A 56497-nucleotide genomic window follows, 5' to 3' on the forward strand; every position below is an offset into this window, starting at 1 on the left:
AGGCACACCGAGGTCTGTGAATGCTTGCTGGGCCTTTTTGAAATCTATTTCAAAGATGACATTTCCATAATCTAAAATAAGATTTTTTATATTTTCCATTAAAACTACTTTTAAAATTCGCTGCAAATATGTAACATTGCACTCGCAAAACCTAATAGGTTTTTCGGGGCCTATAGCTCAGCTGGTTAGAGTAGAAGACTCATAATCTTTTGGTCCCTGGTTCGAGCCCAGGTGGGCGCACAAAATGTGATTTTTGAAGAATCACAAACCCTCTAAATCGCTGATTTAGAGGGTTTTTTGTTTTATTCCAATCCTTTTCAGTCCTTACGAATACACACTTTGGAACACCAATCCGGACCCCCGGAATTAGTTTTTACATTTGGGGGCCAAGAAAGAGTTAAGTGATTGTATCATAAATAGTTATGTCCTTTAAATAAGGATCGTAATGTACTTGAAAAGACTGGAAATACAAACGCTCTGCCCCCTTTCCTGGCCCCCGAAAATGACTATTTCGGGATGTAATTAATCATTTATTCATTTAAAAACTGTTAAAAAGATGAAAACATCGCAGTCATTTGGTGTGCATTTCACCATCAAAAAAGAAAAGGCAAAGGATGGCGTAACTAATGTTTACGCAGCAATTACCATCAACAAAGAGCGGATTCGATTCGCCCTAAAGCATTACGTAAAAGTCGAAAACTGGGACGCCGGGCACAGCGGCCTCAAAGCCAGGGTGCCTGAGGCCAGAGACACCAATGCTTACCTGGAGCAGGTAAAATTCACCATTACCACGTATTACCAGCAGTTGCAGATCGCGGGCAAAGAGGTCACTCCCGCGCTGCTTAAAGCTATGTTTCTCGGCGAACAAACAGATGAAACTTACCCCCTCAGCAAACTGATGGACTACCATTATGAAACCGCATCAGCAGCATTAACCTGGAGTACGATCAAACACTACGCCGTAACCCGCCGCTACCTGGAAAAATTCCTTAAAGAAAAACGGAACACGACTGACGTTCGAATCAATGATATCGACTACAGGTTCATTATTGATTTCGAGACTTTTTTGCGCAATCATCAGCCCAAGGATCATCAGCGGCCAATGAATAATAACGGCGTTATGAAACACTTGATCCGTTTGCGCAAGATGACAACACTGGCGCTTAAGCTGACCTGGATCTCAAAAGACCCGTTCAAGAACTATAAATTCCGCTATAAGAAAGTGGAAACGGCATTCCTGACCAACGCTGAACTGACAGCTATTCAGCAGCATGTATTCGAGGCCGAAAGCATCAACATGATCAAGGACTTTTTCTTCTTTGCCTGCTATACCGGACTTTCGTTTGTCGACTTGATGAATCTTAAAGACAATAACGTGGTAACCGGAGAAGACGGCGGCAAATGGCTGAAGCTTTTCCGGCAAAAAAGCAACGAACCCACTAATATTCCTTTATTGGAGCCTGCCCGTATCATCATGGCTAAATACCGGGATAATCCCCGCTCGCTTGCTTGCGGGACGGTGTTCCCCACGATCTCCAATCAAAAGGTGAACAGTTATCTGAAAGAGATCGCCAAAATGGTGGGTGTAAAAAAGAAGCTGACCTTCGGAGTCGCCAGGCACACGTTCGCCACCACAATCACCCTGTCCAATAACGTTCCGATTGAAACCGTCAGCAAAATGATGGGGCATACCAAGATCGCCACAACGCAGATCTATGCCCGCGTATTGCTCAAAAAGATCAGCGATGATATGAGTGTGCTGAAGGAAAAGCTGGAACCTCATCCGAAAAGGGCGGCGGCCCGTAAGGGAGTGCCAAAGGTTGCTCCTAAAAGAAAAAGGCAAGCTAATTAATTCATTCACCAAAACTTTTTTGATCATGGCTACACCATTGAAATTGATAGAATTATTGACTGGCAAGGTATTTAAAGTTCGTGGCAAAACTGTCGTGTTCGACTTTGACGCGGCTGCACTATATGAAGTAAATATTGCCGTTTTACACCGGGCCGTAACTACGCATTCCAAGCGTTTTCCGCCGGACTTTATGTTTTGGCTGACACAAGACGAGTGGAAGGAAATTGCCGAACAAATATCACCCGGACTTTATGCTCAGAAACAGCTACCGCCATTAGCTTTTACTAACAGCGGTCTGTTTATGCTTTCTGGGGTATTGAAAGGGCCTCGCGCTGCCCAAGTTAGTGTAGTGATTATTGAATCAATATTTTCTTATAAAAAAATCATTTAACAAGTTGCCCAATTGGGCAACTTTAATTAAATTTGTATGGAACGGATTAGAAAAGCAATTTTTTATAAACGGTATTTTTTTGATTTTGCCAAAGTTCAATCGCCGAAGGTAAAAGCTAAAATATCTTGGGTGATCGATTTGATCGAAACAGTCGAACGCGTACCCGGAAAACATCTGAAGCATCTGGAAGGAACGGATGGGTTGTATGAGATCAGAGTAGCATCAGGAACAAATATTTTCAGGATATTTTGTTTTTTTGATAAAGGCAACCTGGTTATATTAATGAATGGTTTTCAGAAAAAAACGATGAAAACACCTGCTAACGAAATAGAACGAGCCTTAAAAATTAAAAAGGAATATGAAAACATTAAATAAAGACATAATGACTTTCGACGAATTTAAGGATAATGAATTCGGTCTGCCCGGCACACCTGTTCGGGAGTCTTACGAAAGAGAATCAGAAGATTTTATCCTTGGCGTTATCTTAAAAGAAGCTCGTCTTTCTAAGGGAATGACACAAGAGCAGTTAGCTAAAAAATGTGGTACAACAAAAGGGTATATCTCGAAGGTTGAAAATAACTTAAAAGATGTGCGACTTTCTACGCTTCAAAACATTGTTGAAAATGGTCTGAACGGACATTTACAATTGTCTGTGCAGCTATAATTAAGGTTGTTTGAAAAAACAGGAATACAATACATTATTAAAGGCCGGAGCAATCCGGCTTTTTGCCTTATAGTTCTTTACGTTATTATTGTTAACCCAAACCGGATATTGTGTTATAAACGCTACTGATAAAGTAGTAGGTAATCAATTGAAGGACGACCTGAACTGTGCAGGCGATGTTTTGGTTTTCATTTTGAACAGCCGGCTGAAAGACTGCGGATGTTCGAAACCTAACTGATAGGCCACTTCGCTAATGGTAAGGTGTGTAGTGGAAAGCAATTCTTTCGATCTTTCGATCAGCTTTTGATGGATGTGCTGTTGAGCATTCAGCCCGGTGAGCGACCGCAGCATATCACTTAAATAATTAGGGGTATAATTCAATTTATCTGCCAGGTATTGAACGGTTGGTACACCATCACCCACTTGCTTATCTTTATTAAAATAAGCATTTAATAACTCTTCCAGTTGCTGAACCAGATCACTGTTAACTACCTTTCGGGTCAAGAATTGCCGATTGTAAAAACGTTTGGCATAATTCAGCAACAACTCGGTCTGCGCAATAATCATCTCGTGCGTAAAATCATCTATCCGGCTATTCAGTTCTTCACGAATGATGCTATAAATGGCCAGCATGGTCGTACGTTCCTGTTCAGAAATGTGCAATGCCTCGTTGCTGGCGTAGGAGAAAAAACCAAATTGTTTGATCTTGGCAGCTAATGGGTAGCCTTGGAGGAAATCGGGATGGATGAACAGCGACAGGCCTTCATTATCCGTATAAGAATCAATATGGCCCACCACCTGGTTAGGTGCTGTAAACATCAGGCTGCCCTCATCAAAATCATAATAACCCTGACCATACCTGAATTTTCCTGCAAGTTTGGTAACAAAGGTGATCTTATAGAAGCCAATAACGTAGCTCGCCGGGAATTGACACAAATTCATCAACTGAGATGATTCCAGCAAACTTATCAATGGGTGAACAGGCCCTGGAATACCGAGCATGCGGTGTATTTTTGTTATTGATTCTACCTTTTCGACCTTTGGCGATTCGCTTTTCATACTTTAAAGATAACATTTATAACCGGTGACCGCTCTGCCACCGGCCATAAATTACACTGCAATTATTTCAATGGTGGTATAAATTACCAGGGCATCGGGCCATCAGGACCGGTAAAGCCGCCTGTTGAGCCATCGGTTTCTAAAGCCACACGTACAGGTTCGCGCGAGCCAACTTCAAGGCTATCCGTACCCTGGAAATTGTTCAGCGCTGTGGCGGTGTAGCCAGGGCTTGTAGCATTTACCTTAATGTTTTCTTTTTCCAGTTCCAAGGCGAAAGCCAGTGTAACGGCATTAAGGGCTGTTTTCGAAGCTGCGTAGACAATGCCAAAGTGCTGCCTTGCCCAGCATTCCGGATCAGATATCCAGGTAAGCGAACCCAGGCCACTGGATACATTGACAACGCGTGCGGCCGATGATTTGCGGAGTAAAGGTAGCACTGCCTGAGTAACGGCAATAACCCCGAATACGTTTGTTTCCCAAACGGTCCGAACCTCATCTAAGGATACATTTACGGCCCTGCCGGATTCCATTACCTCCTCAACCGTGCGCCCGGGTTTACCGGCATGTGCTATCCCTGCATTATTCACCAGCAGGTCCAGTCGCCCGGTTTCTTTTTCGATGCGTTCTACCGCGGCGCTGATGGATGATTGCTGCGTAACATCCAGTTGGATGGCATGAGTATCTGCACCTATTTCGGCAACTGCTTTTTTACCGTTATTTAAATTACGTGACCCGACATATACTTTGTAACCCTTGGCTGCAAGTTCTTTAGCGATCTGAAAGCCTACGCCCTGATTAGCGCCGGTAACCAGTGCAACTGGCTGATAGTTGTTTGATGAATCGATCTGATTTTCCATAAGTATGATTAATGAATGATCAAAGGTCAGTATTCGTGATCTGGTCCTTATAACCAAATCAAGGACATTTGTAACCGAAACGGCGAAATGATGATCGATATCCCGCTGGTGTTTTCAAAATCCGTCAGTTGATTACAAATAGGATATCTTTTTTTAGTTCATATCGATCCATCCGGGCCATTTTAGATTTAAAAACGCCACCACCTCTACCAAAGTTGTCATTTTTAGATGGAAAGGTTTTCCAACTTTGAAGCCCGATAAATCAGAAATGTTATGGATAAAGCAACACAAGAACGGGCCAAGATGTCCGGCATTGTTCCTAACCGGAACCAAATTCTCACCCTCGGTGATCTCGTAGAGTTCAAGGAGGATATGCTTCAGGAATTAAAGCGGATCATGAAAGAATGCGCCAGCGGTACACCAGGCAAGAAATGGCTCAAGTCCGCTGAAGTCAAGAAACTGCTGGGCATTTCACATGGTTTCCTGCAATCCCTGCGGGACGGCGGCATCCTGCCATATACCAAAATTGGTGGCTCTATTTATTACGATTATGAGGACATCACGTTTATGATGTCAGCCAACAAGAGTGCCTGAAAACCTTGCCCACCTGCCGGCCCTGTTGCAAACAGGCCGGCCTTTTAATCCAACACTATGGTTAAACGTAAAGCCAAGCGGGTACCTGTGAATCCTACGCCCGTTATCAAACCAGAACAGATTTATCAAAAAGGTTTTGGCACTGAAATGCCACCGCAAAAACGACTGGTCGAAATTTATTTTGATCAGAAAAGTATCATCAGCCAGGCCGAACCATTTTTCAATTTCTACGAAAAAACGAATTGGTGCAGCCCTAAAGGAACCCCCTACCGCAATTGGAAGTTGCTGGCAGGCGAATGGATATACAACTTCGAGCAGGAGAAAAAGCTGCGTAAACGCCTGTGGGAAAATGCGCTGCTAACATCATAGCAAACTATCAAAATATAAACTTAGCAAAAATCATCATGGCAAAGATCATCACCATAGCCCACCAGAAGGGTGGCGTAGGCAAAAGTACCTTAGCGATTAACCTGGCGCTTTGTTTCCAGGATCAATTATCAGTAGCCTTAGTAGATACCGACCTCCAGGGTAGTTTATACCATATCAGGGAAGATTTTCCAGAACTGGCCATCATCGGTGCAGATCAACTAAAAGACATTCAAAAACTGGCTTATGATCTGATCATTATAGACACCCCGCCTTACTTATCAATCCGCTTACCTGAGTTATTCCAATATTCAGACTTTATTTTGGTACCGACAAAAGCCGGCTTTTTTGACGTCATGGCTATCCGCTCCACGTTGGCGCTCATCAAGGAAGCACAAAGTAAAGCGCCGCACCTTAAAGCAGGTATCGTACTGAACATGGTTAAGCCGAGATCTGGTATTACCCGGGATGTTGCAGTGCTACTGCAAAACATGGGTACGCCCTTACTGAAAACAAGGGTGCATGACCGGGTGAGTATCGCGCGATCATCCTTGACCGCAGGTATTTTAAACGGCACCGATAACAAAGCAAAAGAAGAGATCATGGCGTTGACAGAAGAAGTCGTTGAACACATCAGTGCCGTATAGTATGATAGCTTTCTATTTCTATAGTAAGCTAGCATTATCGCAAAATATAGTGATAGAAGTTTAGCAATATAGCATCATAGCAAGCCTTTATAGCAATGTAGCATGATAGCAACATAGCATCAATTTATAGCAAATTATTTTGATAGCAAATGGAAGATTATAAAAACAAACTCGGCAGTCTTGCCGATAAACTCAAAAGGGAGCAGCCGAATACACCCATTCAGGAAGTCCTGCCGGTTAAAGCAGCACCTATAAAAACTGAGCCTGAAGTACAGTTCAATAACCGGATACCCAAAGGCCTTTTAAAGCGGCTCAAAACTTTTGGAGTGGAATATGATGAATCCCTAAAAGATATCAATATACAGGCACTTGAACTTTATCTAAGCCACAAGGCGAAGCCGGATCAAACAACAGAAAATGCCTGATAAAACACTGAAAGGAGGATAAGACCGCCCGCTTCGCAGCAGTCAGCAAGATGTACAATTGTGTCACAATTGAATCTTGCCCCGGCTCTCCTAAGTCGGCCGCGGTCCAGGTAAAATCCTCCGAAGTCGGATTTTAAAGACCCATAACATGAGTGAACAGGATGATAACAGATCAAGGTGGTATAACATCCGGCTAAAACCTGAGGAATACCAACTGCTGAACGGAAAGTTTAAAAAGACACAGTTCAGAAAGCTGAGCGAATATATGCGGAGCCTGCTTTTAGATAAGCCCATAACCGTTACTTACCGCGACAAGGCTATGGATGATGTGCTGGAAGAAATGATCCTGCTCAGGCAGGAGTTGAATGCGATAGGTAACAATTTAAACCAGGCCATGCGCAGTATTAACAGTGCACACGGGCACGCGGACACCAGGCTTTGGCTGAGTTTACTCAGTGTGATCAACACTAAGCTGGAGCCTTCTATCCGGCAAATTAAAGACAGGATGAACCAATACGCGGATATATGGTCGCAAAAATTAAGAGCGGCAAAAGCCTGATCGGCGCGCTGAACTACAATGAGAATAAAGTGAAACAGCAAAAAGCTAGTTTGATAGCAGCGGTGAAATACCCAAAGGATAAAGATGAGTTGTCTTTTAATGATAAACTTATCAGGCTGACCGATCTGGCCGGAATGAATCAGCGATCAAAAACCAACACGGTCCATATCTCCCTGAATTTTCCCAGTGGTGAAAATTTGCCTGATGAAACACTCTGTCAGCTATCCAAAGATTATTTGCAGGGCGTCGGTTTCGCGACGCAGCCTTATTTAGTTTACCGGCATGAAGATGCTGGTCACCCGCATATTCACATTTTAACCACCAATATAAAACGGGATGGTGAGCGGATCAGCCTGCATTACCTGGGACAAAATGAATCAGAGAAGATCCGCAAGGCCATTGAGATCAAATACGGCCTGACAAAAGCTGAAGACCGACTTCAACAAAAGCCTGATCTGAAAGCGGACCTGTCAGCGGCAGAATATGGCAAAGCGGAAACCAAGCGCGTGCTTACTAACCTTGTTAATTATGTGGTCCGCAGTTATAAGTTCACCAGTGTTCCGGAACTCAACGCGATATTACAGCAATACAATATCCAGGCTGACCGTGGTTCCAAAGATTCGCAGATGTATGCGCGTGAAGGCCTGGTCTATTGGATTCTCGATAAGCAGGGAAACAAAATTGGTGTACCGATCAAGGCAAGCTCGATCTATGGAAAGCCCACGCTAAAAGTCCTGAACGAAAAATTCAAACTTAATACACAATTGCGCAAGCCGTTCAAAGAAGGCCTGATCAAGATACTGGATGAAATACTCGAAAAGCCGCAAACGAAAAGAACATTGCAAAACGCTTTAAGAGAACAAGGGATCAAATGTATCCTGCGGCAAAACGATGAAGGCCGTATCTATGGCGTGACGTTTATTGATCAAAAGAATAAAGCCGTATTTAACGGCAGCGATCTGGGCAAAGCTTACAGCGCCAATTTACTCAGTGACCGATTCCTGCCTGAGCCAGTATCTGTCAAAAAAGAAGCACTGGATCATCCCGGTGATTCTTTAAGCCAACCCGAAACGGGTGCCAATGAACTGTTGAATATACTGTTCGCCCCCGAACATGAGGACCAGGCTGCACTCAACAAATTCAAAAAGAAAAAACGTAAAGGACTTAATCTATAAAATGATATGCAAACCGGAGAAAACGAACAAGCCCTGCGCAAGATCATAGATTTTACCAGGCTATTGAGTATCGCTATATTGGTCATACATTTTTACCTGTGCTGTTATAAAGCATTTTATGATGTGAAGTTAACGCACAGGATCGTCGACCATATTTTGTTGCCCCTGGCCAAAATGGGCGTTTTCAAAACGACGCTGATCGCTAAATTGAGCGCGCTATTATTGCTTATCGTATCACTTATTGGCAGTAAAGGCAAACGGGACGAGAAGATCAGACCCAAAACTATTGTTACTTACTGCGTGACCGGCTTACTTATTTACTTTGTCAGTATCTATTTACTGTGGTTGCCCTGGCTATATATCGGTGCTACTACCTTCGGTTATCTTTTGTTTATGACCGGCGGAGGACTGTTGTTCCGGATGCTGAAACTGAAATTAGGCAACGATATTTTTAATAAAGAAAATGAGACCTTTCCCCAGGAAGAACGGTTGCTGGAAAATGAGTACTCCATTAACTTGCCAGCCAAATATCAACTTAAGGGCAAAGAAAGGGCCAGTTGGATAAACGTGATCAACCCGTTCAGGGGAACGCTGGTCGGCGGCAGCCCAGGTGCCGGCAAATCCTATTTTGTGATCCGGCATATCATTACCCAGCACATCGCCAAAGGCTTCAGCATGCTGATCTATGATTTTAAATACGATGATTTGAGCAAGATCGCTTACAACGCGCTGCGGCAACACGGTGGGCGTTCCTTTTACGTCATCAACTTTGAAAAAATCATGCACCGCAGCAATCCGCTGGAGCCCGATACAATGCTAGATATCACGGACGCAATAGAGTCGGCGCGGACGATCATGCTGGGCCTGAACCGAGAATGGATTAAAAAGCAAGGCGACTTTTTTGTCGAATCGCCCATTAATTTTGTCACCGCGTTAATTTGGTTCCTGAAGAAATACGACGGCGGTAAATATTGCACGTTGCCGCATGTGATAGAATTATCGCTGGTGGATTATAAAGATCTGTTTGCGGTATTGACAAGTGAACCGGAAATCGAAGTATTGATCAATCCTTTTATTTCCGCCTGGAAAAATGAAGCCTATGAGCAATTGGAAGGACAAATAGCCAGTGCGAAAATATCATTGGCAAGATTATCATCACCGCAATTGTATTATGTATTGAGTGGTAATGATTTTTCGCTGGACATTAATAATCCTAACGATCCGAAAGTGGTATGCCTGGCTAATAATCCGCAGAAATCGCAGGTGTATGGAGCGGTGCTATCGTTGTATGTCAACCGTATCAATAAACTGGTCAACCGTAAGCACCAACAAAAATGCAGCCTCATATTCGATGAGTTTCCGACCATTTATTTTAACGGCATTGATAATCTGATCGCTACGGCTCGTTCTAACAAAGTTGCCGTTACATTAGGTGTTCAGGATTATTCGCAATTAAAGAAAGACTACGGCCGTGAGCAAGCGGAGGTGATCATGAACATTGTCGGAAACATCATATGCGGACAGGTGACCGGCGATACCGCTAAACAGTTGTCTGAGCGCTTTGGTAAGATCAACCAGCAAAAAGAAAGTGTTTCCATCAACAGCAGCGATACTTCCATCAGCCGCTCTACGCAACTGGATTACGCGATACCCGCTTCGAAAATCGCCGCCTTGTCTTCTGGTGAATTTGTAGGTATGGTTTCCGATGACCCAACCAATAAGATCGAATTAAAAAGCTTTCATTGCGAAATCCAAAATGACCACGACCGTATCAGGGAGGAAGAAATTGACTATGAGGATATACCGTCCATTCGTGGGTTAAAGCCTAAAGAAGTGCTATTGAATTACCAGCGCATCAAACAAGAAGTTAAAGATCTTACGCAAAATATAGTTTCTTCTAATACTGGAAGTTATGAAGATTAACATAAAATAGTTTAGGTATTCTGGGCAAATACTACAGCCTCCATATTTAGAGTAATTGCTTCGCCTGTTCGGTTATTACTTTACCGAACCGGTCCAGCAATAGCCTAAGTTTTGGTTTGACCACATTCTGACAGAAAAGCTTTTCAGGATCGCTGTAGTAATAATTAAGGTATTGTTCCTGGTTCACCTTAAAGGCTTTGAACGGAATAATTTGGGTAATGATCGGTAAGTCAAAATCCACCTGTAATTTACCAATGGCCTCTTTGACCAGGGGTACCTGATTATCATCCAAAGTATAGACCGCTGAGCGGTATTTAGACCGCATACTGTGTTCAGAAGTGCAGCTATGCGTGTGGAGATGAACAGCTATCAGAGTTTCCAATGTAATGGTCGCAGGATCGTAAGTGACAATGACTGCCTCAGAAAATCCCGATTCTTCACCCTCTGAAGCGATCCAGCCTTGCTCGACATCATAAACACCCTTCAGTGACTGAAAAATCGCTTCCGTACACCAATGGCAACTACCACCAAAACCGATTCTTTCCATATCCGATTAACAAGTATTTATTTTAACTGTTTATATGCCCATTCATTATGTAGGAATGGCTAATTAAGTGACGTTCTCTACGCTTTGCTTAGACTAACTAATTTTTGAGAAATAACTTCCAATAAAGTTAGATCAGGTAAAACGATCTGGTTTGTCTCGTTTATCATTGCGCGGTAACCACCTTCTTCGTCGGGTTCAAATTATAGGTCGTGTCGCCAATCAGTACAGCGATACGGTGTGTATATCCCCACCGTTCGAACCGGGCTTTGAATTCATGTTCGGTCCCCTGATAGTTTACAGTGATAATAAACGGTTCATTCATCAGTTAAAATTTAATCTTAGCGGGGTCTGTCACAATGATCTCTGGTTTGCCTTTGTAATCGATCACTTCGCCTTCTACTGTAATGGTTTTGTTTTCCAACTGACTCCCAATTTCTTTTGCTTTCCCCTTAAGTGCTATTGTCAGCAGTTGGTTAGGATATGCTGCACCTAAGTTGACCAGGATCATGCTACCTATATCCCTGCTGCTGAATACCTTGCCTTGTATTATTACCGTTTTTCCAATAGTGTTTTTGGCATCTTCTAATTTTACTGTTGTTATTGTAGTAACTGTAGTTTGAACTGGCACAACGGTGACAACCGGTGGCATCGCTAAATTGAATAATTTATTCAGTTCACCCGCAAGACGAATACCCGCCTGATCTACCCGTTTACGGATGACAGGTATGTATTTCTGATAATACGCTTCATCGATCTGCTGACCTGATTTTGTGTTCGCATATAACTCGCTGCTGATCTGATAACTTTCCCAAAGCCACTCCATCGGACTGTCTCCCTGCCATTGTTTGATCTGCGGGCCAGTTGCTGTATCATAATTTTTGGCAATATCGGATTCGCTCAAACCCTCATGATCGATCAGTCTGCTGTCCCATAGGGTGTGCAAATTAGTTCCCTTGTTATCAAAACGTACCTGCACTGCGTTCCCGCCTTTATCTTCCCTGCGTGCAACGTGCATGGGCTGATGCGCATCGCCTATCAAGTGGATCAGGTATTTTAACGCTTCATACTTTTGTTCTGAAGAAAGGCTTTTGTCTTTTAACTGAGCCTCTGTTTTCAGGATAGCGGTGTAAACGTTGTTGTCGCTTTCACTTACTGCTTTCACAAAAGCATCGTGCGTTAATCCTAAAGGCAGATTCGTATAATGCCATGGTGCGGTTTTGGGGTTCTTGTTCTCATCTGCCCAGGTAGCTACGTCTGCCATGCTTTCTCCTTTCAGGTACGCAGAAACCACATATGCAGTATTACTGGTCAAATGTTTCTGGGCTATGGTAGCGATGGCGTGATGGCCTTTAAATCCCCAGGAGATCAGTGTTATGGAAAGGCCTAAAAGGCAAATAACGGACAGTTTCTTCATGCTGCTAAGATAATTGAGGGTTGCTTTAATAATAAGTAGTGTTGGTAAAATATCAGATCACCAAACGAAAGGTCAGGTTTATCCTGGCTTTCATCGGCTTATTGGATTTTGCGATACGGTGTTCCCAGTGCTCCTGTAAGCCACTTTTCATCAATAGAACAGAACCGTGCTCTAAGCGAACAGAATATTTTTCGGTATGGTCAGCTTTATTCCGGATATCAAAACTGCGTACCTCACCAAAACTTACCGAGGCAATGACTGGCTGACTCCCCATAATGCTTTCCTTATCGCTGTGCCAGGCGACAGAATCGTTTCCATCACGATAGTAATTCAACAGTACGGTATTGAAACGAATCCCCGCCAACTGCTCGACCTGTTCCCGGATCACCTGTAATTCCGATGTCCAGGGTAATGCGCTGGCAATACGATCCGCATCCCCATACCAGCAGATCAGTCGCGTCGTCAGATATTCCTTGTCCCATAGTTTTTGCGTAGTTTGCTTCCATGGCGTATCCGCAATAAAATGTTTTAGTAAGCGGTCGCTCTCCGCTAATGAGATCAAGCCCGGCTGATATTCCAATAAATGCTTCGGCAGGTCTTTACTCTGCCCCGTTTCCGCAAAAAACGCTAACTGTTCCATATAATCTTACTGCTTCCTGTTCAAACAAAGCTGAATCCTTCGGCACCTCTTTCACATATAATTCTGTTTCCAATAAGGTCGTAAAATAGAAATCTACCACATCTTTCAAAATGGACAGTTCAATTTTGCGGGCCTGGAACACATAAACTTTTTCAGGTATAAAACCACCTTTGATCTGATAAAGGGTCGCCAGGCAATACGCTGTATTTCGCGCAATGACGACCTCTTTCAGTTCATTTACCTGCACCCATAGATCGGAACTGGTGTCCGCTATTACTGTTCCGCTATCTGCTGTTAAAACCTGATAAGCCATCGATTCTCCTTTTATGTTTACAAATTTATGCTAAAAATATTAGTATTTTAAAATCTGTTTGATAATTTTGTTCGATGCTGAAATTGAGGAAACAGGCAACTAAAAGGGATGTGCTGGGCTTTCGCCTGCCGATGCTGACGCATGAAGAGCCGGCGCTGGATATCACGGATATTACCGTGGTTGATCCGGACAATACTTATTATATGCGGATGGGCAGCAGTGCGATGACGGGTTATCATATCCTCGAAGATCACATTCTCGTGATCGACCGCTCGCTGGCACCGGTGCCTGGCTGTATCGTTGTTTTCTTTCATGAGGGAGATTTTTATGTTCGAGCGTATTGCCCGGAGCAAGGTCAGCTTTTGCTGAAGGCGAATACCAAAGCCGAAACGATCGTTATCGCAGAAGACAAATGGGAATGCTGGGGTGTGGTTATGCTGACATTGAACCCTTTGTTGCAGCCGTCGCAAAAGAAAGGGAGGTATGGCCGTGTTTGCGCATGTTGATATCAATAATTGTTATGTCAGCTGCGAAACGCTGTTCAACCCAACACTGAAAGGCCGGGTAGTTGTGGTGCTGTCTAATAACGACGGCTGTGTTATTGCGCGGAGCAATGAAGCCAAGGCTGCTGGGATCAAAATGGCGGACGCGGAATTTATCGTACGCCAGCGGCTCAAAGAATTGGATGCGGCGATATTCAGCAGTAACTATGCACTGTATGCGGATATGAGCGCGCGGATGATGAATAATCTGGCGCGATATACCTATATGCTGATGGTTTACAGCATCGATGAGGCGTTTTTGGCTTTAGGCAATATTTCAGGCATTGATCTCGAGCAACATGTGGCCACTATTAGCAGTAACGTCATGCGCGATACGGGATTGTCGATCACCGTGGGTGTCGGTCCGACAATGGCACTGGCGAAGCTGGCCAATAAAGCATCAAAAAAAATGAAGACTAATTTTCTGGTGCTGGATACCGAAGCAAAAATTAATGCGGTCGTTAAAAATTTTCCGATCGAGGATGTCTGGGGTGTGGGCAGGCAGTATTATGAAAAGTTAAAAGAATTGGGCGTGGTTACCGCAGAAGATTTCCGGCAGCTGAAAGCCGACCTGGTACGACAGCAAATGACTGTTCAGGGCTGGCGGTTGCACCAAGAATTATGGGGCGTTCCCTGCAACATGATCAAAGATGTTGCCGACCGTTCGAAAGGCATCGAATCCAGTCAGAGTTTTAATACCTATCAAACTGAACTGGCGCAGATCGAGGAAGCGGCGGCTATGCACGCTGCAACCGTTGCAGTGAAACTGCGGCAGCAAAATAGCATGGCAATGATGCTGACGATATACCTGCGCACCAATAAGCACAACGAGAAACATGACCAGCATTACCCGAGTATCACGGTCAAAGTGCCGTTCGCTACGAACAGCACCCAGCAACTGACAAAAATTTGCGTGCAGGCTTTGCGTGCGATCTACCAACCGGGTTATAATTACCTGAAAACAGGCGTGCGCGCTACCGGGATCATTCCTGCGGGCGAGGTGCAATTCAATCTCTTCAGTAACTATGATCACAGCAAACAGGACGCACTGAGTAATTTGATGGATGACATCAACACCCGCTACGGTCGTGGCGCATTGAGAGTCGCCGCTGAGGGTTACGAGAAAACCTGGAAAATGAAGCAGGAGTTCTTAAGCAAGCAGTACACGACCAATTGGAATGATATTATTAGGGTTAAATGAGTTACGGACAGGAGAAATTTTACGCAGGGCTGAAGCAAATCCTGATGCAATGGGTCCGGAACAATCCCAAATTACTCCATAAGATCAATAAGCGGGACGTGGAACATCTATTTGAGTTTGATCCGCAGCGCGCGGTTTGTCTATAGACCTGCGCCGTTTTGAATTGGATTTTTACCGGGCTACGTTCTATCCGCCCCAAGGGAAAAAACAACATATCGATGAATTCGTACGCAAGGTCTGCGGCATCATCCATCAGGCCATGAAAGGTTCCGGTCGGTCTGAACTGAACATCACCATCACTGTCCGGCATATGATCTCGGAAGTGAGCCACTGGAAGACCTTTTATATAAGCGAAAATTATACAAATGAGTTAAAGCCTTTAGCCGAAAAAGAGACCGACTGGCACTACCGTTTCGAGGGATAACTAGTTTAATGACAAAAGAACAGGCGGATAAATTACCCGCCTGTATTATATCGATGGCATTGCACTGTACATTGCCTTTATTGTTGGAGGAGAGGCAGGGAATCGAACCCCGCCAAGGCCCGCATTTGGGAAGTAGGTGTCGCTTGGTCTGCACTTCACAAGGCTATCATGGGGTGGTGTTTCATACCAATATCTCCGCTAAGGCCCCACACCAGATTTTTTTGCCAATAGTTTTGTAGTCTACTTTCATAATTCTTTGCTTTAAATGTTTAAATATTAATTCCAATGTTTCATGGAGAATAACACCAAACACCACCCCAAAGACCTCATGAAATAACAGAGCTAATCCAACTTTTGCTCCCAATGTCTTTAACATTACAAAGGTAATAAAAAGCCCACCTCAATAGCAAACGGCAATTGTATCTATTATCGTTGCATTTTCATATTTCTATAATAGTCATCTTAATTACTAAAATATTTAGTAATTTTGTTAATTATTTTTTGATTATGTGCGGAAGAGTTTTAGTAGGTGAACAAAAAGATGTGGTAATCACGGGCCGGGACGGCCGTCAGTTTAAACCCAAACCGAATGCGACCGGGAATCCAGGGAGTATGTTGACGGTGGTGACGGATGCCTTGCCGGATAAGGTGCAGCAATATCGCTGGGGTTTATTGACCGCGGATGATGAGAAGATTCACGCGAAACACAAGCATGCGCGTATCGAGAACTTGCATACGACCTGGCGCAATCAATTGGGCCGTAAACATTGTGTAATCCGCATCCAGGCTTTTTTTGAGTATAACAAGGATCAAAAGAAATCGTACCGCATCGAGCGCGTGGATGGCAAGCCTTTTTATATCGCGGGTCTGTGGGATATTTGGATGGATGTAGATACGAATGTGTTGCTGCCTACTTGTTTGATGATCACTATGCCGCCGAACCGAGCGATGGCGGAGATACATGACCGGATGCCTGCGATCTTAGAGCGCGGGGATGTGAAAACCTGGCTGAACCAACACCTTACCGGCACGCAGCGCCTTGCATTCCTGCAAAGCCGTCCTTGCCTGCCGGAAACGCTTAAAATTACGGTGGAATCGGCAAATTCATAACTTTCAGTTCTTATCTTAGCCGCATGACCTTAGCCGATTTCAACGCACTCAAGGCAGATGAAAAAGCAGCTTTAGCGATGCAGGGCAACTTCGTTGATGTGAGGACAGAAGGCGATATTAAAGTGGCTCTTTACAGCCACCCTGATTTTTACGCTGAAGTATTCTACAATGACCGGATTAACGAGATCATAAAATGCAGGGCATTCAATTCTATAACGCCCCTTGCAGCTTATATTAAATTGAGTTAAAAAACGGTCTTGATCACTTTATCGGTTCCATTGATCAAATCAGCGATTTCCGCAGGCTCAGGATCCCGTTTTTTGTTTTGAATGGAAAGCTGATGTAGTTCAGCTAGTAAGCCGATGTGCCGGTAATCCGGAAAGTCGATGATCTCATTCTTTTTAAGCAGTTCATTCAGGTCAGCGATGCTTTTTCGGCTTATCTTCAATTGTCTGCGTTCACAAACCTGTTCCAGGTGCTTTTCCAGGACAAGTCCGGCGATCACACCTGCTGCGCGATAGAGTTTATTTTTAGCCAATTGCGCAGCTTTGTCAAGTTCAGCGTCCAGTAAGCCTATCTGAATTTCGCGACGGATGTCAAGCAGCGTACTTTCTACAGTGTTCAGGATTGCGCCAACAATATGGAACTGCTGTTCGAAAGCCGGAATGGCCGCATCAGGACCCGCCACCACTTTTTTATCGAATCCAGCCGTCACAACCGTATCGCTCAGATAGTCTTCGATGACGTAATTTTCTCTGGTGATCTCTTTACGCACTTTGGGCCGTTCATATAATCGGACAAAGTCATTGTGACGCAACGGCAGCAGGATCCTGACCACAGCAACCGCTTCGCTATACCAGGGTTGATAAGCGGACTTAAATACCGGCAGACCCTTCTTAAATTCCTGATAGTTCTTTTTAAGTGTGTTGGTAAAATGCTGTTCCATCTGTTCCGGGAACTGTTCATCCCTGATAGCATTGAGTAAATTTACGCCCTGGGTATGCAGGCGCTTAACGTCTGCTTTGATCTGCTCAAAATTGTTTCTCATGTCAGCTGCAAAAGTAAGCGTTACCCGGAATTAAGGAAAAATAAAAGTCCCCAAACACTCGCTGCCGGGGACTTTCAACCTAAACCTTATCACAATTAACCGGCAGATCGCCGGTCATTATGAAGGCAATATAGAAATTACATTTTCATTTTAGCGCTCTTTCTTGGCTTTTTTGCAGGCGCATCCTCCGTGGTCTGCGCTTGCTTCTGATCTTTTTTAACTTCATTTTTTAGCTCAGGCTTTTTATAATGTTCTAATTGCTGGGCCTCGCCTTTGTAATTGGTCAGGTTGACCCGGTGTTCAGCAGGGTTAGCTTCCAGGTAAAGTTTAACTTCCTTGCCGTCTTTCATCGCGGTAACCTGGTGCCGGTTACCTTTTTCCAATGACTTCATCAATTTATCCCGGGCACCTTCCTCGTTGATACCTACGATATCCAGTTTGTCAATGGCACGCTCCGGCTTGTAATTCCAGCCATCTGTGAATGGCCTCAACTTGAAGTTGCCGTTCTCCGTTTTGTTCTCTTTATCTATAACGATCCAGGCATTGTATTTTTCTCCCTCCAGGTTTTCCAGTTGTTTATGCACCGCCCGGCCGTCCATCAGATTATAGGCCTCCTTAGCAGTGATACCGCTACCTTTATTGATATAAAACGTTTGCTGCATGTCTTTGTCCCGCAAAGAGGCATCATATTTATTGAAGAAATACATGTCGTTTTGATCACCGGCTTTATAGTGCAGCGAGTAGTCGACATTTTGCTTGTTGTACTCCTGATCAGTTGAAAGTACAAACTCTTTCTTTCCGGCCCTAATATTCTTTTCCAGTTCATCATTTAATTTCTCACCAAACCCCAGGTTTAGTAATTGCTTTTGCAGGTAGCCTAAATTTTCTGTGTTCATAATACTTATTTTTAATTAACGATTGATTTTTAACAGGACAGGTAACTCATCCTTTAATTTGACTCTGATTTTCTTGATCTTTTTGCTGAACAAGCCTTTGGCCGCATTGACACCACCGGCTGCCGCCTGTGCTCCGAGGCTTTGATCCATGCTCAGGAACTGCATGCTTTGAATAGCATCATCGGCACCACCACCTGCCGCACCGGATAATTCAGCTTCCGGTGCGGGTATCCCTGGCATACCGTCCAAACTGAAGACGGTGAGGTTGACCGGAATGATCTGTTTCTCCAGGCGGATATTTTGGATGGTCAGTAGCAGCCGCTGGTTGGTGACCTGGCATAAGCCATAAATTTCCTGGCCTTTCGGCAGCAGTTGGTTCTTAATGGTTGCAGTATCGGTCAGCCGGAGTTTGACAGATGCCCCGTCGGCAACCTTTTGCTTGCCATCGATCACAGCGGAAATAGCCCGAAAGGGCTTGGCTGGCTCTGATGCCATTGTTTTTTGCTGTACAGACGAAGGATTTTGAATGGCCTGTATCTTATCCAGCATTCTGTTCAATTGCTGCATTTCAGGGTCTGGTGCATTTCCGCCGCCATTCATATTGCGCATTATTTTTTTAAGCTGCTTTACCTGTTGCGGCTCAGGTTCTTCATAGCTGACAGACGGTTGTGGAGCTTCCTGCGGACGGCTTAATTGACTGTTTAATTGCGCCAGTTTCGCCTGAATCTTTTGAGCCTGATCGTCTGGCGTGGAGACGGAGTCTGCCTTCTGTGCCGGCGACTTTCCAAGTCCCATGGATTGTAAAAAAGCCGGACTTACGCCGTCCTGTGCAGGGTCGCGCTGCGCCGCCTGGTAAACAGCCATCTTGTCTGTTTTTTCTTTATCCTTAAACTGTGCTTCGGGCAGATCCGTGTCCAGGCCTCTACTATTGGCCATCAGCACATTTCCGGATTTGCCGCCACCTAATGCCCAAAAGGCCATCGTGAGAAATGGTATGACCAACAGCGGTAATACCAGTAAGAATTTTCGTTGCTTTTCCATATCAGTGTTTTTTAGAGGTTAATGAATCAGTGAATTGCGGGCCCGATGGCTGGCCGATATGCGTGGGTACTGTAATCGGGTTGACCTGCTCATCGAAACGACTGAAGTATATGCTAACAGCGAGCAGGCCGAGGAAGACAATACAGAATCCGAGATACAGGCAGATCTGCATCCATTCCCCCCGGCTGTTGAACCAGTCGTTGAACCGGTAGATATATCCGCGGATCATGGGTTATTGATTGAGGTGTCACGGTTCGCCAGGGTTTCCCAATGTTCGATCAGAAAGCCGTGCGGGTTATTATCGGACCGGCTTACATTACGCAGGCTGCCCTGTGTAACCAGTAATTTATGGATGGTCGACGTGGAACGGATGAGCTTTTCGGTTGCAAAGCACTTGAAAGCATATGGATAGCTGTTCATATTCAGCTGAATGCTGTCGACCGTGATCGTCTGACTGATATTCCCGGAAATCAGGTTATTGTAATAACTTTTTTCCTTGAGATCGTCATACTGGTTGCGTGCTGTTTCGTCAGCCAGATACAACGCCTTGCTGATGTTACCTTGAATTACCTTCTCGTCGGGATCAAGCGTGAAAAAATAATGATGGAACATCTTGATATGGTCACGCGCTTCTACCGGGATATTATCCTTTCTGTCGGCGGCAAAAGCTTCCAGTGCCTTACCATTAGCCAGCACGTAGATATGGGCGGATGCTTTCTGGTATGCTGCGAACGAAAAATAAATGGCAGCAATGGAAATAATAGCACTGGTTAGAATGACCAGTGCGACAATGCGCTTGTTCTGCTGAAAAGCAGTTTCGATATTTCTGAGGTGTGTAAACATGAGCTTTATTTTTTAGGGTCTCCATTTAATTTTTCGGATTGGACATTGTTAGAGCCTGCTGAATGGTAACCTTCGGCGATATGGCCCGGGGCATTAAAGAAATTTTTAGCGCCTTCTGCCATACGGTTCACTGCTGCCGAACCGGCGGCATAAGAAGAAGATTGGACAGAACTAACGGTTACGGATGTCAGGTTAGTGACTTTATTCAGCAGGCCATTCCCGCCGCCCGGATTGATAATATAACCGGCTACAGCAGGCACCGTGAAGTACCCGACGATGCCGATCAACAGGAAGATCAGGTAAGCAGTATCGGTAGAACTGAAGAAAGTGTCCCCGGCCTGGTTGACCTGTGAAATATCCAGCTTCAGCATGTTTTCCTGAACCTTACCAATGATGCTTCCAAAAATATTGGCGACCGGCAGCCATAAAAACACATTCAGGTATTTAGCCAGCCAGGTGCTTAGCGTATGCTGGAACCCGTCAAACACAGACAGGCCAAATACCAGAGGGCCGAGAATGGCCAGGACGATCATATAAAAGGTCCGGATCGTGTTGATACAAAGCGCTGCGGCTTCATAAACGACCTGTAAAACTTCGGACATCCATTGTTTGACACTGTTGCGGAACTTGTAGCTGGCTTTATCCATGGCGAATTTGACATCGTTACCAAGACTTGAAATTATGTTGTCATCTTTTCCGTCTTCATCTTTGGGATGTGTGTATTTGTACCATTTACTACGATCCCCTTCGCCGTCATCTCCTGCGTACATTTGCCAGGTATCTGTTTTCTCAATTGCCGCCTGTTTTTGCGCCAACAGTTTAGCTATCGCGGCATCCGAGCTTTGGACCATATTGCCGGTAGCTCTTACAACCGGATTCATCACACCGTTGATCACGGCGATCACAGTTGGGAATAACAGAATAGCAAGTCCAATCGTAAACGGCCGCAACAAGGGGTAAAAGTCGACAGGCTCAGCGCTGGCTAAATGCCGCCACACCCGGGCAGCAATGTACCAGAGCGCACCGAATCCGGCGATTCCTCTGGCAACGCCGATAAGCTGGCTGCACATCGGCAGCATATCCGAATAGACATGATCCAGCACGCCCTGTAGGCCGTGAATATCATTAGCCAACCCGTCAGCCCTGGAAAATAAGGGAATGAAGATCCCCGTGAGCGTCGTTAAGACGCTTAGCAATAGCTTCCTTTTCATAAGATTAATTTTTAGTTTAAGCCGTAAAGACCTTTGAGTACCCGCGCATCTTTCAGGTCTTTAGCCCGCTGCAAACTGAGCATTACCGCCTGCCGGTTGAAAAAGCGCAGGAACTGCAGCTGATCGGAACTGCTGATATAAATGCGATCAATACCGCGCAGACGATCATCATCCGACATTCTTAATTGACCCACGGTGGTGACGCTGGCCAGGTCATCAATATTGGTATCGCTTTGTTTCACCAGTTGGTTGTAGACGTTAGCCATATAATCCAGCTCTTTTGAGCTGAAGGTTCCGCTTTGACGGAACAGGCCGGCATAGCGCTTATACTCACGGATGATATCCTGTTGCTGGCTGATGATCTGGTTAACCCTGGGATTATTCCGAACTGCCGGATTAACTGCCATTAGGCCTGTCAGATAAATGTTGTGCAGGTTGAAATTGCCTTTAGATAAGTTAGAGATACTACTGTACCCTTGCTGATATATTTGGTAACCCTTTTTCATATCCGAGAGGATCGCCTTGAACTGGGTTAACTTTTCAATATTGAGTAACAACTGCTGCAGCTCGTCGCTTTGTGCTTGCGCTTTTATGGCGAAGCAGAGTATCAGGAACAAGATGGTTCCATAGCGCCGGAGTAATCTAACGGTTTCCATATAATTTTCTTAAAGTGTTCACTTCGTCTTTTGCCTGCTGCTTTTGCAGCACATAAACCTTAACCTGGTTATAAAATTCAGCGGCGAAGCGGTTATTGTCCTGCATGGCCTCATGCACCCTGGCGATCTGCCGCATGCGTTCCTCATCGCTCATTTCCGTTTTACGATCCGCCAGAACAGTTTGCAGATCGGTCAGCCGGGCATCGCAATCACTTAGCAATGCTTTACAAACGCGGCCGATATACACGCTTTCGCTTGGGGTTATCCCATTCTGTTTTTTTAGCTGACTGATTTGCTTTAAGATGTCTTGTTGCCAGCGGAAAATTTGAACAACCTGCGGATTGTTTCTGACAGGAGCACTAACGCCTTGCAGATGTGTATAGTAACTGCTATGCAGAGCATACTCGCTCCCGATAGCACCGCCAATAGAGCCCAGTCCGCCTTTGGCAATACCGTAGCCTTTTTGGATATATCCGTTGTAAACCTGTAGCGCGGCGATCTGCTGGAGCAGGTATTTCTTCTGCGTGCTTTTTTGTTTGAACCACTCCGCAAAGGTTTGCGCCTCAACTGTCATACTGAACAGCAGAAAAGCGCAGGTTAGCTTAATGCAGGCCATAATAGTTCCTGATGGTTCGTATTTCGTTCAGATCCTTACTCCGGTGCAGGCTCAGGATCATGTTCTGATTATTGTATTGCCTAAGGTCTCCGAAGCTTTCATCAAAACGGTCACCCGCCCGGTTGATCGCTTCCAGTCTTTGCTGGTCCGTCATCTGCGTTTTTCCGGGATTGATGACCAGCATGATCTGGTCGAGGTTTTTCGCACTCGCATCCAGAATGCCCAGGTAAACCCTTTGCATTTCGATGATCTCTTTCGATTGGAAGTGCTTATCTGACTGAAACAGTTTCCATGCACGCTTATATTCGCCCACCATAGCGATCTGTTTCAGGCCTAGTTCTTTGATCCGCTGGTAATAGGCAATGCTTGATTTAACCTTCCATAATTCTTGGTAGTATTCATCATAAAGTGAACGCTGCTTTTCAGACCAGGAAGAGATCTCATTCAGCCTGAATTTAGAGAGTTCATTCTCTATTGTTTTTTGGGCATTCTGCAGCCAGATAGTTTGGTTTTGCATGCGTTGGACTTTCAGATCGATCGCTTTTATCACTTTTTTAATGACCAGTTTAACCGCCTCAGCTATTGCGATCTGTGCGTGTAACCTGCTACTATAACAGGTCAGTGTCACTATGATTATAATTATGAACTTCTTCATGTTAATTGATTCTTTTATATCTTGAATTACCCATTAATAATTCATCTCCTTGAATGATAATCACCGCTGATCCCAATTCATTCAACCGCCATCGTTCCACATCATATTGTCGGGGTCTTAGCTGGCCATTGCGGATTTTGTTGTATCCCGTTTTTCTGGTAACAATTCCTTTTTTTACAGAAATTGTATCGTCGGCTCTAGTGTATTCATTTTTAAAATGTCTAAAATATACCCCTTCATTTTCATGATGTCCACAAGCCGCTAGCATTACAATGCATCCGATCAATATCTTTCTCATGCTGCGTTATTTTTAGTTTGTTGTTCTTCCTGGACGATGACCGCAATCGCTTTGCGGATATCGCCGTATTTCTTTTTGTAAGCTTTCACCTTAGCTTTTTCGGCTGACTCGGTCGTATAGGTCCAGTATTCTTCCCGGCTGACCTCCGTGCGGTAAACCCTTGACAACTGTCCATTCAGGCTGATAAATACTTCCTTGTATTTGTACCGTTCGTCATTCGCACGGTTCATACTCATGATCAATGCCGTCTCTTTATCGGTGATACCTAAGAGCTGCTGGATCTTTGGGAAGTCATTCTGGTATTTGCGCTGATCCAGCAAAATCTTGCAATCACTGTTGTTGATGATCGCCTGTTTGACTACAGGCGAACTGATGATGTCTTCAATATCCTGAGTGACGACCAGCGCCTCACCAAAATATTTCCGCACCGTTTTAAATAGGTATTTGATATACTCTGCCATGCCTTCTCGCGCGATGGCTTTCCATGCCTCCTCGATCAGGATCATTTTTCGGGTTTCTTTCGGCAGTTTCCGCATTTTGGACACAAAAGTTTCCATAATGATCAGCGTGACGACCGGGAACAGAATAGGATGATCTTTGATATTATCCAGCTCAAAAACAATAAAGCGACGTTGTAATAAATCAAGATTCTCGGTCGCGTTCAGCAGGTAATCATACTCACCGCCCTTGTAATAGGGTTTCAGGACGAACAGCAGGTTATCAATATCGAAATGCTGGTCCTTCACCTTGCTTTGTTTCATGGTTTCGTGGAAAGGACCTTTCAGAAATTCATAGAAGGAATTGAAGCAGGCAAAGTCCGGCTCACTTTCATAATAGTGATACAAGGCATCTGAAATGGCAATGTATTCCGAGCGTAATACACCTTCATCTTCTTTTTTCCAAAGAGCCAGGATCATGGCCTTGATGCTTTCGCGTTTCTCTGTGTCCAAAGTATCGCCTTCGCCAACGTAAAATGGGTTAAAGCTGATCGGGCTGTCTTCGCTGTAGGTGAAGTAATAACCACCAACAAATTCGCAAAGCCCTTCATAGCTATGACCGACATCGACCAATACGATATGGGCATCCTGTTCATAATAACTGCGCAGCAGGTGATTGGTAAAAAAAGATTTACCGCTTCCCGATGGGCCGAGGATAAATTTATTGCGATTAGTGGTGATCCCGTTCTTCATCGGCTCATCACTCAGGTCCACATGTAATGGTTTGCCGGACAACCTGTCTCCCAGTCGGATGCCGTATGGTGATAGTGATGAACGGTAATTCGTTTCCAGGTTAAAGAAGCATGCAGCCTGTTCAGCGAACGTATCGAAAGTGTCATTCATCGGGAAGTTTCCGCTATTGCCAGGAAGGCCGGCCCACCAGATCTGCGGTGCACCATCCGTTTCCTGCTTAGGCTGCGCGTCCAGTTGGGCCAGCGCCGAGCTAACTTTGTTTTTGACATCTTTCAGTTGTGCCTTATCATCCGTCCAAGCCAGGATATTGAAATGTGCCTTAACCGGAAGCCGTTGCTGGCTGATCGCTTCGTGCAGGAACTCCTGGGTGGCATCACGGCCTATTGCGTTTTCGCGAGAGTATGCCGACAGTGATTGCAGGCGCAGCTTTTTGGCTTCCAGTTTTTTAAGGGTCTTGGCACTATCTTCAATAAATAAATACTGGTTATAGATATGATTGCAGTTCAATAACGCGCCGATCGGGCTGGCAAAACCGGTACTGAATTTGGTCTTATCGGTACTGTACTGATCATACGTAATACGTGGCCCGCACAATGCGGGTAGGTTTTCAGGATCAGCGAGCGTATACAACTGGCAGCGGTTATCACCGATCCTGATCTCGTCTTTAAGATGAATGTCCTTTAATTCCGGCTCCGCCTGCTCATTTAACAGGAAACAATATTGCTCCAGAATGCCGGGCTTTATCAGCGTTCCGGCGAGTTCGTTATCACTTAACCTGCGCAAAGTAACCAGGCCGCTGTCTTCCATCACGCGTTTAAATTGTCCTGCGCTATCGTTGAAATCCCGGAATAGTTCCCCATCCGTGCTTTGCGGCGGTGTCAGGTGTTTGCGCATCAAACTGCTTGCGGCGCTGCTGACCGGCCTATAGTTCTCGGGCTTTTTGGTCAGGATCAGATAGCAATGATGCGCCAGGAACGGGCGTTCATTAAAAAATCGCTCGCTGGCATGACTCAAAAAAGTCTGATCGCCGAAATTCGCTTCGTAGTTACTTTCCACGAACCAATCCTGTTTATGCAGGATGCTGTTTTTAGGGAGCAATTTTATCGCTTTGACCCAGGTCTGATGAAACGCCAGGTACTCATCGTTGGAAAGCGTAAAGAGTTCCGGTAAGCGGACTTCATAAGCGATGCTTAACTCACCCTGCATGGATACTAGCGCATCATGCTCCACTTTATAGATCGGAAATATTTGCTCAGCGTTTTTCATAAAAAAGCCTCCTTGATTTGAATTTGATATAGGTGGGCAGATAACTGCGGGCATTTCTTTTCATCAGGCCATGCTCACCGTATTTGTGGCTCAGGCCAAATACCTGGTAGAATAGTGCGCTCCCCAGACCGAGGATGATCAGGATGCACAGGTAAATGGCCAGGCCGATGAGGTACATCACGGCGAACAGCACCAGCAAGCCGACCAGACCGCCGCCTAAATAGCCAATGTATTGGGCCTTCAGTCCCTTGAACTCAATGGGACGGTTAATGCCTTTGTTGATCTGGTAGCTCATACGCCGAAAAATGATTTAAGTACGGTGGCCACGACCACTAAAAAGATGCAGGATCCGAACCAGCTGGATGCGACCTTACCGGTATCGTGTTCGCCATCGTTCCATTTCTTGTAAACTTTGATCGCACCGACCAGGCCGATGATCGCGCCAATTGCATACATCAGGTTGGTACCGGTCGCAAAGTAACTTTTCACCTGGTTGGTCGCTTCATTGATGCCGGCGTTTCCGTCCTGGCTGTAACCGGTCATGGCGATGGCCATAACGGTGAGGAATAATAAAATGTGCTTTTTCATATCTATGGGATTAAAAGGTTAATGGCCATTCACTTTCCTTTACCTCGAAAGGCAGTTTGACGGCCGAAAATTCGCTGAGTGAACGGATCACGGCCGGGAGGCTGATTTCATCACTGAAGATCTCGTACTTGTCGATCAATAATTTAAACAGGGAAAGGAACTCGCTTTTATCATCGTTGTCCGCGTAAGCGTTAATTAAAGCTTTGGCCTCGTCCAGCAAGTCATCCGATGGGCCTTTCGGTAGTGTCTGTTCACTGATATCATCAGAAGCTACAGCGGAGAAAAGAAGTTCTTCCGCGGGGTAAAGCCCGGTGCCTTCATCAGGCTTCGCAGCACCCATTACGACAGCTATTTTACCGGCCACAGGCGGCGTTATGCTACGAACGGGAAGTGTTACCTTGAATTTAGTGGCAAGTTCGGCTCCGTAGTAGCGCAGGCCTATATAAATGTACCAGGCGGCGCTTAGCGTTATGACGGCAGTCAGGTATTGCTGCCAGGAGATGGCGTTTAACATATACATTTGTTTTAACCGCCGGCAACATACCGTCGGGTAGAACAAATGTCCTTAGCATTTAAAACGTTATTAGACAACGGTCACACAGGTTGTGTCGTTTATCCTGAATCAGAGACTAATAAGGGCTAATTTATACTGTTATCTTTTTGTTGGTTTGAAGTACCCGGGATAAGTCCTTTATTTTAGGATATCAAGCTGGCGTGCGATATCCTGCATGAATTTGGCCATCGGCCTTTTATGGATGTCGTCCTTATCCGTGTAATTACCAACTAGTATCCTGTTGGAGAGGTCTTCATCAGACAACAGCCTTCCGAAAGAATTCTTCAGGGCGTCACGGTAAGATTCGGTATAGACCTGGGATTTAATGATCAGTTCCTCTGCAACATCTTTTTGCGTTTCATAGATGCCTTGAATATTAAAAGCTTCCTGAAAAGTTTTGGTCTTGGTGCCTTTAAATTTATCCTTATCAGGATCTATAAAAATGATCCTGATCCTGCCCGGGTCGCCATGGAGTAAATAACCGGCCAGAGAACCCGCCGACAGTTCGAACCGGTAAGGTTTCCCGGGCTGATCGCCATAAAGGTCAAAGTCAATTGGAGATTCTTTTTTAGCGTTATTACAAATACCGCATACGGGGTAAAGGTTATAAAAACAAATGCTCAAAAAAGGAAAATCATCCTTGGGTATATAGTGGTCAAGCTGATATTTAGCTTTGACCGTTTTAGTTCGTCCTCCGGGACTTGTTTTGTAAACCGACAGGGCTGATTGGGAATTACAATAAACGCATGCACTGATCCCGAGTGACTTAAAGAATTTTGGATAAAACCTTTTTCGTATCGCTTCATAGTTCAAAGCTTCCAGAATGTGGGCGGTCAGGCTTTGGGTTGGCTGATCGTTGCCGTCTTTCAAGATCGTCCTTACCGGAATTTGTGGTAAAAGGGTAGCTTTCTGGCGGATTTTTTCTTGGTTTAAGCTAATGTAGCCATCCTCATTAAAAAATAATATAACCTTATCTAGGTAGGCTAATTCATCCGTGTTAAAGGTGCCTGCGAAGTCCTGACGGACTAGTGCGAGTGCGTCCTGGGCGGTTTTAAGCATTTTCTCTATTTCTACACGATAACTGCCGATCGTGCTTTCCAATAATTTCGAACCGATAGGGATCATGCTATTGCTGGGTGTTTTTAAGCTGCATTAAACGGGCGATCTCTTCGTCCAGTTTAGTGGTAAATGTTTTGTAGTAAAGATTTTCGACTGCTTTTTTTAACACGGGTTCACCGATAAGCTTGATCAGTTCCGGGATCGTATTTTCATTCCAGCGGTGTGGAGATATTTTATTATTCTTTACCTGTAACCCGGTATCAGGGACATAATTCTCCATATAGGAAATAGCTTCCTGGATCTGCTGCTGCGCATAAATGCCCATAAAACCCCCTTTCAAAAAAAAGCTGTCTGCTAGTAGGTCATGGATATTAGCGCCGAACGTTTCCGACCGGACAGGTGCTGGATTTCCCTCGTCTATCTTCAACACATGATTTTTGGGGATATCAGACAGTATGAAAGGGGAATGTGTCGAAAAAAGGATGTTAATACTTTTGATGTTGGGGATTTTCAACCGGCCGATACCTGATAAGATTTCGGATACAATTTGCTTTTGAAAGTCCGGATGGAAATATAATTCTACTTCATCCAGCATCAGATTAATATGCTTGTACTTTAACAACCCATCGCGGTTAAACACAGTATTCAGATTAATTAAATGATAGAGGATGGCTTGCGTGGTGTGCACTAGGTGCTGCTCTCCGGAACTAAGGGAATGAAAATCTGTGCCGCCTTTAAGTATGAACGAAGGGCGGTAAAAAGAGGCCGGCATGATTTCCAATATGTCAAAACGTTTTTTGCCCTTTACGGCAGCTTTTAACCTCTTTTCTAGTACCTGAACCGGCACGCGCAGCCAAATACCGTTCCATTCAACTTTTTCGTTCTTTTCTTCCCGAAGAAATCCGTACCGGGCGCAGTTCAGTATTTGTTTAAGCTTCAATGTAACGTGGGAATTTTTATCGGCCAAAAAGTGTAAATATCCGCCTAACTGCGGTATTTCAAGCTCCCGATTGCCCTCAGAATACAAATGGTATTTGTCATCCGGGTAGTATTTGACAGCTATTTTAAGCAGCTTTTTATAAACGTATTTACAAACGCTCGTAAAGTGTTTCACGTTCCTTTTACACTCCTTAAGGTCGCAGGTTTCCCCGAGAAGGGCCTCATATGTGGCAACAAACACCTCTTCAAGGTTCTCTCCGTGTTTTATTTCCTGGTTCTCGATACTCAAACTCAGATCAGCGCCTTCTACTTCGGTAAAATGGCTTTCGTCACGCATAAACATGATATATTCAATGGGCTTACCCACCAGGATATTTTTTGTGACCATCGTCTCATCCATTAGGTTGGCCATTAATCTAGACTGCGCCAGATGAAGCTCGGAGTTAACATTGATATTGCCTTCCTTAGTCCGGTAAGGATTGATTACCACTGGGGCCTGGTAACCGTCATTTTTATGAAACAAAGATCGCAGCCATTGGCCGCTTTTGGATGGGTTAAGACCGTATAGAGAATAATTGATCACCACACTATAAAAATAACGCCCGAATTCCTCATTGCTGATCGAGAACGGAAAATTGATATCTGCTGGCAAAAAGGCATTCTCATTGGCTGTATCGTGGTAATTGATCGCAGTGCGTTCGCCCTCAATCACCCGGATGGATTTGATGTTCTGGCCGTCACGATAATATATCTCTGCTGCGAGATCCTTGAAAAGCCGCTGGTGCTCCTCCAATTCCTTCGTTAGATTATAGACCTGGTAATCATTCATTTGGCCTTTTAATTTCTCTCGTTCCAGGTCTTCTGTAGCTTTTACCCAGTTATCCTTCAGAATGAGTTCTTTGTTAGCAATCACGTAGGCGATCAGGAATACAAGTTCGAAGATGGTGCTTTTGCCCGAGCCGTTTTTACCGACGACTGCTGACATACTGATTTGCAGTTCATCTTTTTGTGATCTTCTGATAGTATAAAGGTCATTATCAAGTAAGGGGTGGTAAACGATCTTTTTAATTTCAGTGCCCTCGGTCTCAAATGTGTAGGCCTGGTGAAAAATGTATGGTTCGTCGGAGATCAGATTTTTACGGAAGCGCTCAGCACATTGCCCCAAGGGACGTACGGCGATCAATGAAAAATTATTCATTTGGTATATAAGGTTTGTATGCGCTCTGCTAAAGTAAGAATGACAAATGATTTAACAAGTATAAGGATCGAAATAGCAGCCGGTGAACTTCATCCATTAAGTTTGTCGTTAATCATTCTCATCAGGCCATCCGTCAGCTTATTCAGGAATATCGGTATGACCTTTTTCCGGCGCCCAATATCAATGATCTTGTGATAGGATTCTTTAATTTCCATCTGGAAAACAAATTCGAAGATGCCTACCAGTTCGCTTACATCGATATTACCGTTATTAACAGATCCTGAAGTCTTAAGGGAATAGATTAGTTCGACAGCATCGGTCGGGCTAGCTGTCCAGTTCGGATGTTGGAAGGGAAAATGCTTTTGACCATTCGCAGGCAAGAATTCGCTGCTTCCGATCCTGGCCAGTTCAAGGTTCAGGTAGTCCTGGAATTTTTCATTGGCCATGATCTTGGATAGTTTATAATCGTGGCTGGTAGAGTATTGTTCATCTTCCTCAAAATCCTCCAATTCCATCTGTACATCAAAGCCGCCGCGGGTGAAATAGACCACATCCATTTGCGTGCCACCAGAACGGTAATACTGGTAAAAAGCTTTGTTATTATCAAAGAAGCGCTGCAGGTCCGTCAGGTGGAAGTTGATATAGCTTTTGACGGCTTCTTCACCACCCGCCGGGTACTGGATGAGGTAATTGTAAACATTGATGAAGTAGATATACTTACTGTAAAATAAGGGCTTGACTTCTTTGAAAAAATGGATTTCGTCGGCCGTGTCTTCAAATGAATAGCTGGAAATATAGCGTTTGAGTTTGGTCATCGCCTTTTTACAGATGATGATCGAACTGCGGTACTGTTCAGTAGCGGTATCCGCATTTAGTACTACTTCCGCTAACTGACTTTCCATCGCGGAGTGAAAACGTTCTGCAATACTTTTCATTCGGATTTAGCAATTTGAAGCTGACTGTTGATCATATCAAAAGCGTTGAGCACCTGATCCAAATGCGCCCTGGTATGGGTAGCCATGACATTCATACGAATACGCGCGTTCTTTTTGGAAACTGCCGGATACATGATCGGGTTGGTGTAGATACCTGCGGCCAGGAGCAGCCTGCCGGCTTCCAGCGTTTTCGGAATATCACCGATCTTGACAGGGATCACCGCAGAGGCCGTGGTGCCGATATCCAGCCCAAGGCCGGTCAGACCATTCTTCAGGTAATTAATATTATCCCAGAGTTGGGTCCGCCATTGCGGTTCTTCATCCACCAATTCGATTGCCCTGGTTATACCCAATATTGCCGGCGTTGCCGTAGTGGAGAACAGGTGCTGTTTGGACTGGTATTTCAGATAATTGATGATCTCCGGCTTAGCGACGACATATCCACCGATGTTACCTAATGCCTTGCTGAATGTTCCCGTGATAATATCCACCTGGTCGAATGCATTAAATAATTCGATCACGCCACGTCCATGTTCGCCGACCACGCCGATACCATGAGCATCATCTACAACGAGATAAGCGCCGTAACGGTGTGTCAGTTCCGCAATCCGGTCAATCGGTGCAAGGTCACCATCCTGGCTATACACGCCATCGATAATGACCATTTTAGTTCGGTATTGCGCCTGCGCATTGCGCAGTACTTGTTCCAGCATTTCCAGGTTGTTATGCAGAAAAGTTTTGACTGTGGTGGTCAATACGCCTTCATATACGCTGGCATGGACCGCCATATCCAGGATGGCCAGGTCTTCTTTATGCAACAGGCACTGTAAGGTGGCGCTGTTGGCGGTATACCCGGTCGTGTACAGGATCGCTTCTTCTTTTTGATAAAACCCGGCGATCATCTTTTCCAGTTCCGCATGATAAGAGAAATGTCCGCCAATTGCGGGGGATGCACCTGAACCGGTGCCGAACTGCGCCGTGGCATTGATGACCGCTTCTTTGATCTTCGAGTGCTGGCTGAAGCCCAGGTAGTCATTGGAAACCAGGCAGACCGACCGGGTGGGTTTGGAATGGCCGGGCAGCATAAGATCCATCTCCGGCCCGACAGGGCTTAACGACTCAATGCGGTAATTGAGATGGCCGTTGGCCTTTAGATAGTTCAGGTATTCCTGAAATTCCGCAGCGGTAGTGAATACATCCTGTCCGCCAATGTTCTCAAAGTCTTTAAAGCTGGTATTCGTATAATCTTTTGGCATAGGTAAAAAGTTTTTATGCCTGAAAATAGGAAGCGAAATTCGGCCAAGTGGTGACATGCAAACAAATATGAATTAATTGTTAAAATAACTGCATGTCACCACCTGGATGCTTTTTTCACCGTTGCTTTGTGGTTTTTTCTTAGTTAGATCTAACGAAAAGGCAGAACGAAACAGATGAGCGTAGAGGATATCATTGCAGAACTGGATAAAATAGTGGCGCTCTCAGCGCCATTCAAGGCGAAACTACGGGATCTGCTGTTCAGTGAGGTCTATCAGTCACACCAGATCATTGACGCGCCGGGGAATCACCATCACCGGCTGTGGCTGGTGGGATCAGGTATCGTCCGAAGCTATTACTTTGACAGCCAGGGCAAAGAAATCACACAGGCATTTTACCTGGGTACGGATCTGATCTTCTTTTGGGAAGCCTACTTGGCGCAACGCACAGACTATTACCTGGAAGCGCTCCGGACAGTGAAACTGCATTCCCTACGTTACACCGATCTGGACGGTTTGCGGAGCTTTCCCGAAATGGATATTTTGCTGCGCTATTTTATTCTCCAGCAGCGGCGTAGCGAACTTTTCAGGAACCGCTTGCTCTTGCAGACCGCCGAACAGCGATACCGGCAGTTCCGCTTAGCCCACCCGGTTGTTTTCCGCGAGTTATCCCTGCGGCTGATCGCATCCTACCTGAACATGACCAGGGAAAACCTGAGCAGGCTGATCGGTAAGGACCTGTAGGGCTTAGGTTAACTGGTAATCCTTTTCTATGGAACTGGTGATCGTGATCACAGTTAGGGTTCAGGCCGACGGCTACCTTTATCCATGTCAACGATATGAAAAAAAAAACTTTACTATCCATCATTTCCGCCTTGCTTATCCTGCTGTACGTGTACACGGCTGCAAGTAAAATAATATCCTTCGGGGATTTTCAGATGCAGATGCGTCTGCAGGTGTTGCCGGGGTGGCTAAAAGAGCTGCTGATCTGGACCTTACCGCCGGTAGAATTGATCGTAGCAATACTGCTCTTTGTACCGAACGCAAGGCTGACGGGCCTTTGGCTGTCAGCGGTCATGCTGCTGGCATTTACACTATACATCGGACTTGCTTTATTCCGTGTCTTTGATCGAATACCCTGTTCTTGCGGGGGCGTGCTTCGCTCCATGGGCTGGAGCTTTCATTTTTGGTTCGATCTTTTCTTTTTGCTGTCAAATATCTGCGCTATAGTATTAACCGTCAGGGAAAGGAGGACCGCCAATTCATAAGCCTTGCAACTACCGGTAAGCGCAAAGTGCGATACCGCCGCGGCATCCGGGCCGCTTAATACCCGGTAAGAATTCAATTTTTTACTTAAAGTTTTTCCTGAGCTTTTTGATCTAATAAAGCTTTGATCATTATGCGTAAAAATTTCTTAGGCATCGCTGCCATTGTTATTGCCTTAGGGGCAAGTGCATTTACCGCGCCAAACAGATCTCATGGAAAATTGGTGACCTACAAATGGTTCCAGATCACCGCGAACAGAACGACTGATCAATCAGTGCCGTCCTCAGGCGCCACTTATCTTGGGGAAAGCGAAATGCCCCCAACCGGTGACGGATGTAACAACCTTTCCAACAAACAATGTGTTTCCGGTTTTAGTGCCGGTCAGGTGACCAGTACCAACCATCTGGATGGCCCGCAGATACCGGAAGCGATCGCCGCAACCCGTAACTGATCAGCACCAGAACAGTAGAAAAGAGAGCTCAAAAGGCTCTCTTTTTTGTTGTTATTATTTTGTTTGTAAGCGATGTCCTGCTTATCTTTATGAAAATCAACGTGATGAAGACGATACTCCGCTTTGAATTCGATCAGCAATTATTTCCAACAGAATATACCGGCAACAGAAATGTTGTGCTGGAAGACGCTTCGCATGTGCCGCAGACCGGCGACGCAGTGGATTTTCAGATCGAACAATTCTTCAGTGATCCCAAAGTGATCGAAGCTTACCAGGACATGACGGAAGGACAGTTGTTGATAGCTGAACGATTAAATACCCGTTATGCCAAAGATCAGGTAGAAATACTGGTGATCCTCTACCGCGAGGATATTTTTAAAGAACAATTTCCGCACCTGTTCGCACAGGCTGCGCTATAAAATAAAGCTGCGTACGCCTGGAATAAAAAAGGGAGCTTCCTGCTCCCTTTTTTGTTTTATAGCTTTTTAATAACCCGGATTTTGGGTCAATGCGGAATTGGCATCCACCTCCGGCTGAGGGACGGGAAAAAGCGTAGCGGTCGGCTTCCAGCCTGGCTTTGCGTTGCCCAGCACAGCATTGGCTTCCCCCGTTCTTTTAAGATCAAACCAGCGGTGGCCAAACTCACAAAAAAGTTCCCTTCTTCGCTCCAGAGCGATCGCAGCGGGCAGGCCAGCCGCCGGGCCAGTATACAACTGCGCGTTTGCCCGCTGCTGAATGACCCGGAGATCTTCGGCCGCACCGCGGGCATCTCCGCTGTTTGCCCGGGCCTCCGAGCGGATCAGGTATTGTTCCGCTAACCGTAACATGGTATAGTTCTCCGTTACAGCGCCGCCACTGAGTACTCTCTTGTATTTGAAAGGGTATGCGTACGGTCGTCCGCTGACCGTATTGGCAGCGATCCACTGAGAGCTGCGCTTATCGTTTGCGGTAAATCCAGCCAGTAATCCTTCGCTCAGCACAAACGGCGGGACGGCGCCGGACGAGGATGGTACAAACAGTGAAGCTTCCCACGTTTCACGTCCGCCTACGACCGGCACCAGGCGCCAGATCGACTCTTTGCTGCCGGCAAGGAACACATCCTTGGGCTCGTTCATCAAAGTAAACCGACCGGAACCAATAACTTTGCCGGCCTCGCTGGCGGCTTCCTCATAACGCTTATTGTAGAGATAGACCCTGGCCAGCAGTGCCGTTGCCGCATAATAGTTGAACCGGCGCAGATCGGGCGCATCTTTGTTCAGCTTTGACTGCGCGAAGCGCAGGTCGTCCAGGATCTGGCGGTACACGTCATCGGCTGAAGCTCGGGGCAAGGACCTGCTGATCTGGTAATCGGTCATGGTGACCAGCGGAACCGGTCCATAGAGGTTGACCAGGTTAAACAAGAGAAAGGCGCGTATGCCACGGGCTTCGGCTGATAAACGCTCTTTTTGCAGCGTACCCAGCCCGCCCGAACCATTGATGCCCTCAATACATGCGTTGGCCTGGTATAGCTGCTGATAAACGACCGTCCATAAAGAGGCGTTCAGGGCATTGGCGGGTTTAATATTATTGGCAAAAAATTCAGTTTCCGCTCCTTGTTTGGAGGAGGAAAGCTCGTCTGAAGCCAGGCCGGCGGGCAGGGTGATCCCGGTGCTGTTGGCATTTAGCGTGATATAGACACCGGTCACCGCTGCGGCAGCACCTGTGCTGTCAGCGAATACTTTATCCGTGGTCAGTTCACTCTTGGGCGACCCGGCATCCACGAATTTATTACAGGAGGTCAATACACTGCCGCACATGATCAGCAGGAAAATGGTTGGCAAGAAAATAGGTTGTTTCATATCGGACGGATAATTAGAGTGTCAATTGCAGGCCGAGTACCACCGTTTTAAGCGGCGGCACCCCGTAAAAATTCTGGGTTTCCGGATCATTGCCGGCATAACGGGTGATGGTCAGCAGGTTCTGCGCATTGGCATAGATGCGGGCATTTTGCAGATGAAGGCGGTTCAGGAATTTCGCCGGCAATTGCCAGGATAAGGCGACGTTCTTCAGACGCGCATACGAGGCATCGCCGTAAACCCCGCTGGACTCGAAGAACGCGGAACCGGCATCATAAGCTTCGCCGTACTGCACCGACAGGCGCTGGAACTGCGCCTGGTCGCCCGGCTTCTGCCACCTTTGGTTGATGGTGACCGGCAGGTTCTGCTCAAAACCGGGCAGGTTGGTATAGATCTGTTTCAGGTAGGTCGTTCCCCATTGTTTCCGGAATTCGACAAAGACGTCCAGTTGCAAACTGCGGTAGCGAAAGCTGTTCTGCAGGCCGCCGTACCATTTCGGATCGGCATTTCCGATCACCGCCTGATCGTTCAGGCTGCCGCCTGAGGGCGAAACCGGTGTGCTGGTACGCGCGCCGTCAGCACCAAAAAATTCGAACAGCCCGGTCTCTCCGTTCACCCCGGCATACCGGTAGCCTCTGACCACGTTCAGCGACTGACCGATGAAATATTGATTGCTGTAGCTGGAGGTAGCCAGTCCCGGAAAGGATACCAGTTTATTCTGTGGTATGGTCAGGTTCATGGACGCCGTCCAGCTGAAGGCCTCTTGTTTGACCGGGGAAACCTGCAGGGTGAATTCCCAGCCGGAATTCTGCACCAGCGCGTCGAGGTTCTCGGTCACCGTCGTGAACCCGGTTTGTGAAGGAAGCCGGTAACTGACCAGTTGATTGCCGGTACGGTTGCGGTACCAGGTCACGTTCGTGAGGATACGGTCTTTGAAAAAGCCCAGTTCCAGGCCGGCTTCCAGCTTCTTGGTCGTCGCCCAGCCGAATTTATTATTGAACAGGTTTCTCGGTAAGTAGCCCAGTGCGCCGTCATAGAAATAACTGCCGGTCGCCCAGCGCGACAGGTAGCCGTAGTCGCCGATCTGGTCGCTGCCTGTAATGCCATAACTGCTGCGGAGTTTGCCATAGCTCAGCCAGGGCAAATGGTCTTTCAGCAGGTTTTCTTCCCCAAATAACCAGCCTGCGCCGATAGCGCCGAAATTCCCGTACCGGCGGTCAGGGCCGAAACGGCTGGAACCGTCCCTGCGGACACTGGCGTTCAGCAGGTATTTTTCATCGTAGCGGTAGGTCAGCCGTCCGAAAACAGCCTGGTATTTATAGAGACTGTAGGCGTCGGTAATGGTCCGGTTGGGCGCGCCGGCAATGGAACCGATCAGCTCATCGCTCAGGTAGCCGGTGCCCGTGGCATCGGTCCGCGCATTGTTGTTCTGCTGGAATGTGCCGCCGGCCAGGGCGGTGTATTCATGCCTACCAGCATGACCGCGGTATTCTAATTGGGGTTCGATGATCCAGGTCCGGTAATTGTTCGTGCCGAAACTGGCAGATGCCTGGGCATTATTGTAGGGGCTAAGGGTGCTTTTGGGCGTTCCCTTGTATTCGCTCCCCTCAAAGGTCGTGTAACCGAAGCTTGACCGGAACGTGAGCCCGCCGGCGATCTTATACCCGGCCAGCAGGTTGCTCGTCAGCAGGTTATTCGATACCCGGTAGGGCTGCCGGAGGTAAGCCAGCACATTGTTGCCCGACGGAAAATTGGCCAGTTGCTGGCCTTTATAATTCCACATGAGGTTGCCGTTACTGTCCAGCAGGTCAGGATAGTTGGGGTCAAGGCCGAAGGTACCCAGCAATTCACGTGCACCGCTGCTGTTATTTTGGTAAGCCGAATATCCGGCGGAAAAGTCGAGGCTCAGCCGGCCATCGGGACTGCCATGATGCAGGTTCAGGGCCATGTTCCCCCGTTTGCCCGCAAAGTCACCCGGTAAAATATAGATCTCCCGGTTATAGCCCCCGCTCAGATGGAATGTGGTCTGGGCATTGCCACCGGAAATGGACAGGTTGGCGTTGGTCGTGTTCGCCTGGTCACCCGTAAAGAATTTCCGCCAGTCGGTATACTTTTGCTGATCGAACAAAAGCAGGTCCGGGGCATAAGCCTCGTCATTACGGATCAGGTTAGGCTGAACGCCGTCATTGACCATCGCTTCCCGGCGCATGGCCAGGTAGTCGGTGGTGTTCATCATCTGCATCGTCCGGCCGGTAAAACTCAGGCCGCTGTTCAGGTTCAGGCCGATCTTCGTTTTTCCTGCCTTCCCTTTTTTGGTCGTGATCAAGATCACACCGTTGCCGCCGCGCGAGCCGTAAATGGCCGTTGCGTCCGCATCGCGCAGCACTTCGATACTTTCGATATCCTGCGGATCGATACTGCTGAAAGGGCTGATGCCACCATAGCTGTTATTATACATGCCGGACTGGCCCGGTGCCTGTGCGGATGCATATTGGTTGATGTTGCCGTTGCCCGTGGCGAACGGAACACCATCGACCAGGAATAAAGGGTTATCGCGGGGGGCTTGAATATTCGCGGTCGTAGGACGCAAAGTGTTCTGGCCTCTGATCTGCAGATTAACCGAAGCGCCCGGAAGCCCGCTGCTGGAGGTCACCACCAGTCCGGGGACCCTGCCCTGCAGCGCGCTAAGCGGATTGCTGACGGGTTGCCGCGCAAGGTCTGCTGCGGTCACTTTGGTCACGGAGCCCGTATTATAGCGCTGCGTATTGGTTCCGTAAGCGATCACCTGCACCTCATCCAGGGAGCTGCGGCTTGGCCGGAGGCTGACATTGATCTGTTTATCGCCTGTCCATGGGAGTTCTAAAAACTTAAACCCAACGCCTGTAAAGCGCAGCGTCGCAGGTCCGGATGGCGCAGGGATATCAAAATGTCCTTTCTCATCGGTGAAGCGGACGAGGCTGGTGCCTTTGATGCTGATCGTGACCGCCGGCAGCGGTTGCCGCTGTTCGTCCAGGACGGTTCCGCTGATCTGCTGACCCATAGCGAGGGCAGGCAACAGGAATGAAAAGAGACAGTAGTAGAATATTTTCATAATTGGTTAGGGCTTTGGGGTGATGGGTTCGTTGACAGCATGGATGGCATACATCCGGATTTTTCTTTTTTCGCGCTTGAGCGTTACGCCATATTTCTTCAGGACTGCACGCAGTTCGGGTTCGTCGACCGCTGCTTTTTTTAAGCGCAGGTCGATCAACGGATCGCTGCCCGTTTCATTCAGCACGGGCAGTTCCGACACCTCGTCAAAAAGTTGCAGGGCCTCACGGAGCGGGTAATTGGACAGGGTGACCGGGATGTTGCTTTCCGGCGTGTACCAGTTCGATTCGGGTTTGGCTTCTTTCAGTACGGCGTTGCTGGCGATGCTTTTCGCTGCGGAGAATACCAGGCATTCGCGTTCGACCAGAACACTGTCTACCGTCAGGCCGAAATAGCGGCGCATATCATCCTGCATCAGGAAAAGGGCTGCTGCGCGTGAACGTGGCGGAAAGATCGCCTCGTATGTGAAGCGGTGTTTGCTGTTCCATTCAAACGAAATGCTGTCCTGCCGGAAGCCGGGATCAACCTCTTTGGTGGTCATGATCCGGTTCTCATTCACGCGTCCTAATTCCGGGAAGGCCGACCGGATCAGGTAATAGGTGGTGTGATTCACGAATAGTAAACGGTTCGTCTGTCCCTTACCGTCGGTACTGCGCATGACCGGGTTCCGGTACCCGGGCGAGTAAGGTGTCAGCAGGGAACGGTAGATATACTGCGACGGCTCACCACCGTTACCCTCTACATAGATGGGACGGTTTAAATTCAATGCAAGGTTTTGCTGGTCGGTTGGGCGCGATGTGCCTTTCAGAACAGCAGCGATGGTATCTGCATGGATAGCCTCGATACCGGTCGTCGCCATCACCTTATTGTCTTTGATCCAGGCGTAGAACGGTACGGTTTGGTGTGGCAGCAACTGACCGAGCACGGTGTCGCCCCAGACACTCGGAAAATGAAACTCCGGGTGACGTTTGAAGAAAGCAGTAAGCTTTTCTTTGCTGTCCCCGTGCCAGCCGTCCACCGCCAGGAATTTGACCTTTCCTTTAAACTTTTCTTGTAGTTCTTCCACGGCCGGAAACATTTTGATGCAGGAACTGCACCAGGTGGCCCAGAAATCGATGATCAGCAGTTGATCTTTATAGTCGCCAGTCCTGATCGTTTTGGCTTTGCTGTTGATCAGTTGGATAAAGGTCAGTGAGGGTAGCGTGTCGCCCTTTTTTAGCGGAGGGCCCGTTGGTTTGTCCTGTGCGCCCGCGCTGGAAAAAAGGCAAAGCGCGGCCAGGACACTTAGGAGTATCATTTTTTTCATGATTGTTTTGTTAGAATGAAATAGAAGAAGTAATCAGAAGATGTGATAACGGCAGCCTGCAAAGCTTAACTATTAACTGACCGCAGGCCGCCGTTACCGGCCGCTCATTCGGGCGGGCAGATGACAAGGAACCAAATTTTAAGCTTAATCGTTACGCGGCTCATCGGAATTGGATTGATCGTTCAACAATTGCTTTAATTCAGCCTCGTGATAAATGAAACTTACCAGATCGGGTAAGCGGGCAAGCCCTTTATCCTGTAATTGTTGAAGATCGATCCCTTTTTCCGAAAGCGAGTTATAAAACCAGTCATGAAGCTCCTGTTGGAACTGCTCATAAGGAATTTGAGCAAAACGTTCCATTATCCCGGTAAGGCTACCGAAATCAGGAGTACTGTTATTTGGTTTTAAATCATCCATTACAATGAGGTTATATCATCAGTATGGAGTCCGCTGAAGGGGATGAACTGTTAAAAATACTACAGGCATGGGTCCCAACTTATCGCATCGGAAGGGTTGACACACCCGTGAACACAAATAAGAAGGGATACCCATACCTGTAGCATGGGCATTCCGGCTTCTCACCTTGCGTTCATTTGAAAGTGTCAATTTTCCGATGCAAGACTCAAAGCGAATGCTTCAATATTTTTAATGAAGATTCGCAAAAATAATACTCGCGTTTAAAAACGCCTATTTATTTCACATAAATCGTATATGTCTAATTATCAAATATAAACACTTATTTCAATTTTAGGTAAAATTTTACCTAATTTTTAAAAATAAATCGGTCTCAATTTGATACATGGCAAGTCAGTACCGAGATCAGGAATTTATTAAGAAAGTCTGCGAAAAAATAATAGAAATAAGGAAGCGAAAAGGTATCGTTCAAGAAGACTTAGTTGATAGAACTGGATTTGGAATAAAACAAATAGGAAATATTGAGCGTGGAGTAAGCAATACGTCAATAAGTAATATTGCGGCAATTGCCAAAGCTTTAGAAGTTCATCCGAAGGAACTTTTGGATTTTGATTTTGAAATTCCCAAATATTCCCCTTTAAGAAAAGACAGGAAAGGAAAATGAGCAATCGCTTACGATAAGCCGTTATGTTCTTAAATCAATAATAATAAAATTCAAGAACCACGGTAGTGCATAAAAGAAACATTCTGTAATATAATCAGGATAGATCGATTTCGTTTTTCCTCTTTTTAGACGAGTTTTTGGGAGAAGCACCCCATTCTTCATACCAGGACGGAAGCTTGAGATAAATTTGCTGAGTAAAATTACACAGTGCCAGCAAGTTATCATGATTGTAAGATTTTACATCTATGCCGAGCTTTTCCCAATTGTCTTTCAGGCTCCAAATGTCGAAAAGCTCATTCCCGGTGAGTATAAGCATCGCGTTAACTGGTGTTTCGTTTTTCCAGTATTTCCGACCTTTTTTTGCTAACGCTTTCAAATACCCTATTTCTTTGTTGTTGAGTTTTTTACGTAAAGTGGAAAATACAATTATAGCACCTGGAAATTGGCGGGCTAAGGTTGACATGCGGTCGACATCAATTTTTTTAAATTCACCGTAAGTTTTACACTCGCCAAATAAAATCCCTGCCTTTGTTTCACCAAATCTGGACTCTTGCCAGAACATGGCGAAATCTGCCTCAAGTTGCCCGCCCGAAGGCGTTTTCGCATTGAAACTAAGCGCTGGGGTTGTTTTAATCATACCATGGTTAATTTCTTTGATGAATCGAAGAGTCAGCAAAGTTGCATAAGCTCCGGAAGCGTATTGCGGTATACTAAACGGGCCGGTAGTTTTGTAACACCACTTTCCTTTTTCTAAACTACCGGTAGCCGGAAATTCATTTAGACACAGTGGGCAATTCAAAGTGTTTAAGATCTTTTCAGTGGGATACCATGAATCGCGAAAGCAGTGAGGACATTTTACTCGGAGCCCAACCTGAAAAATCTTTTTAGATACAAGATATTCCAGGAGGTGATCTTGTTTAGCAGGCGATTGCAGTCTGGTTTTAATTTGTCCATACTCAAGCTCTCGTTCTCGATTTACGATAAGTTCCTTTCCAATGACAGGTTTCTTATTCATAGTCACCGCACCACCGTTCATGTGTTCGAGCAAACTAAGTAAATTCTCATCCTCGAATATATCTATATTGCCTTCCAGAATCTCAAATAACCTCTTGGCGACTAGGCCCGGGACCGAGGCCACCGCTTCATATCCCTTGTCTTTCAACCAAGCGAAAAAAACACTTTGTGGGTTAGGAATTTCCCATTTCTCATTATTTACATAACTTACAAGCTTAATTAATCCCTGACTTCCGACACGCCATTGTTTACGCAGCGCAGCAAAGCTGCCGAGTGTTTTTAAATAATTGCGGCCTGAAGATTTGGGGTAGGTTTCTGCAAGAAAATCATTTGAGCCATACAATCTGAATTTAATTTCATTACTGCATATGGCATGACTGTAGAAATTATTGTCCACAATTTTAGGCAGCATCGAGTCGAAGGAAACAACGGAATGTTCTATTTTATCCAGATTTACAGTCTTTTCTTCACTATAGAAATTATCGCAAACAACCCCGTCCTTGTCCCTGGCCCATTCATCCCATATCCGGGGTGACCAGGATTGAAAAGCAACGACATGATTCAATCCGCTTACTGTAACATGTTTTTGATAATCAAGTGAGTTTACAAACTCCTGTGCCTGTTCCATCGTTACATACGAAGAAGGAATAACGGTTGTACTCGTATACACCTGTTCGTTAAACCTGATTGGCTGGAAATTCTGAATCAGGTAACTAAGTGCAACCTCTTTTATTGCTGGCTCCGCAAATAACTGAACAGGTATCGCTATCACATTCCGGCCTAATGCCCGTAAATTCCAGTATTCCAAAATGTCATCGGGTTTGGTGGCATCAATAAGAAGCATATAATTGCGTTCGCGAAATCCTGCTTGATTGATTATTTTTAGAAATTGTTGGGTTATCCTTCTGGGAAAAAAAGCATAAGGATTCAGAAGCAGTTTGAAATCGGCAGGAGTTATCGTCCGTTCGGTAATTTCGAGTTCCTTCAGATAATGTTCTTCAATGCCCTTCATCAGCATTTCAGGCATTTCACCAAATACACTGCTCCAATAAAGGGCCAGGGAACCGCTATGTCGTGTCAGAATTACTTCGACAGGATATTTTGCCTTGTATTTGAAATGTTCATTAAACAAATGTTTAAATAAACTAAAAATGCCAACGCCATAATTTGGCAATAAATCATGGTTTTTATGCCTCCATAAATCATTTGGCATAATGACCTCAAGGCCTAATGGTATGATATAGGACGGAAGATTATTCAGGGTCATTTTAACTAAAATATCAGGATCGTAAGCTTCAATCAATCCTCTCGATATTTCTTCCGCGCTTGCACGTCCAGTTTTTTCTCGCCAACTTTTTGGTTTTCGTTTAAAAAAAGGAATTATAGGACAATAAGCCCCTCCCCATAACGATGTGCTGAGCTGGATAGCTTCTCTGATTTGCTGAACATTATTGTAATCTACTAAAAATGCAAATTTCAATGGTTTGACATTTATAGTAATTGACCCTGATTTCGCCATTAATATTAATTAGTTTCCAAATGGAATTCGCTTAAAGCGCAGCGTATTCCACTATCTGGTGAATAAATTCAAATGCACTATTTCCTCCTTTATAGCTGTCAGCAATCGTTACTAAAGCACTCGTTGTTCCGGCTGTGGTATTGAGGTAACCGGCCAGCTTATTTAGTAATTGCTGAGAAGACGTGGTATCATTCTTTTTGAGTGCTGCCAAAAGAGCGTTCATATCTTCTTTAATCTGATCAATATCAGAATGTTCAATTGTATTATTGATGATTTTCAGATCTTCGTTTTTTATCACATCCACATTCAGGAAGGCTCTGCTGATGCTAACATCGAAAAGATGATCGGCATGAACACTTTCGTTATGCGGAAAATGATCGTCTGAAACCCTCCTTGCAATACACTTAAAACCAAAAAAAATATTCTCGTATAAATTGAATACAATGGCTGATCGTTTTTCCTGAAAATTATATAAGACCTCAAAATTGCCCGGTGGCCTCGTGGACACAAATCCTCCGGAATTTGCTGGAATGTAAGGCTTGTCTTTAAATTTGATAACATCCGGAATATAACTCTTCGGAAACAATATCCCTATGACTGTACCGCCCGGCACTCCGTAGTCATCACAAAAAATGATCTCGTCGTCTTTGGCCACCATGATGGTTTCATCCCCTGCTTCGCGCTTCCATATTTTATGTTTCCCATTAACACGAAATGGAAAATACGCAGCATCATCTGGCATTTTGTTACGACGGGTATGAAAAGTCCACTGAAAATTATCGCCGCTGATCTGAGCCACGTCGACTCTTTCCTCACCGATTTGTTGGAGTACTAAAAGTTTGGTTATCATATAGAAAGCATTATTGTGGTGGAAACTTAGGTAAAGGAACACAATATCGGATTTTTATCACGTGATATTAGAGTTTTATTACACCTCGCCATTGATATAAAAATTCGATGTTTTAAGATTTCTTTTCAGCATATCTCATTCAGGTGTTGTTTGGCCATCTTTTAAAGGCGAGTAATCTATTTCAAGGTAAATTCTGTGTGCGTTGCCTCCGGCCAGGGCCATTCGCTGTATCTGCCATGCAGGATGCCGCTGCTGTCCCTAACGGGGCGCTTGATTCTCACAGCCGTTCAAAACAAACGCTGTTTCAGCGCAAAAGCATCACCATTCGGGCTATGGCCCCGAATGCCTCCGCACTTGCGAAACACCATCAACAGATTTTTTATGCCATAGCTATTCCCAAAAGAAGGAGAAAAAGGAAAACAAGTTGGGCACTGTTAAATGATGACTGCCGGTAGTATCAAAAAGACTACGGCATAAACGGCTGCCTCCCCAAAGGGTCCCCTCCAATTATTCCGTTTCCTTTTTGTGTCGTTACGTGCCCGCGGATTTGCTTTCTTTTTCTCCTTTTTCTTTTGGAAAAAGCTTTTACGGGAAAGGGTCGAAAGAGAGAAATAAACAACAAAATTTTTAACTCTTAATGCTTAAAAAATGAAAACAGCAGAAAAAAATGCAAAGGAAGTACAAGGTACAAACGCAAAAAACACTAACGCACCAAGGACAGAGAACCGCCCGAATTTAACAGGAAAGGAAGCCAAAAAAGATGAACCCGCAAATGATGAAAAACCCGCCGAGGCTGAGAAAGTTGAGGCAGCGCAAACCGCCGAAGCAAAGACAGGTGTTGCCCCTGCAGTGGGTAACCAACCCGCTGACCTTGCGCCATTCACCACGGGACAGGGATTAGAAGAAGCGCAACAAAAAGAACAACAGGAACAAGCGGCGGCAACCGAAGCGCCAAAGGGCGAGATAAAATATATCAAACCCGCCCTGAATTTGGAACAAACCTTAAAATCGGTGGGTAACCTGCACCGCCTGACCATCCAGCGGTTAGCTCTGATTGGCCGCATCAAAACTTTGGAAGATTTTGAAGTGAAACTTTTGGAAGAAAACGACGAGTTGGAAAACAACCCTTATCAGGGCTGCAAATTGATTATCAAGGACGATAAAGGCCGTGAGTTTACCACGAACACGCCGAACTTAATCCGCATGGTTACGCAATTCATTTTTGATGCCTGCCATGAGAAATTAGGTGAGATAGAAGCCAATATCGTATTTCCGCAACAGGGTTAATTAACCATGCTCCCGTCCCGGTACATATCGGGATGGGGTATTTTTTTTAAAAAGTTCACTAATCAGAAATTAAGATGTACGAGCAATTTATAGAGCTGACCGACCAAATATTTTGGGATGGTTACGCAGAGCAGCTGGCTAAAGAAAATCCCGAAGCCTTTCGGTTTGAGTTCAACGATTTTTTAAACGCTTACCAATTATAGCCATGCAGGACACCCTTTTTTTATTGATCAAGGTAACGGTTAAAACAACTTATAAACACATTCACAATGCAATAAGTGAGTTACAACGGGAAACGGATTACCATATCGGCAGCACAAAAAATGTCGAGGTCATCAAAACGGAAATAATGGAATTGAAAACCAAATAACACATCAAAAATTAAAATTATGGCACATCAGATAAATTTCAACGAAAAGACATGCAAAGACAGCTTTATGAGCGTAAAGGAAAAAGCCTGGCATAATTTAGGGCAGGTTATAGAAAGTTACCCGAAAAGCAGCGAAGCGATGCAGTTTGCAGGACTGGACTATATTGTAGAAAAACGCCCCTTATTTACCTATGATACTGACAACCACACAGGCGACCCCGATAGTGATATTATCATACCTGAAATAGAAGTACCCAACTATTACGCAACCGTGCGGGCAGACACCGAGCAGGTTTTAGGCGTTGTGGGTAATGATTACGAAGTGATACAAAACCGGGATGCATTCAGCTTTTTTGATGCCATTGTTGGCGGTGGTGACGGTATTCTATATGAAACCTGCGGTGCATTGGGCAATGGCGAAAGGATTTTTATTACGGCTAAACTACCGGGTTACATCCGGGTAGGTAGTGACGACCTGATAGAAAAATACCTTTTTTTGACCACATCCCATGACGGTTACGGTAGTATTACCGCAGCATTTACGCCCACCCGTATTGTGTGTAACAATACGTTGCACGCAGCTTTAGGCAACATGACGAACAGCGTAAAGATACGCCACACACAAAGCGCACAGGAACGTTTAAAACAGGCCCATGAAGTGATGGGGATATCCAATACCATGAGTGACCAATTGAACGGGATTTTTAATCGCTGGGCAGGTATTCGCATTACCGATAAAGAAGTATTAAAACTGGTACAGCGGGCTATGGCGCCAAGTAAGGAGGTTTTGCAGAATGTACTGGACGAAAACATAGACGAGTATAGCAGCCATTTCTTAAACACCGTGGAAAAAGTTTGTGAATTTGCCTTTAGCCACCCTACGCAGCAAATGGACACGACACGGGGTACTTTGTTTGGTGCTTATAATGCGGTCAGCGGATATATGCAGAACGTAAAGCAGTACAAGACCGAAGAAGTTAAACTCAAATCCATCTTATTCGGTAACGGCTTCAACAAAACGCAAACTGCCTTTCAGCTTTGTAAAGAGTTTGAAAAAACAGGAGAAACCATATTGGCACTAAACTAACATAAGGGGCGAAAGCCCCTTTGTATAAAACCCATGTCACCGATATTAGATATCAGTAACAATATTTTTGAATCAAAAACCTAAGTTATGAAACACGCAAGTCACGATAATTACACGGTACTCTTACTTGCCATAATTTTGTTTGTCGCCGGTTTATTAATCCGTTATATCATAGGACGGCGCAGGTTCAACCGCCGTGGTGTCGGCGGTTTGCAGCATTTCAAATCCTATAACACCAGCTTAATTATACCTGTCATGGAGCGGGTTTTGAATATTATAGGTGCGCTTATGATTTTAGCAGGAATTGCACTATATTTTATAAGGTAACTGCTTTAAACTAATTTTAATAAATTTGAAAATGGATAATCTATTGATGCCGGAAAGGCCGGGGCAGATTTGCAAGATAATATCGGACGTTCCTGATAAGGAATCCGAAGATGTTTATATAGTAACAGAAGACCCTGCCCAATTTGACGGTGATGATAATATTTTGGTGGTAAATCTTAAAGAACTGCAACGAAATGTTGCGCACCCTGGAAATGCGGAAAGAATAGCAATTCCCAAAAATGAGCTGATTGTTGTAGGTGAAGACCTGACCTCTTACGTGCATTCCTGGAATGCTGATAAATAATTTAATAAATGGAAATTGTTCACACGCAGCCGAGTTTCTAGAAGGATAATAATAACCCTTATCTCAAAGCTGTTGAAATAACAAAACCCGAGTTAATGTCGATAACCGCTACACTGAGCCGTTATGATATTATTGAATGGCTGATGTGGAACGACTGGAACGGTGTTTACGGCGATGGCGATTCAATCCGAGAGTTTGGCGTAAAAATGACCCGCGAGGAAGGTTTGGAGATCATGCCTAGGCAGATCAAGGAAAACCGGGTAATCGAACCCTAAAACTCAAGCGGCGCAGATCAATATGGAAAACCGGCAAATCCCGTAACCGGAATTTGCCGCATCTTTTTGCAGATTTAATCAGCAGTTTACTATGATATTTCCTCTGTTTTGAGTATATTTATTATATAGATTTTAAGTTATGATCGCTGTAATTAACACAATAAATGACGTAAATATTTTCGCAAAAGACCTTATTGCGGAGGGATTAAACTTTCATCCTGATGAAAATTTCCGGAATTACGTAAATCTTGAAACGGGTGAAGATACCTATACTGTTGAAGAAGCTGATATCAGAAATAAACTGATGACCCGATGCTTTGAAGTTTGTGACCGTGAACATATCGATATTTACAATCTGACAATGGAGGTTTTTCTGAAGGAAACCGGACTGGATAAATATATTCCGCTGCCATCATCATTACTGATGGAATAACAGTTATTGTATGACAGACGTACATTCCCCAAAGATAAGAAGTTATAATATGTCCCGTATCCGCAGTAAGGATACGAAACCTGAAATGCTGGTTCGTAAATTTTTATTTTCTAAAGGTTTCCGCTACCGTCTCCACGACAAAAATTTACCAGGCAAACCCGATATTGTCCTTCCGAAATTCCGAACAGTCATTTTTATACATGGCTGTTTTTGGCATGGCCATCAGGGATGTAGCTATTTTGTTGTACCTAAAACCCGTACTGAATGGTGGTTAAACAAAATCGGCAACAACGCTGCCAACGATAAAAAATCTGTGGGTTTACTTACCTCAGCCGGCTGGCGGGTAATTGAAATCTGGGAATGCGGATTGAAGAAAAATACTATAGAAAGTACCCTGTCCGGACTGCCCGGTGAAATCAGGTCTGTTATTTAAGTAAAAAATTCGTTAGTTTGCTCTTGCAAACTGTGTATTAGAAATGAACGAAAAAGCGGAACTGAAAGCACCAAAACTCAAAGGAAATAAAATAAAAAAACTACCATCTATACCTGACGAATTTGATCTGGCATTGCTCAGTCACTATCATTCGACCAAAGATATTGTTTATAGAGATGCAATAGAACTGCTTGAAAAATATGCTCACCTGACAGATAAAGTTACTGTCGACGATCTTTATAAAAAAATTCAATTAACGATCACCCACAGTAATTCTGTTCCATTTCCGAACCCTGTAAAAGGAGACCCTAAATTCACTTTTATTGATCTGTTCGCAGGAATCGGCGGTTTCAGAATGGCATTGCAAAATCTGGGCGGCAAATGTTTGTTTACATCGGAATGGGACAAATACAGCAAACAAACCTATTTTGCGAATTATGGTGATTATCCTTTTGGAGATATTACCAGTCCGGAAGTAAAGGCACATATACCTGAAAAATTCGATATCCTGTGCGGAGGTTTTCCTTGTCAGCCATTCTCTCTTGCCGGCGTTTCCAAGAAAAACAGTTTAGGCAGACTGCATGGTTTCCAGGATGAGAAACAGGGAAATCTATTCTTCCATATTGAAGATATCCTGCGAACACACCGGCCCAAAGCATTTTTCCTCGAAAATGTTAAAAACCTCGTCAGCCATGACAAGGGAAATACTTTCAAAATTATAAAACAAACACTTCTCGACCTGGATTATTCCTTTGATCCGAAAGTGATTGATGGCGCAGCCTTTGTTCCGCAACACAGAGAACGCACGTTCATGGTTGGCTTCGACAAAAAGGTTTTCGGTAAAGATGTGAAGTTCGATTTCGGCACAATAAAATACCCGGAGAAAAAACAAACTGCGCGGAATATCCTTCAGGCTGAAGTTTCGACGAAATATACCTTGACCGATCATCTCTGGAAATACTTGAACGAATACGCAAAAAAACACCGTGAAAAAGGCAATGGTTTTGGTTTCGGACTTGTTAACCTCGATGGCGTAACGAGAACGATAAGCGCACGCTACCATAAAGACGGCGCGGAAATACTTATTCCGCAGGAAGAGGGTAAAAATCCAAGAAGGCTAACACCGCAGGAAGCTGCCGCGCTTCAGGGTTATCCTATCTGGCCGATAAATACAAAAAGCAAAACCAAATCATTAAAAATACCTGTTTCTGATACCCAGGCTTATCGTCAGTTCGGGAACTCGGTCGTTATGCCTCTGATACAGGCGGTTGGCGAACAGGTAGTTAACTTACTGCAATTAAAAAAATAGATGGCAAGTCCGTTATCCCGTTTTTTTTCAGGCGTTGGTGTCAAAAGGCTCAGTCAGGTGGAGGTCGCGCCTGATGCTTCGAATCAGCATGAGTTCAACGGGATAAATGAATTCCGGTCAATCTTCGGATCAGAAAAACGAAAATTTGAAACCAAATTTATATTTCTCTCGGACGACGAAGATAAGTTGCTTGAAGCAAACGGCTTCATGACCTGGTACGATGCCAGGGAAAATCATCCGACCCGTACCGAATTCCGGCTTTACTATTCATCCAATGAAGTGCTGGCTTCGGCAAATTCAAATGATCTTGTTGTTGTTGGAAAAACCGGCGCAGATCAGCTGGCGGTAATTGTCGCCCCTCAGAATTCTACTTCTGAAAAACAGTTGCTGTGGTTGTTTGGCATGGAAGAAGCCGCCAATAAATTCATGGTACGTGATCTTACAGGCGACAAAAGGGATATGGGTTTTGCCGGACGGTATATCCTTTCCTCACTCGGTATGGAGCAGGATGAAACTGCGCCTGATTTCTTGGACGAACTGCTATACAAATTTGGCAAAGTATTTCCGACTACAAAGGAGTTTTCAGCATATGCCCGTTCGACCGTAAAATATGTTTCTCCCGTGGAGGAACCCGATGAAACTCTGATGGCATGGCTGGAACGCGAAGAATTACTTTTCAAAACACTTGAAAAAGTTATTGTCAAGGATCAGTTAGTAAAGGGATTTGGCCCTGACGGTACAGACGTGGAAGAATTCATTAAGCTTTCACTGAGCATCCAGAACCGGAGAAAAGCAAGAGCCGGTTTCTCGTTTGAAAATAATATTGCAATTTTGTTCAGCCTGAACAGGGTGCATTATTCCCATGGTGCCGTAACTGAACGCAATAACAAGCCAGATTTTGTATTTCCCGGGATACGGTATTATCATGAAGCTGGCTTTAATCCTGAGTTACTGACGATGCTTGGCCTGAAAACAACGGCTAAAGACCGTTGGCGCCAGGTACTGTCTGAGGCAGCGAAAATCCCGAACAAGCATCTTATCACACTTGAGCCATCAATTAGCCGTAATCAGACAGAGGAAATGAAAGCAAATAATTTACAGCTTGTGATTCCGGCACCACTGTTCGGCACCTACAGTGCTGAACAACAAAAAGGCCTGATGTCTTTAAGAGGGTTTATCGACCTTGTGAATGGCAGGCAGAATCATTATAGTGCAACTCCGCTTTTGTTTTAATATATTTAACTTTCAATTGCTTTATCATAAAATATGACTGATGAATTATCAGCTGCTGTCGCGACCGTAAAAAATGGTGAAGTCAGCTTTTGCAAGTTTATAAGCCCCAATGACGCCGGAACTACCGGAGCGCATCAGGCCGGGTTGTACGTTCCGAAAAACGCCTACCGGCTTATATTTGATACGCCGGGTGTAAAAGGCCAGAACAGGGAACAGTTTGTGGAACTTACATGGTTCGACGGGCAGACCACCACTTGCTGTTTCAAATATTACGGTACAGGCACCAGAAACGAGTACCGCATTACCCGTCTCGGCAAATCTTTCAATGAAGACGATCTGGTAGTCATTGTAAAGCAAAATGAGATTGACTATAAAGGATTTATCCTGAGAAGCGAAGTAGAAAAGGACTTATTTTTACGTGAACTTGATCTTACACGTGATGATACAAATGCGTTGATTAAATATGTTCCGGCTGCGGACGAATTTCCGGAACAGCCTTTTGATGACTCGGAATCGGTAACATCCGATGAAGATTTGCCGGTTTCAAATAATTCAGAGGCCAGAAATGTAAGCTTTAAACCTAAAGCACATATATTGACTTTACTCGGTGAGGAACTGATCAAGGATCCCGTAATGGCAATTTATGAACTCGTAAAAAATAGCTATGATGCCGATTCCAAAAGTGTCAATGTGTATTTTAACAATATTACTGATCTGGCCAACGCGACCATTATCGTCAAAGATTCAGGTATCGGAATGACAGATCAAATCTTGGAGAACGTTTGGCTTGAACCAGGTACGGCTTTCCGGAAATCAGTTGACCAACAGGGTAAACGCACAATTATCCGGACCCCGATTTATAACAGGGTGCCTATGGGTGAAAAGGGCGTGGGGCGATTTGCCGTACATAAACTTGGAAATGTCATAAAATTAATAAGCCGCCCGGGCAAAATTATCCTGGATGAGAACGGTAAATTTCTGCGGAAGGAATTACTTGATTATGAGATTAATCTTGAAATTAACTGGCGGATTTTTACGCAGTCGAAATATTTGTCCGATGTAAAAATCGATTATTATAAAAATACCGACCCCGAAAGTTTTTACTTTAAAAATGATACCGGAACCTACATAAAAGTGTCCGGTCTTAAAGAAGTCTGGAACAGAGGTATGGCAAGGCAATTAAAGCGGCACACGGTATCGATGGTCTCGCCTAAAAACGACCCCGATGAGTTTAAGATTGACCTTAATTTTAACAACAACTGGCTTGACCGCTTCCCGGATATCAATGAACTTTTAAAACAAGCTCCCTATAAACTTGTCGCTATCCTGGATAAAGATTATAATTTCACTTTTGATTACGAATTCAGTCTTGCCAACAATAAGACGGCCGGCGGACGAAAAATCAAGGATGACAAATCCTATGACAAAAACATTCTCGGTATGATCCGCCCTATGTTCCGGAAATATTACGAAGATAAAGGCCTGGACGATAGTGTTATTGAAGAAATCCTTGAAGCGAAGGCAAAGGAAGCACTCTCATTTGGTTCAGTCATGATTGAGCTCTACTCATATGATATGGATTCCGCTTCATTAAAAGATGTTACATATACTCCGGATATCCTGAAGAAAACCCTTAAAGAACAATTCGGGATTAAAGTGTTTAAGAATGATTTACGGGTTTATGACTACGGCGAACCCGGAAATGATTGGCTCGGACTCGACATAAAGCGCGTGAATAATAAAACCTGGTTTTCCAATAACCAGAATATCGGATTTATCTACCTTGATGCTGCCGGCTCGGGCTCGCTGATCGAGAAAACAAATCGTGAAGGTTTTATTAAAAATGAAAGTTTTGATCTGTTTAAAATAGTCGTAGAGTTTATACTAACCCAGTTTAAAACCGAAAGGCTGAAAGACCGGGAACAATGGATAAGGCTCAATAAAAAAGATAACGGACAGTCGTTTACGGATAGAATAGCAAACTTTGTTGCGCTCATCAATGATGCAGAGATCGACGACGAAAGCAAAAAGCAAAAACTACTTGAACAGGCATCACAGATTGAAAACGACTACGAAAAAGCGCAGGAAACACTATTAATTCCCGCAGGTGTCGGCATGACGGCCTCGGTCGCTTTACATGAAATTGAGAAGCTGGTTCCCAGAATGGAGGAAACAGTTAACGGCGACCCCATAGATACCGAGCGCATTAGAAATCAGGTAGAGGAATTGGATGACTATGTTTCAGGTATTCTCTCGGTGCTAAAACAATCCGGGACAAAGCCGGTCGAAATAAAAGATGCGGTAAATCAGGCGCTCAGCAATTATCAGCTTAAACTGAAGATCAGAAAAATAAATATTGAGCAAATTTATGAAGACGAACTGCAAACGGTTAATTGTGACAAACGCTATCTGGTTACAATGCTGATGAATCTGATAGACAACAGCATTTACTGGCTTGATAACGTTTACAAAGAAGATAAATCCATTTTAATTAAAGTAGCGAAAGAAGGTGACTTTGCTAAGATTATTGTTGCAGATAACGGTCCGGGCTTTAAAGACACTATATCTGAGATAGTGACACCGTTCTTTTCAAGAAAAGAGGGCGGTATTGGCATTGGCATGTATCTGATCGACACGATTATGATGAAATATGGTAAGCTGAAGATATTTACAGATAATGCTGAAGCTGATCTCGATGAAAAATATACGGGTGCAATAGTTGAATTAGTTTTTAATAAAAATCAGGAGGTATAGATGTTACTCGGACCGCAGGTTGCCTTTGTCGACGATATAAAACGTGAAATTACGCCTTTGGAAAATGTCCTGAAAGACAGGCACACGGGCACGGTGTTTTTTGATGCATCCACAGATAAAAACAGGTTCCCGGAAAAACCATTGGAAACAGTCAAGCTATTATTCCTTGACCTGTATTATAAACCAACGTTTGATGCCGAATTGTCTGCACAATGGGTTCAGAGTATTATTCCGCCACATTCGGATTATACCCTGGTGATCTGGTCAAAAGACACCCATCAACAGGAAGAATTACTTACCATACTCGACTATATCGAGTTAACGCCAACCCGTGTTGAAGCTTGGCAAAAAACAGATTTTGATCTGGAAAATCATAATTTCTCAAAAAACATCGACGACCTGATAACCACAATTTCAGGTGAACCGTATTATGTTGAGGACATACTCTTTGGTGAGATTATTAACGTCACAGATGAAGGTGTCTTTATAAACTGCCGCTTGAATGATGAAAAGCCAACTTTTCAGCTAAGGAAATTTGATAAAAAACTGCTTGGAAATATTGAAAAGGTGGAAGCCGGCATTTTTGTCAGAATTCACATAAATTCAAAACCCGGTGCACGCAGAATGGATGTTTTTGAGGAAAAGAAAGACCGGTCGGATCTTTTCGAGCAGCCGGATTTTTTCAAAGGCCTTGATGGTAATGCATTTTTTATAGAGAGCAAATAGAAATATGAAGCTTACATTTAAAGATGTCGGTCAGGGCGATTCTATCTTACTTGAATGGGAAGACGGAGACCAAAGAAAAATCGGAATTATAGATTGCAATCGTAAATACGGGAAAAATCCTGTACTGGAACACATTGAAGCTGAAAAGTACAAAGAGATAGAATTTATAATTTTGTCGCACCCCCATACAGATCATTATTCAGGTATGACGGAACTATTGACCTGGATTGCCAAGGAGGGAATTATAGTTAAAAGCTTCGGACATACGGTTCATTTACTGGCTTCCGATTATTATAAATATCTGAACGGACTAGAAGCAGGAACCAAAGCCAAGGGTGAGTTGCAAAAGATGTTTGATAAAGTTGATGAACTTGTAAAATCTGAAATAATTAAAAAGATTGACTTTATCATTGAGGGCACTGTCAGAGACCTTACAGACGAAGTCAGGATGAAATGTCTCTCCCCAAGTAAAACGGAGGCCGAGATTTACATGAAGGACGTTGACCTGCAGCCTGTTAAAAATCCTACCAAAGCCAGCGCAAGTGCAAATCACCTTTCAACGATGTTTAAAATCACCATTGGCGATAATTATTACCTTTTGA

Annotated in this window: 63 protein-coding genes, 1 tRNA gene and 1 pseudogene (1 of these 65 cut by a window edge); 35 read left to right on the forward strand and 30 right to left on the reverse strand. The window is 44.8% G+C overall.

From position 1 onward, the window contains the following. Window positions 1-99, reverse strand: a pseudogene (locus ABIX36_RS16855) (HAD family phosphatase); the annotation flags it as partial. Window positions 100-166: 67 nt separating this feature from the next. On the opposite strand from ABIX36_RS16855, the gene ABIX36_RS16860 reads away from it, so the two are divergent. The 5 genes from ABIX36_RS16860 (at window position 167) to ABIX36_RS16880 (ending at window position 2907) form a co-directional block, all read left to right on the forward strand. Then, a tRNA-Ile gene (locus tag ABIX36_RS16860) sits at window positions 167-240 on the forward strand. 316 nt (window positions 241-556) lie between these two features. Next, window positions 557-1852, forward strand: a complete 1296-nt coding sequence (locus ABIX36_RS16865) for a site-specific integrase (RefSeq protein WP_348083335.1) — start codon at window positions 557-559, stop codon at window positions 1850-1852. Between the two features lie 25 nt (window positions 1853-1877). Then, complete coding sequence (locus ABIX36_RS16870; RefSeq protein WP_348083336.1) at window positions 1878-2243, forward strand: ORF6N domain-containing protein; 366 nt, start codon at window positions 1878-1880, stop codon at window positions 2241-2243. 36 nt (window positions 2244-2279) lie between these two features. Continuing rightward, entirely contained in the window at window positions 2280-2618 is a 339-nt protein-coding gene (locus tag ABIX36_RS16875) for a type II toxin-antitoxin system RelE/ParE family toxin (RefSeq protein WP_348083337.1), read from the forward strand. Next, window positions 2602-2907 carry a helix-turn-helix transcriptional regulator gene (locus ABIX36_RS16880; RefSeq protein ID WP_348083338.1) on the forward strand — a complete coding sequence of 102 codons (306 nt, stop codon included), beginning with the start codon at window positions 2602-2604 and terminating at the stop codon, window positions 2905-2907. Before ABIX36_RS16875 ends, ABIX36_RS16880 begins: the two co-directional genes overlap by 17 nt. 144 nt (window positions 2908-3051) lie before the next feature. On the opposite strand, the gene ABIX36_RS16885 is transcribed toward ABIX36_RS16880, so the two are convergent. After that, window positions 3052-3849 carry an AraC family transcriptional regulator gene (locus tag ABIX36_RS16885; protein WP_348083339.1) on the reverse strand — a complete coding sequence of 266 codons (798 nt, stop codon included), beginning with the start codon at window positions 3847-3849 and terminating at the stop codon, window positions 3052-3054. Window positions 3850-4049: 200 nt separating this feature from the next. Continuing rightward, a complete protein-coding gene (locus ABIX36_RS16890) occupies window positions 4050-4823 on the reverse strand; it encodes an SDR family NAD(P)-dependent oxidoreductase (protein WP_348083340.1) in 774 nt (257 codons plus the stop codon). 273 nt (window positions 4824-5096) lie between these two features. On the opposite strand from ABIX36_RS16890, the gene ABIX36_RS16895 reads away from it, so the two are divergent. From ABIX36_RS16895 to mobC, 7 genes are all read left to right on the forward strand, one after another. Beyond that, a complete protein-coding gene (locus ABIX36_RS16895; protein ID WP_348083341.1) occupies window positions 5097-5417 on the forward strand; it encodes a helix-turn-helix domain-containing protein in 321 nt (106 codons plus the stop codon). Between the two features lie 57 nt (window positions 5418-5474). Further along, window positions 5475-5786, forward strand: coding sequence for a hypothetical protein (locus ABIX36_RS16900; RefSeq protein ID WP_348083342.1), 312 nt, complete (start codon window positions 5475-5477; stop codon window positions 5784-5786). A 35-nt stretch (window positions 5787-5821) separates the two neighbouring features. Then, complete coding sequence (locus tag ABIX36_RS16905; RefSeq protein WP_348083343.1) at window positions 5822-6430, forward strand: ParA family protein; 609 nt, start codon at window positions 5822-5824, stop codon at window positions 6428-6430. Window positions 6431-6579: 149 nt separating this feature from the next. Beyond that, on the forward strand, window positions 6580-6855 hold the full coding sequence (locus ABIX36_RS16910) for a hypothetical protein (RefSeq protein WP_348083344.1): 276 nt from the start codon (window positions 6580-6582) through the stop codon (window positions 6853-6855). Window positions 6856-7003: 148 nt separating this feature from the next. Further along, entirely contained in the window at window positions 7004-7414 is a 411-nt protein-coding gene (locus tag ABIX36_RS16915) for a plasmid mobilization relaxosome protein MobC (protein WP_348083345.1), read from the forward strand. Next, a complete protein-coding gene (locus tag ABIX36_RS16920) occupies window positions 7381-8589 on the forward strand; it encodes a relaxase/mobilization nuclease domain-containing protein (protein WP_348083346.1) in 1209 nt (402 codons plus the stop codon). The genes ABIX36_RS16915 and ABIX36_RS16920 overlap by 34 nt, the downstream gene beginning before the upstream one ends. Window positions 8590-8595: 6 nt before the next feature. After that, a complete protein-coding gene (mobC, locus tag ABIX36_RS16925) occupies window positions 8596-10512 on the forward strand; it encodes a conjugal transfer protein MobC (RefSeq protein WP_348083347.1) in 1917 nt (638 codons plus the stop codon). A gap of 46 nt (window positions 10513-10558) precedes the next feature. Here the strand turns inward: mobC and ABIX36_RS16930 are convergent, their stop codons facing one another. The 4 genes from ABIX36_RS16930 to ABIX36_RS16945 form a co-directional block, all read right to left on the reverse strand. Continuing rightward, the gene (locus tag ABIX36_RS16930) at window positions 10559-11059 is read right to left on the reverse strand and encodes a peptide-methionine (S)-S-oxide reductase (RefSeq protein WP_348083348.1); all 501 of its coding nucleotides are present in this window, start codon (window positions 11057-11059) and stop codon (window positions 10559-10561) included. Between the two features lie 325 nt (window positions 11060-11384). After that, the gene (locus ABIX36_RS16935; protein ID WP_348083349.1) at window positions 11385-12473 is read right to left on the reverse strand and encodes a S1/P1 nuclease; all 1089 of its coding nucleotides are present in this window, start codon (window positions 12471-12473) and stop codon (window positions 11385-11387) included. Window positions 12474-12525: 52 nt separating this feature from the next. Continuing rightward, the gene (locus ABIX36_RS16940; RefSeq protein ID WP_348083350.1) at window positions 12526-13113 is read right to left on the reverse strand and encodes an alpha-ketoglutarate-dependent dioxygenase AlkB; all 588 of its coding nucleotides are present in this window, start codon (window positions 13111-13113) and stop codon (window positions 12526-12528) included. Then, a complete protein-coding gene (locus ABIX36_RS16945; RefSeq protein ID WP_348083351.1) occupies window positions 13073-13426 on the reverse strand; it encodes a hypothetical protein in 354 nt (117 codons plus the stop codon). Before ABIX36_RS16945 ends, ABIX36_RS16940 begins: the two co-directional genes overlap by 41 nt. A 74-nt stretch (window positions 13427-13500) precedes the next feature. On the opposite strand from ABIX36_RS16945, the gene ABIX36_RS16950 reads away from it, so the two are divergent. From ABIX36_RS16950 to ABIX36_RS16970, 5 genes are all read left to right on the forward strand, one after another. Then, the gene (locus ABIX36_RS16950; RefSeq protein WP_348083352.1) at window positions 13501-13932 is read left to right on the forward strand and encodes a S24 family peptidase; all 432 of its coding nucleotides are present in this window, start codon (window positions 13501-13503) and stop codon (window positions 13930-13932) included. Beyond that, entirely contained in the window at window positions 13910-15169 is a 1260-nt protein-coding gene (locus ABIX36_RS16955) for a Y-family DNA polymerase (protein WP_348083353.1), read from the forward strand. Before ABIX36_RS16950 ends, ABIX36_RS16955 begins: the two co-directional genes overlap by 23 nt. Before the next feature lie 136 nt (window positions 15170-15305). Next, the gene (locus ABIX36_RS16960) at window positions 15306-15593 is read left to right on the forward strand and encodes a hypothetical protein (RefSeq protein ID WP_348083354.1); all 288 of its coding nucleotides are present in this window, start codon (window positions 15306-15308) and stop codon (window positions 15591-15593) included. Window positions 15594-16100: 507 nt separating this feature from the next. Further along, a complete protein-coding gene (locus ABIX36_RS16965) occupies window positions 16101-16703 on the forward strand; it encodes an SOS response-associated peptidase family protein (protein WP_348083355.1) in 603 nt (200 codons plus the stop codon). A 23-nt stretch (window positions 16704-16726) separates the two neighbouring features. After that, window positions 16727-16951: a hypothetical protein gene (locus tag ABIX36_RS16970; protein WP_348083356.1), complete on the forward strand. Its 225-nt coding sequence runs from the start codon at window positions 16727-16729 to the stop codon at window positions 16949-16951. Here the strand turns inward: ABIX36_RS16970 and ABIX36_RS16975 are convergent. From ABIX36_RS16975 to ABIX36_RS17055, 17 genes are all read right to left on the reverse strand, one after another. Further along, window positions 16948-17751 (reverse strand): hypothetical protein, encoded by an 804-nt coding sequence (locus ABIX36_RS16975; RefSeq protein ID WP_348083357.1) that lies wholly within the window; start codon window positions 17749-17751, stop codon window positions 16948-16950. The two genes, ABIX36_RS16970 and ABIX36_RS16975, sit on opposite strands and share 4 nt — an antisense overlap. A 137-nt stretch (window positions 17752-17888) precedes the next feature. Next, a complete protein-coding gene (locus tag ABIX36_RS16980; RefSeq protein ID WP_348083358.1) occupies window positions 17889-18647 on the reverse strand; it encodes a hypothetical protein in 759 nt (252 codons plus the stop codon). A 15-nt stretch (window positions 18648-18662) separates the two neighbouring features. Then, on the reverse strand, window positions 18663-19688 hold the full coding sequence (gene traM, locus ABIX36_RS16985) for a conjugative transposon protein TraM (RefSeq protein WP_348083359.1): 1026 nt from the start codon (window positions 19686-19688) through the stop codon (window positions 18663-18665). Window positions 19689-19913: 225 nt separating this feature from the next. Then, window positions 19914-20531: a conjugative transposon protein TraK gene (gene traK / locus ABIX36_RS16990; RefSeq protein ID WP_348083360.1), complete on the reverse strand. Its 618-nt coding sequence runs from the start codon at window positions 20529-20531 to the stop codon at window positions 19914-19916. 5 nt (window positions 20532-20536) lie between these two features. After that, window positions 20537-21742, reverse strand: a complete 1206-nt coding sequence (traJ, locus tag ABIX36_RS16995; RefSeq protein WP_348083361.1) for a conjugative transposon protein TraJ — start codon at window positions 21740-21742, stop codon at window positions 20537-20539. Between the two features lie 11 nt (window positions 21743-21753). Further along, window positions 21754-22398, reverse strand: a complete 645-nt coding sequence (locus ABIX36_RS17000) for a TerB family tellurite resistance protein (protein WP_348083362.1) — start codon at window positions 22396-22398, stop codon at window positions 21754-21756. After that, window positions 22385-22972, reverse strand: a complete 588-nt coding sequence (locus tag ABIX36_RS17005; RefSeq protein WP_348083363.1) for a hypothetical protein — start codon at window positions 22970-22972, stop codon at window positions 22385-22387. The genes ABIX36_RS17000 and ABIX36_RS17005 overlap by 14 nt, the downstream gene beginning before the upstream one ends. A 28-nt stretch (window positions 22973-23000) precedes the next feature. After that, window positions 23001-23669: a conjugal transfer protein TraI gene (locus ABIX36_RS17010; protein WP_348083364.1), complete on the reverse strand. Its 669-nt coding sequence runs from the start codon at window positions 23667-23669 to the stop codon at window positions 23001-23003. 1 nt (window position 23670) lies between these two features. Continuing rightward, window positions 23671-23967, reverse strand: coding sequence for a hypothetical protein (locus tag ABIX36_RS17015; RefSeq protein ID WP_348083365.1), 297 nt, complete (start codon window positions 23965-23967; stop codon window positions 23671-23673). Then, a complete protein-coding gene (locus tag ABIX36_RS17020; protein ID WP_348083366.1) occupies window positions 23964-26423 on the reverse strand; it encodes a TraG family conjugative transposon ATPase in 2460 nt (819 codons plus the stop codon). The genes ABIX36_RS17015 and ABIX36_RS17020 overlap by 4 nt, the downstream gene beginning before the upstream one ends. Continuing rightward, complete coding sequence (locus ABIX36_RS17025) at window positions 26410-26718, reverse strand: DUF4133 domain-containing protein (RefSeq protein WP_348083367.1); 309 nt, start codon at window positions 26716-26718, stop codon at window positions 26410-26412. Before ABIX36_RS17025 ends, ABIX36_RS17020 begins: the two co-directional genes overlap by 14 nt. Then, window positions 26715-27011, reverse strand: coding sequence for a DUF4134 domain-containing protein (locus ABIX36_RS17030; RefSeq protein ID WP_348083368.1), 297 nt, complete (start codon window positions 27009-27011; stop codon window positions 26715-26717). The genes ABIX36_RS17025 and ABIX36_RS17030 overlap by 4 nt, the downstream gene beginning before the upstream one ends. 10 nt (window positions 27012-27021) lie before the next feature. Beyond that, on the reverse strand, window positions 27022-27525 hold the full coding sequence (locus ABIX36_RS17035; protein WP_348083369.1) for a hypothetical protein: 504 nt from the start codon (window positions 27523-27525) through the stop codon (window positions 27022-27024). A 177-nt stretch (window positions 27526-27702) separates the two neighbouring features. Beyond that, window positions 27703-28689, reverse strand: coding sequence for a hypothetical protein (locus tag ABIX36_RS17040; RefSeq protein ID WP_348083370.1), 987 nt, complete (start codon window positions 28687-28689; stop codon window positions 27703-27705). Between the two features lies 1 nt (window position 28690). Further along, complete coding sequence (locus tag ABIX36_RS17045; protein WP_348083371.1) at window positions 28691-30760, reverse strand: hypothetical protein; 2070 nt, start codon at window positions 30758-30760, stop codon at window positions 28691-28693. A gap of 89 nt (window positions 30761-30849) precedes the next feature. Continuing rightward, window positions 30850-31695 (reverse strand): RteC domain-containing protein, encoded by an 846-nt coding sequence (locus tag ABIX36_RS17050; RefSeq protein WP_348083372.1) that lies wholly within the window; start codon window positions 31693-31695, stop codon window positions 30850-30852. Then, window positions 31692-32951 (reverse strand): aminotransferase class I/II-fold pyridoxal phosphate-dependent enzyme, encoded by a 1260-nt coding sequence (locus tag ABIX36_RS17055; protein ID WP_348083373.1) that lies wholly within the window; start codon window positions 32949-32951, stop codon window positions 31692-31694. The genes ABIX36_RS17050 and ABIX36_RS17055 overlap by 4 nt, the downstream gene beginning before the upstream one ends. A gap of 174 nt (window positions 32952-33125) precedes the next feature. Here ABIX36_RS17055 and ABIX36_RS17060 point away from each other — a divergent pair, with 174 nt between their 5' ends. The 4 genes from ABIX36_RS17060 (at window position 33126) to ABIX36_RS17075 (ending at window position 35084) form a co-directional block, all read left to right on the forward strand. Next, window positions 33126-33692: a hypothetical protein gene (locus tag ABIX36_RS17060; protein WP_348083374.1), complete on the forward strand. Its 567-nt coding sequence runs from the start codon at window positions 33126-33128 to the stop codon at window positions 33690-33692. 95 nt (window positions 33693-33787) lie between these two features. Then, entirely contained in the window at window positions 33788-34216 is a 429-nt protein-coding gene (locus tag ABIX36_RS17065; protein WP_348083375.1) for a MauE/DoxX family redox-associated membrane protein, read from the forward strand. 131 nt (window positions 34217-34347) lie between these two features. Beyond that, a complete protein-coding gene (locus ABIX36_RS17070) occupies window positions 34348-34665 on the forward strand; it encodes a hypothetical protein (protein WP_348083376.1) in 318 nt (105 codons plus the stop codon). Window positions 34666-34769: 104 nt separating this feature from the next. Further along, complete coding sequence (locus tag ABIX36_RS17075; protein WP_348083377.1) at window positions 34770-35084, forward strand: hypothetical protein; 315 nt, start codon at window positions 34770-34772, stop codon at window positions 35082-35084. A gap of 66 nt (window positions 35085-35150) precedes the next feature. On the opposite strand, the gene ABIX36_RS17080 is transcribed toward ABIX36_RS17075, so the two are convergent. The 4 genes from ABIX36_RS17080 to ABIX36_RS17095 form a co-directional block, all read right to left on the reverse strand. Then, entirely contained in the window at window positions 35151-36503 is a 1353-nt protein-coding gene (locus ABIX36_RS17080) for a RagB/SusD family nutrient uptake outer membrane protein (RefSeq protein WP_348083378.1), read from the reverse strand. 13 nt (window positions 36504-36516) lie between these two features. Beyond that, entirely contained in the window at window positions 36517-39591 is a 3075-nt protein-coding gene (locus ABIX36_RS17085) for a SusC/RagA family TonB-linked outer membrane protein (protein ID WP_348083379.1), read from the reverse strand. A gap of 6 nt (window positions 39592-39597) precedes the next feature. Then, complete coding sequence (locus tag ABIX36_RS17090) at window positions 39598-40896, reverse strand: TlpA disulfide reductase family protein (protein ID WP_348083380.1); 1299 nt, start codon at window positions 40894-40896, stop codon at window positions 39598-39600. Between the two features lie 144 nt (window positions 40897-41040). Next, on the reverse strand, window positions 41041-41313 hold the full coding sequence (locus ABIX36_RS17095; RefSeq protein WP_348083381.1) for a hypothetical protein: 273 nt from the start codon (window positions 41311-41313) through the stop codon (window positions 41041-41043). A gap of 382 nt (window positions 41314-41695) precedes the next feature. On the opposite strand from ABIX36_RS17095, the gene ABIX36_RS17100 reads away from it, so the two are divergent. Continuing rightward, a complete protein-coding gene (locus ABIX36_RS17100) occupies window positions 41696-41974 on the forward strand; it encodes a helix-turn-helix transcriptional regulator (RefSeq protein ID WP_348083382.1) in 279 nt (92 codons plus the stop codon). 94 nt (window positions 41975-42068) lie between these two features. Here the strand turns inward: ABIX36_RS17100 and ABIX36_RS17105 are convergent, their stop codons facing one another. Together ABIX36_RS17105 and ABIX36_RS17110 are read right to left on the reverse strand one after the other, a co-directional pair. Beyond that, complete coding sequence (locus tag ABIX36_RS17105) at window positions 42069-44507, reverse strand: hypothetical protein (RefSeq protein ID WP_348083383.1); 2439 nt, start codon at window positions 44505-44507, stop codon at window positions 42069-42071. 31 nt (window positions 44508-44538) lie between these two features. Then, window positions 44539-45357, reverse strand: coding sequence for a hypothetical protein (locus ABIX36_RS17110; protein ID WP_348083384.1), 819 nt, complete (start codon window positions 45355-45357; stop codon window positions 44539-44541). A gap of 648 nt (window positions 45358-46005) precedes the next feature. On the opposite strand from ABIX36_RS17110, the gene ABIX36_RS17115 reads away from it, so the two are divergent. The 13 genes from ABIX36_RS17115 to ABIX36_RS17175 all read left to right on the forward strand — a co-directional run. Then, entirely contained in the window at window positions 46006-46644 is a 639-nt protein-coding gene (locus ABIX36_RS17115; protein ID WP_348083385.1) for a hypothetical protein, read from the forward strand. Window positions 46645-46718: 74 nt separating this feature from the next. Then, window positions 46719-46847 carry a hypothetical protein gene (locus tag ABIX36_RS17120; RefSeq protein ID WP_348083386.1) on the forward strand — a complete coding sequence of 43 codons (129 nt, stop codon included), beginning with the start codon at window positions 46719-46721 and terminating at the stop codon, window positions 46845-46847. A 186-nt stretch (window positions 46848-47033) separates the two neighbouring features. Beyond that, window positions 47034-48101 (forward strand): DUF932 domain-containing protein, encoded by a 1068-nt coding sequence (locus ABIX36_RS17125; RefSeq protein WP_348083387.1) that lies wholly within the window; start codon window positions 47034-47036, stop codon window positions 48099-48101. A gap of 87 nt (window positions 48102-48188) precedes the next feature. Continuing rightward, window positions 48189-48428: a hypothetical protein gene (locus ABIX36_RS17130; RefSeq protein WP_348083388.1), complete on the forward strand. Its 240-nt coding sequence runs from the start codon at window positions 48189-48191 to the stop codon at window positions 48426-48428. 31 nt (window positions 48429-48459) lie between these two features. Further along, window positions 48460-48732, forward strand: coding sequence for a hypothetical protein (locus ABIX36_RS17135; RefSeq protein ID WP_348083389.1), 273 nt, complete (start codon window positions 48460-48462; stop codon window positions 48730-48732). A gap of 95 nt (window positions 48733-48827) precedes the next feature. Beyond that, complete coding sequence (locus tag ABIX36_RS17140) at window positions 48828-49007, forward strand: hypothetical protein (protein ID WP_348083390.1); 180 nt, start codon at window positions 48828-48830, stop codon at window positions 49005-49007. Between the two features lie 139 nt (window positions 49008-49146). Then, window positions 49147-49440 carry a hypothetical protein gene (locus ABIX36_RS17145; protein ID WP_348083391.1) on the forward strand — a complete coding sequence of 98 codons (294 nt, stop codon included), beginning with the start codon at window positions 49147-49149 and terminating at the stop codon, window positions 49438-49440. Window positions 49441-49450: 10 nt separating this feature from the next. Continuing rightward, window positions 49451-49873, forward strand: a complete 423-nt coding sequence (gene vsr, locus ABIX36_RS17150; RefSeq protein ID WP_348083392.1) for a DNA mismatch endonuclease Vsr — start codon at window positions 49451-49453, stop codon at window positions 49871-49873. Between the two features lie 43 nt (window positions 49874-49916). Beyond that, the gene (dcm, locus tag ABIX36_RS17155; RefSeq protein WP_348083393.1) at window positions 49917-51182 is read left to right on the forward strand and encodes a DNA (cytosine-5-)-methyltransferase; all 1266 of its coding nucleotides are present in this window, start codon (window positions 49917-49919) and stop codon (window positions 51180-51182) included. Then, entirely contained in the window at window positions 51183-52415 is a 1233-nt protein-coding gene (locus tag ABIX36_RS17160) for a type II restriction endonuclease (RefSeq protein ID WP_348083394.1), read from the forward strand. It abuts the gene before it with no gap. Window positions 52416-52448: 33 nt separating this feature from the next. Then, window positions 52449-55169, forward strand: a complete 2721-nt coding sequence (locus ABIX36_RS17165; protein ID WP_348083395.1) for an EcoRII N-terminal effector-binding domain-containing protein — start codon at window positions 52449-52451, stop codon at window positions 55167-55169. Then, on the forward strand, window positions 55170-55895 hold the full coding sequence (locus ABIX36_RS17170) for a hypothetical protein (protein ID WP_348083396.1): 726 nt from the start codon (window positions 55170-55172) through the stop codon (window positions 55893-55895). A gap of 4 nt (window positions 55896-55899) precedes the next feature. Continuing rightward, window positions 55900-56497, forward strand: the 5' portion of a protein-coding gene (locus ABIX36_RS17175; RefSeq protein WP_348083397.1) for a hypothetical protein. Its footprint extends 392 nt past the window's final position; 598 of the gene's 990 nt are visible here — the first part of the coding sequence; it begins with the start codon at window positions 55900-55902; its stop codon lies off the right edge, out of view.

The sequence above is a fragment of the Mucilaginibacter sp. genome (genome assembly GCF_039925265.1).
In the GTDB taxonomy this organism is placed as follows: Bacteria; Bacteroidota; Bacteroidia; order Sphingobacteriales; family Sphingobacteriaceae; genus Mucilaginibacter.

Coding starts and splice junctions, on each gene's coding strand:
- ABIX36_RS16920 (WP_348083346.1), top strand. CDS start 7,381: ATGGTCGCAAAAATTAAGAGCGGCAAAAGCCTGATCGGCGCGCTGAAC.
- ABIX36_RS17040 (WP_348083370.1), bottom strand. CDS start 28,689: ATGATCCCTATCGGTTCGAAATTATTGGAAAGCACGATCGGCAGTTAT.
- traK (WP_348083360.1), bottom strand. CDS start 20,531: ATGTTTACACACCTCAGAAATATCGAAACTGCTTTTCAGCAGAACAAG.
- ABIX36_RS16900 (WP_348083342.1), top strand. CDS start 5,475: ATGGTTAAACGTAAAGCCAAGCGGGTACCTGTGAATCCTACGCCCGTT.
- traJ (WP_348083361.1), bottom strand. CDS start 21,742: ATGAAAAGGAAGCTATTGCTAAGCGTCTTAACGACGCTCACGGGGATC.
- ABIX36_RS17140 (WP_348083390.1), top strand. CDS start 48,828: ATGTCGATAACCGCTACACTGAGCCGTTATGATATTATTGAATGGCTG.
- ABIX36_RS16905 (WP_348083343.1), top strand. CDS start 5,822: ATGGCAAAGATCATCACCATAGCCCACCAGAAGGGTGGCGTAGGCAAA.
- ABIX36_RS17100 (WP_348083382.1), top strand. CDS start 41,696: ATGGCAAGTCAGTACCGAGATCAGGAATTTATTAAGAAAGTCTGCGAA.
- ABIX36_RS17005 (WP_348083363.1), bottom strand. CDS start 22,972: ATGACAGTTGAGGCGCAAACCTTTGCGGAGTGGTTCAAACAAAAAAGC.
- vsr (WP_348083392.1), top strand. CDS start 49,451: ATGACAGACGTACATTCCCCAAAGATAAGAAGTTATAATATGTCCCGT.
- ABIX36_RS17045 (WP_348083371.1), bottom strand. CDS start 30,760: ATGAATAATTTTTCATTGATCGCCGTACGTCCCTTGGGGCAATGTGCT.
- ABIX36_RS16975 (WP_348083357.1), bottom strand. CDS start 17,751: ATGAGAAACAATTTTGAGCAGATCAAAGCAGACGTTAAGCGCCTGCAT.
- ABIX36_RS17060 (WP_348083374.1), top strand. CDS start 33,126: ATGAGCGTAGAGGATATCATTGCAGAACTGGATAAAATAGTGGCGCTC.
- ABIX36_RS17115 (WP_348083385.1), top strand. CDS start 46,006: ATGAAAACAGCAGAAAAAAATGCAAAGGAAGTACAAGGTACAAACGCA.
- ABIX36_RS17070 (WP_348083376.1), top strand. CDS start 34,348: ATGCGTAAAAATTTCTTAGGCATCGCTGCCATTGTTATTGCCTTAGGG.
- ABIX36_RS17080 (WP_348083378.1), bottom strand. CDS start 36,503: ATGAAACAACCTATTTTCTTGCCAACCATTTTCCTGCTGATCATGTGC.
- ABIX36_RS16885 (WP_348083339.1), bottom strand. CDS start 3,849: ATGAATTTGTGTCAATTCCCGGCGAGCTACGTTATTGGCTTCTATAAG.
- ABIX36_RS17035 (WP_348083369.1), bottom strand. CDS start 27,525: ATGTTAAACGCCATCTCCTGGCAGCAATACCTGACTGCCGTCATAACG.
- ABIX36_RS17135 (WP_348083389.1), top strand. CDS start 48,460: ATGGATAATCTATTGATGCCGGAAAGGCCGGGGCAGATTTGCAAGATA.
- ABIX36_RS16915 (WP_348083345.1), top strand. CDS start 7,004: ATGAGTGAACAGGATGATAACAGATCAAGGTGGTATAACATCCGGCTA.
- ABIX36_RS17130 (WP_348083388.1), top strand. CDS start 48,189: ATGAAACACGCAAGTCACGATAATTACACGGTACTCTTACTTGCCATA.
- ABIX36_RS16950 (WP_348083352.1), top strand. CDS start 13,501: ATGCTGAAATTGAGGAAACAGGCAACTAAAAGGGATGTGCTGGGCTTT.
- ABIX36_RS17020 (WP_348083366.1), bottom strand. CDS start 26,423: ATGAAAAACGCTGAGCAAATATTTCCGATCTATAAAGTGGAGCATGAT.
- ABIX36_RS17055 (WP_348083373.1), bottom strand. CDS start 32,951: ATGCCAAAAGATTATACGAATACCAGCTTTAAAGACTTTGAGAACATT.
- ABIX36_RS17030 (WP_348083368.1), bottom strand. CDS start 27,011: ATGAAAAAGCACATTTTATTATTCCTCACCGTTATGGCCATCGCCATG.
- ABIX36_RS17120 (WP_348083386.1), top strand. CDS start 46,719: ATGTACGAGCAATTTATAGAGCTGACCGACCAAATATTTTGGGATGGT.
- ABIX36_RS17050 (WP_348083372.1), bottom strand. CDS start 31,695: ATGAAAAGTATTGCAGAACGTTTTCACTCCGCGATGGAAAGTCAGTTA.
- ABIX36_RS17000 (WP_348083362.1), bottom strand. CDS start 22,398: ATGGAAACCGTTAGATTACTCCGGCGCTATGGAACCATCTTGTTCCTG.
- traM (WP_348083359.1), bottom strand. CDS start 19,688: ATGGAAAAGCAACGAAAATTCTTACTGGTATTACCGCTGTTGGTCATA.
- ABIX36_RS16945 (WP_348083351.1), bottom strand. CDS start 13,426: ATGGCTTATCAGGTTTTAACAGCAGATAGCGGAACAGTAATAGCGGAC.
- ABIX36_RS17065 (WP_348083375.1), top strand. CDS start 33,788: ATGAAAAAAAAAACTTTACTATCCATCATTTCCGCCTTGCTTATCCTG.
- ABIX36_RS17145 (WP_348083391.1), top strand. CDS start 49,147: ATGATCGCTGTAATTAACACAATAAATGACGTAAATATTTTCGCAAAA.
- ABIX36_RS16940 (WP_348083350.1), bottom strand. CDS start 13,113: ATGGAACAGTTAGCGTTTTTTGCGGAAACGGGGCAGAGTAAAGACCTG.
- ABIX36_RS17170 (WP_348083396.1), top strand. CDS start 55,170: ATGTTACTCGGACCGCAGGTTGCCTTTGTCGACGATATAAAACGTGAA.
- ABIX36_RS17025 (WP_348083367.1), bottom strand. CDS start 26,718: ATGAGCTACCAGATCAACAAAGGCATTAACCGTCCCATTGAGTTCAAG.
- ABIX36_RS17090 (WP_348083380.1), bottom strand. CDS start 40,896: ATGAAAAAAATGATACTCCTAAGTGTCCTGGCCGCGCTTTGCCTTTTT.
- ABIX36_RS16880 (WP_348083338.1), top strand. CDS start 2,602: ATGAAAACATTAAATAAAGACATAATGACTTTCGACGAATTTAAGGAT.
- ABIX36_RS17125 (WP_348083387.1), top strand. CDS start 47,034: ATGGCACATCAGATAAATTTCAACGAAAAGACATGCAAAGACAGCTTT.
- ABIX36_RS16890 (WP_348083340.1), bottom strand. CDS start 4,823: ATGGAAAATCAGATCGATTCATCAAACAACTATCAGCCAGTTGCACTG.
- ABIX36_RS16980 (WP_348083358.1), bottom strand. CDS start 18,647: ATGAACACAGAAAATTTAGGCTACCTGCAAAAGCAATTACTAAACCTG.
- ABIX36_RS16870 (WP_348083336.1), top strand. CDS start 1,878: ATGGCTACACCATTGAAATTGATAGAATTATTGACTGGCAAGGTATTT.
- ABIX36_RS16970 (WP_348083356.1), top strand. CDS start 16,727: ATGACCTTAGCCGATTTCAACGCACTCAAGGCAGATGAAAAAGCAGCT.
- ABIX36_RS16865 (WP_348083335.1), top strand. CDS start 557: ATGAAAACATCGCAGTCATTTGGTGTGCATTTCACCATCAAAAAAGAA.
- ABIX36_RS17105 (WP_348083383.1), bottom strand. CDS start 44,507: ATGGCGAAATCAGGGTCAATTACTATAAATGTCAAACCATTGAAATTT.
- ABIX36_RS17095 (WP_348083381.1), bottom strand. CDS start 41,313: ATGGATGATTTAAAACCAAATAACAGTACTCCTGATTTCGGTAGCCTT.
- ABIX36_RS17075 (WP_348083377.1), top strand. CDS start 34,770: ATGAAGACGATACTCCGCTTTGAATTCGATCAGCAATTATTTCCAACA.
- ABIX36_RS16930 (WP_348083348.1), bottom strand. CDS start 11,059: ATGGAAAGAATCGGTTTTGGTGGTAGTTGCCATTGGTGTACGGAAGCG.
- ABIX36_RS16965 (WP_348083355.1), top strand. CDS start 16,101: ATGTGCGGAAGAGTTTTAGTAGGTGAACAAAAAGATGTGGTAATCACG.
- ABIX36_RS17160 (WP_348083394.1), top strand. CDS start 51,183: ATGGCAAGTCCGTTATCCCGTTTTTTTTCAGGCGTTGGTGTCAAAAGG.
- ABIX36_RS17015 (WP_348083365.1), bottom strand. CDS start 23,967: ATGAGAAAGATATTGATCGGATGCATTGTAATGCTAGCGGCTTGTGGA.
- ABIX36_RS16935 (WP_348083349.1), bottom strand. CDS start 12,473: ATGAAGAAACTGTCCGTTATTTGCCTTTTAGGCCTTTCCATAACACTG.
- ABIX36_RS16895 (WP_348083341.1), top strand. CDS start 5,097: ATGGATAAAGCAACACAAGAACGGGCCAAGATGTCCGGCATTGTTCCT.
- ABIX36_RS16910 (WP_348083344.1), top strand. CDS start 6,580: ATGGAAGATTATAAAAACAAACTCGGCAGTCTTGCCGATAAACTCAAA.
- ABIX36_RS17010 (WP_348083364.1), bottom strand. CDS start 23,669: ATGAAGAAGTTCATAATTATAATCATAGTGACACTGACCTGTTATAGT.
- dcm (WP_348083393.1), top strand. CDS start 49,917: ATGAACGAAAAAGCGGAACTGAAAGCACCAAAACTCAAAGGAAATAAA.
- mobC (WP_348083347.1), top strand. CDS start 8,596: ATGCAAACCGGAGAAAACGAACAAGCCCTGCGCAAGATCATAGATTTT.
- ABIX36_RS17085 (WP_348083379.1), bottom strand. CDS start 39,591: ATGAAAATATTCTACTACTGTCTCTTTTCATTCCTGTTGCCTGCCCTC.
- ABIX36_RS17165 (WP_348083395.1), top strand. CDS start 52,449: ATGACTGATGAATTATCAGCTGCTGTCGCGACCGTAAAAAATGGTGAA.
- ABIX36_RS17110 (WP_348083384.1), bottom strand. CDS start 45,357: ATGATAACCAAACTTTTAGTACTCCAACAAATCGGTGAGGAAAGAGTC.
- ABIX36_RS16875 (WP_348083337.1), top strand. CDS start 2,280: ATGGAACGGATTAGAAAAGCAATTTTTTATAAACGGTATTTTTTTGAT.
- ABIX36_RS16955 (WP_348083353.1), top strand. CDS start 13,910: ATGGCCGTGTTTGCGCATGTTGATATCAATAATTGTTATGTCAGCTGC.